50 protein-coding genes and 5 pseudogenes (1 of these 55 running past the window's edge) are annotated in these 57,671 nt (G+C 67.0%); 28 read left to right on the top strand and 27 right to left on the bottom strand.

Features of this window, described 5'->3' with window-relative positions; translation table 11 throughout:
* Positions 1 to 156: pseudogene (manB, locus tag AB0I82_RS11190) on the top strand (phosphomannomutase/phosphoglucomutase); the annotation flags it as partial.
* 86 nt (positions 157 to 242) lie between these two features.
* On the opposite strand, the gene AB0I82_RS11195 reads toward manB, so the two are convergent.
* Both AB0I82_RS11195 and AB0I82_RS11200 read right to left on the bottom strand, forming a co-directional pair.
* Positions 243 to 1,058: an alpha/beta hydrolase gene (locus tag AB0I82_RS11195; protein WP_363256933.1), complete on the bottom strand. Its 816-nt coding sequence runs from the start codon at positions 1,056 to 1,058 to the stop codon at positions 243 to 245.
* A gap of 119 nt (positions 1,059 to 1,177) precedes the next feature.
* Positions 1,178 to 2,404, bottom strand: coding sequence for an MFS transporter (locus tag AB0I82_RS11200; RefSeq protein ID WP_363256934.1), 1,227 nt, complete (start codon positions 2,402 to 2,404; stop codon positions 1,178 to 1,180).
* 91 nt (positions 2,405 to 2,495) lie between these two features.
* On the opposite strand from AB0I82_RS11200, the gene AB0I82_RS11205 reads away from it, so the two are divergent.
* Together AB0I82_RS11205 and AB0I82_RS11210 are read left to right on the top strand one after the other, a co-directional pair.
* Positions 2,496 to 2,975, top strand: a complete 480-nt coding sequence (locus tag AB0I82_RS11205; protein ID WP_363256935.1) for a MarR family transcriptional regulator — start codon at positions 2,496 to 2,498, stop codon at positions 2,973 to 2,975.
* Positions 2,976 to 3,371: 396 nt separating this feature from the next.
* The gene (locus tag AB0I82_RS11210; protein WP_363256936.1) at positions 3,372 to 4,496 is read left to right on the top strand and encodes an acyltransferase; all 1,125 of its coding nucleotides are present in this window, start codon (positions 3,372 to 3,374) and stop codon (positions 4,494 to 4,496) included.
* Between the two features lie 89 nt (positions 4,497 to 4,585).
* On the opposite strand, the gene AB0I82_RS11215 is transcribed toward AB0I82_RS11210, so the two are convergent.
* Positions 4,586 to 5,368, bottom strand: a complete 783-nt coding sequence (locus tag AB0I82_RS11215; RefSeq protein ID WP_363256937.1) for an SDR family oxidoreductase — start codon at positions 5,366 to 5,368, stop codon at positions 4,586 to 4,588.
* A 159-nt stretch (positions 5,369 to 5,527) separates the two neighbouring features.
* Here AB0I82_RS11215 and AB0I82_RS11220 point away from each other — a divergent pair, with 159 nt between their 5' ends.
* From AB0I82_RS11220 to AB0I82_RS11235, 4 genes are all read left to right on the top strand, one after another.
* Positions 5,528 to 6,319: an SDR family oxidoreductase gene (locus AB0I82_RS11220; RefSeq protein ID WP_363256938.1), complete on the top strand. Its 792-nt coding sequence runs from the start codon at positions 5,528 to 5,530 to the stop codon at positions 6,317 to 6,319.
* A gap of 72 nt (positions 6,320 to 6,391) precedes the next feature.
* Positions 6,392 to 7,588, top strand: coding sequence for a UDP-N-acetylglucosamine 2-epimerase (non-hydrolyzing) (gene wecB / locus AB0I82_RS11225; RefSeq protein ID WP_363256939.1), 1,197 nt, complete (start codon positions 6,392 to 6,394; stop codon positions 7,586 to 7,588).
* Positions 7,588 to 8,316 (top strand): hypothetical protein, encoded by a 729-nt coding sequence (locus tag AB0I82_RS11230; RefSeq protein WP_363256940.1) that lies wholly within the window; start codon positions 7,588 to 7,590, stop codon positions 8,314 to 8,316. The genes wecB and AB0I82_RS11230 overlap by 1 nt, the downstream gene beginning before the upstream one ends.
* Positions 8,313 to 9,572: a VCBS repeat-containing protein gene (locus tag AB0I82_RS11235; protein ID WP_363256941.1), complete on the top strand. Its 1,260-nt coding sequence runs from the start codon at positions 8,313 to 8,315 to the stop codon at positions 9,570 to 9,572. The genes AB0I82_RS11230 and AB0I82_RS11235 overlap by 4 nt, the downstream gene beginning before the upstream one ends.
* Positions 9,573 to 9,831: 259 nt before the next feature.
* Here the strand turns inward: AB0I82_RS11235 and AB0I82_RS11240 are convergent, their stop codons facing one another.
* From AB0I82_RS11240 to AB0I82_RS11265, 6 genes are all read right to left on the bottom strand, one after another.
* Positions 9,832 to 10,371: an ATP-binding protein gene (locus tag AB0I82_RS11240; protein ID WP_363256942.1), complete on the bottom strand. Its 540-nt coding sequence runs from the start codon at positions 10,369 to 10,371 to the stop codon at positions 9,832 to 9,834.
* 339 nt (positions 10,372 to 10,710) lie between these two features.
* Positions 10,711 to 11,241 (bottom strand): ATP-binding protein, encoded by a 531-nt coding sequence (locus tag AB0I82_RS11245; protein WP_363256943.1) that lies wholly within the window; start codon positions 11,239 to 11,241, stop codon positions 10,711 to 10,713.
* A gap of 86 nt (positions 11,242 to 11,327) precedes the next feature.
* On the bottom strand, positions 11,328 to 12,191 hold the full coding sequence (locus AB0I82_RS11250) for a glycosyltransferase family 2 protein (RefSeq protein ID WP_363256944.1): 864 nt from the start codon (positions 12,189 to 12,191) through the stop codon (positions 11,328 to 11,330).
* Positions 12,185 to 13,420 carry a hypothetical protein gene (locus tag AB0I82_RS11255; RefSeq protein WP_363256945.1) on the bottom strand — a complete coding sequence of 412 codons (1,236 nt, stop codon included), beginning with the start codon at positions 13,418 to 13,420 and terminating at the stop codon, positions 12,185 to 12,187. Before AB0I82_RS11255 ends, AB0I82_RS11250 begins: the two co-directional genes overlap by 7 nt.
* Positions 13,417 to 14,079, bottom strand: coding sequence for a hypothetical protein (locus AB0I82_RS11260; protein ID WP_363256947.1), 663 nt, complete (start codon positions 14,077 to 14,079; stop codon positions 13,417 to 13,419). The genes AB0I82_RS11255 and AB0I82_RS11260 overlap by 4 nt, the downstream gene beginning before the upstream one ends.
* A 38-nt stretch (positions 14,080 to 14,117) precedes the next feature.
* On the bottom strand, positions 14,118 to 15,275 hold the full coding sequence (locus tag AB0I82_RS11265) for a glycosyltransferase family 1 protein (protein WP_363256948.1): 1,158 nt from the start codon (positions 15,273 to 15,275) through the stop codon (positions 14,118 to 14,120).
* A gap of 156 nt (positions 15,276 to 15,431) precedes the next feature.
* On the opposite strand from AB0I82_RS11265, the gene AB0I82_RS11270 reads away from it, so the two are divergent.
* Complete coding sequence (locus tag AB0I82_RS11270) at positions 15,432 to 16,406, top strand: helix-turn-helix transcriptional regulator (protein WP_363256949.1); 975 nt, start codon at positions 15,432 to 15,434, stop codon at positions 16,404 to 16,406.
* On the top strand, positions 16,403 to 16,975 hold the full coding sequence (locus AB0I82_RS11275; protein ID WP_363256950.1) for a peptide deformylase: 573 nt from the start codon (positions 16,403 to 16,405) through the stop codon (positions 16,973 to 16,975). Before AB0I82_RS11270 ends, AB0I82_RS11275 begins: the two co-directional genes overlap by 4 nt.
* Positions 16,976 to 17,136: 161 nt before the next feature.
* On the opposite strand, the gene AB0I82_RS11280 is transcribed toward AB0I82_RS11275, so the two are convergent.
* Entirely contained in the window at positions 17,137 to 18,003 is an 867-nt protein-coding gene (locus tag AB0I82_RS11280) for an immunity 49 family protein (RefSeq protein WP_363256951.1), read from the bottom strand.
* Between the two features lie 14 nt (positions 18,004 to 18,017).
* On the bottom strand, positions 18,018 to 20,858 hold the full coding sequence (locus AB0I82_RS11285; RefSeq protein ID WP_363256952.1) for a hypothetical protein: 2,841 nt from the start codon (positions 20,856 to 20,858) through the stop codon (positions 18,018 to 18,020).
* A gap of 2,041 nt (positions 20,859 to 22,899) precedes the next feature.
* Between AB0I82_RS11285 and AB0I82_RS11290 the strand changes: the two are divergent.
* Positions 22,900 to 23,279, top strand: a pseudogene (locus AB0I82_RS11290) (IS5/IS1182 family transposase); the annotation flags it as partial.
* Positions 23,280 to 24,092: 813 nt separating this feature from the next.
* Here the strand turns inward: AB0I82_RS11290 and istB are convergent.
* Positions 24,093 to 24,853 (bottom strand): annotated as a pseudogene (gene istB, locus AB0I82_RS11295) (IS21-like element helper ATPase IstB).
* 487 nt (positions 24,854 to 25,340) lie between these two features.
* Between istB and tvaA the strand changes: the two are divergent.
* The 12 genes from tvaA (at position 25,341) to AB0I82_RS11355 (ending at position 36,458) form a co-directional block, all read left to right on the top strand.
* A complete protein-coding gene (gene tvaA, locus AB0I82_RS11300; RefSeq protein WP_363256953.1) occupies positions 25,341 to 25,604 on the top strand; it encodes a thioviridamide family RiPP peptide in 264 nt (87 codons plus the stop codon).
* A gap of 17 nt (positions 25,605 to 25,621) precedes the next feature.
* On the top strand, positions 25,622 to 26,788 hold the full coding sequence (locus tag AB0I82_RS11305) for an aminoglycoside phosphotransferase family protein (protein WP_363256954.1): 1,167 nt from the start codon (positions 25,622 to 25,624) through the stop codon (positions 26,786 to 26,788).
* A complete protein-coding gene (locus AB0I82_RS11310) occupies positions 26,785 to 27,789 on the top strand; it encodes a T3SS effector HopA1 family protein (protein ID WP_363256955.1) in 1,005 nt (334 codons plus the stop codon). The genes AB0I82_RS11305 and AB0I82_RS11310 overlap by 4 nt, the downstream gene beginning before the upstream one ends.
* Positions 27,786 to 28,721: a phosphotransferase gene (locus tag AB0I82_RS11315; RefSeq protein ID WP_363256956.1), complete on the top strand. Its 936-nt coding sequence runs from the start codon at positions 27,786 to 27,788 to the stop codon at positions 28,719 to 28,721. The genes AB0I82_RS11310 and AB0I82_RS11315 overlap by 4 nt, the downstream gene beginning before the upstream one ends.
* Positions 28,718 to 29,326, top strand: coding sequence for a flavoprotein (locus tag AB0I82_RS11320; protein ID WP_363256957.1), 609 nt, complete (start codon positions 28,718 to 28,720; stop codon positions 29,324 to 29,326). The genes AB0I82_RS11315 and AB0I82_RS11320 overlap by 4 nt, the downstream gene beginning before the upstream one ends.
* A gap of 7 nt (positions 29,327 to 29,333) precedes the next feature.
* Positions 29,334 to 30,551, top strand: a complete 1,218-nt coding sequence (locus AB0I82_RS11325) for a 50S ribosomal protein L11 methyltransferase (protein WP_363256958.1) — start codon at positions 29,334 to 29,336, stop codon at positions 30,549 to 30,551.
* Positions 30,552 to 30,588: 37 nt separating this feature from the next.
* Entirely contained in the window at positions 30,589 to 31,941 is a 1,353-nt protein-coding gene (locus AB0I82_RS11330; RefSeq protein WP_363256959.1) for a YcaO-like family protein, read from the top strand.
* 14 nt (positions 31,942 to 31,955) lie between these two features.
* The gene (locus tag AB0I82_RS11335) at positions 31,956 to 32,645 is read left to right on the top strand and encodes a TfuA-like protein (RefSeq protein ID WP_363256960.1); all 690 of its coding nucleotides are present in this window, start codon (positions 31,956 to 31,958) and stop codon (positions 32,643 to 32,645) included.
* Entirely contained in the window at positions 32,645 to 33,517 is an 873-nt protein-coding gene (locus AB0I82_RS11340; protein WP_363256961.1) for a phytanoyl-CoA dioxygenase family protein, read from the top strand. Before AB0I82_RS11335 ends, AB0I82_RS11340 begins: the two co-directional genes overlap by 1 nt.
* On the top strand, positions 33,514 to 34,344 hold the full coding sequence (locus AB0I82_RS11345) for a C1 family peptidase (protein ID WP_363256962.1): 831 nt from the start codon (positions 33,514 to 33,516) through the stop codon (positions 34,342 to 34,344). The genes AB0I82_RS11340 and AB0I82_RS11345 overlap by 4 nt, the downstream gene beginning before the upstream one ends.
* Before the next feature lie 148 nt (positions 34,345 to 34,492).
* A complete protein-coding gene (locus tag AB0I82_RS11350) occupies positions 34,493 to 35,335 on the top strand; it encodes a hypothetical protein (RefSeq protein WP_363256963.1) in 843 nt (280 codons plus the stop codon).
* 79 nt (positions 35,336 to 35,414) lie between these two features.
* Entirely contained in the window at positions 35,415 to 36,458 is a 1,044-nt protein-coding gene (locus AB0I82_RS11355; protein WP_363256964.1) for an LLM class flavin-dependent oxidoreductase, read from the top strand.
* A 1,005-nt stretch (positions 36,459 to 37,463) separates the two neighbouring features.
* On the opposite strand, the gene AB0I82_RS11360 is transcribed toward AB0I82_RS11355, so the two are convergent.
* From AB0I82_RS11360 to AB0I82_RS11400, 9 genes and pseudogenes are all read right to left on the bottom strand, one after another.
* Positions 37,464 to 38,915 (bottom strand): recombinase family protein, encoded by a 1,452-nt coding sequence (locus AB0I82_RS11360; protein WP_363256965.1) that lies wholly within the window; start codon positions 38,913 to 38,915, stop codon positions 37,464 to 37,466.
* Positions 38,864 to 39,841, bottom strand: a complete 978-nt coding sequence (locus tag AB0I82_RS11365) for a DNA methyltransferase (RefSeq protein ID WP_363256966.1) — start codon at positions 39,839 to 39,841, stop codon at positions 38,864 to 38,866. The genes AB0I82_RS11360 and AB0I82_RS11365 overlap by 52 nt, the downstream gene beginning before the upstream one ends.
* Entirely contained in the window at positions 39,838 to 40,458 is a 621-nt protein-coding gene (locus AB0I82_RS11370; RefSeq protein WP_363256967.1) for a hypothetical protein, read from the bottom strand. The genes AB0I82_RS11365 and AB0I82_RS11370 overlap by 4 nt, the downstream gene beginning before the upstream one ends.
* 337 nt (positions 40,459 to 40,795) lie before the next feature.
* Positions 40,796 to 41,290, bottom strand: coding sequence for a hypothetical protein (locus AB0I82_RS11375; RefSeq protein WP_363256968.1), 495 nt, complete (start codon positions 41,288 to 41,290; stop codon positions 40,796 to 40,798).
* A pseudogene (locus tag AB0I82_RS11380) lies at positions 41,290 to 41,886 on the bottom strand (ARMT1-like domain-containing protein); the annotation flags it as partial. The gene AB0I82_RS11375 and the pseudogene AB0I82_RS11380, both read right to left, overlap by 1 nt.
* Before the next feature lie 26 nt (positions 41,887 to 41,912).
* Positions 41,913 to 42,116 (bottom strand): hypothetical protein, encoded by a 204-nt coding sequence (locus tag AB0I82_RS11385; protein ID WP_363256969.1) that lies wholly within the window; start codon positions 42,114 to 42,116, stop codon positions 41,913 to 41,915.
* Positions 42,117 to 42,455: 339 nt separating this feature from the next.
* Complete coding sequence (locus AB0I82_RS11390; RefSeq protein ID WP_363256970.1) at positions 42,456 to 43,856, bottom strand: MFS transporter; 1,401 nt, start codon at positions 43,854 to 43,856, stop codon at positions 42,456 to 42,458.
* Positions 43,857 to 43,952: 96 nt separating this feature from the next.
* Entirely contained in the window at positions 43,953 to 46,448 is a 2,496-nt protein-coding gene (locus AB0I82_RS11395) for a glycoside hydrolase family 3 C-terminal domain-containing protein (RefSeq protein WP_363256971.1), read from the bottom strand.
* Between the two features lie 3 nt (positions 46,449 to 46,451).
* Complete coding sequence (locus AB0I82_RS11400) at positions 46,452 to 47,735, bottom strand: MFS transporter (RefSeq protein WP_363256972.1); 1,284 nt, start codon at positions 47,733 to 47,735, stop codon at positions 46,452 to 46,454.
* 148 nt (positions 47,736 to 47,883) lie between these two features.
* On the opposite strand from AB0I82_RS11400, the gene AB0I82_RS11405 reads away from it, so the two are divergent.
* The 6 genes from AB0I82_RS11405 (at position 47,884) to AB0I82_RS11430 (ending at position 54,393) form a co-directional block, all read left to right on the top strand.
* On the top strand, positions 47,884 to 48,891 hold the full coding sequence (locus tag AB0I82_RS11405; protein WP_363256973.1) for a LacI family DNA-binding transcriptional regulator: 1,008 nt from the start codon (positions 47,884 to 47,886) through the stop codon (positions 48,889 to 48,891).
* Positions 48,892 to 49,209: 318 nt separating this feature from the next.
* The gene (locus AB0I82_RS11410) at positions 49,210 to 50,253 is read left to right on the top strand and encodes an NAD(P)-dependent alcohol dehydrogenase (protein WP_363256974.1); all 1,044 of its coding nucleotides are present in this window, start codon (positions 49,210 to 49,212) and stop codon (positions 50,251 to 50,253) included.
* Positions 50,254 to 50,857: 604 nt separating this feature from the next.
* Complete coding sequence (locus AB0I82_RS11415) at positions 50,858 to 51,934, top strand: NAD(P)-dependent alcohol dehydrogenase (protein ID WP_363257712.1); 1,077 nt, start codon at positions 50,858 to 50,860, stop codon at positions 51,932 to 51,934.
* A gap of 84 nt (positions 51,935 to 52,018) precedes the next feature.
* Entirely contained in the window at positions 52,019 to 52,585 is a 567-nt protein-coding gene (locus tag AB0I82_RS11420; protein ID WP_363256975.1) for a cupin domain-containing protein, read from the top strand.
* Positions 52,586 to 52,590: 5 nt separating this feature from the next.
* A complete protein-coding gene (locus AB0I82_RS11425; protein WP_363256976.1) occupies positions 52,591 to 53,376 on the top strand; it encodes a carboxymuconolactone decarboxylase family protein in 786 nt (261 codons plus the stop codon).
* A 156-nt stretch (positions 53,377 to 53,532) separates the two neighbouring features.
* The gene (locus AB0I82_RS11430; RefSeq protein ID WP_363256977.1) at positions 53,533 to 54,393 is read left to right on the top strand and encodes a helix-turn-helix domain-containing protein; all 861 of its coding nucleotides are present in this window, start codon (positions 53,533 to 53,535) and stop codon (positions 54,391 to 54,393) included.
* A gap of 66 nt (positions 54,394 to 54,459) precedes the next feature.
* Here AB0I82_RS11430 and AB0I82_RS11435 read toward each other — a convergent pair.
* From AB0I82_RS11435 to AB0I82_RS11460, 6 genes and pseudogenes are all read right to left on the bottom strand, one after another.
* A pseudogene (locus tag AB0I82_RS11435) lies at positions 54,460 to 54,843 on the bottom strand (NAD(P)H-binding protein); the annotation flags it as partial.
* Positions 54,844 to 54,877: 34 nt separating this feature from the next.
* Positions 54,878 to 55,033 carry an NAD(P)H-binding protein gene (locus AB0I82_RS11440; protein ID WP_363256978.1) on the bottom strand — a complete coding sequence of 52 codons (156 nt, stop codon included), beginning with the start codon at positions 55,031 to 55,033 and terminating at the stop codon, positions 54,878 to 54,880.
* A 40-nt stretch (positions 55,034 to 55,073) separates the two neighbouring features.
* The gene (locus AB0I82_RS11445) at positions 55,074 to 55,427 is read right to left on the bottom strand and encodes a cyclophilin-like fold protein (RefSeq protein WP_363256979.1); all 354 of its coding nucleotides are present in this window, start codon (positions 55,425 to 55,427) and stop codon (positions 55,074 to 55,076) included.
* A 167-nt stretch (positions 55,428 to 55,594) separates the two neighbouring features.
* Positions 55,595 to 56,260 (bottom strand): SDR family NAD(P)-dependent oxidoreductase, encoded by a 666-nt coding sequence (locus AB0I82_RS11450; protein ID WP_363256980.1) that lies wholly within the window; start codon positions 56,258 to 56,260, stop codon positions 55,595 to 55,597.
* A 61-nt stretch (positions 56,261 to 56,321) separates the two neighbouring features.
* Complete coding sequence (locus AB0I82_RS11455) at positions 56,322 to 57,089, bottom strand: glucose 1-dehydrogenase (RefSeq protein WP_363256981.1); 768 nt, start codon at positions 57,087 to 57,089, stop codon at positions 56,322 to 56,324.
* Between the two features lie 76 nt (positions 57,090 to 57,165).
* On the bottom strand, positions 57,166 to 57,671 hold the 3' portion of the coding sequence (locus AB0I82_RS11460) for an SDR family oxidoreductase (RefSeq protein WP_363256982.1). 547 nt of this gene lie beyond the right edge of the window; 506 of the gene's 1,053 nt are visible here — the last part of the coding sequence; its start codon lies beyond the right edge, outside the window; it ends in the stop codon at positions 57,166 to 57,168.

Raw genomic sequence — 57,671 nt, forward strand, 5'->3', positions numbered from 1 at the left:
GACGAGCTGGACGGCCTCACCGTCACCGGCGCCGACTGGTGGTTCAACCTCCGGCCCTCCAACACCGAGCCGCTGCTGCGCCTGAATGTCGAGGCACGGGACGCGGACACGGTCGCGCGAGTACAGGACGAGATCCTCACTGTGCTGCTGGTCTGACCGCTGCTGGCGGCTTCCGCCTCTCCCGGGCCCGCGAACCAGTACACCGGTTCGCGGGCCATTGCCGTTCCCGGCTGGGGCACACCTCATGAGGTCCGGGGCGTGTGCGCCTGCAGATGCGCCGTCACCGTCTTCACGAACAGCTGCGGGTCCTCGAAGGGCAGGCCGTGCCCACAGTCCAGCGTGACCAGCTGCGCATGTGGTATCAACTCCGCCAGTTCACTTTGGTGATGCGGCGGCACAATCACATCGTGAGTGCCCGCGATCACCAGTGTCGGGGAGCTAATGCGGTGCAGCCGGTCGGTGATGTCCAACTGGAGGTCCACTTCGATCTGCCGGGCCATCCCCGTGGCATCGAACAGCTGTGAGAAGCCTTTGGCCGACTCCTCCAACTGCGGGGCGGAGGACAGCCGCAGCGCCTGCGGGCTCATGGCGGTCAACTGGATCAGCCGCGCCAGCAGGTCCGGCTCGGTGCGCAGCATGCGCAGCCACAGATCGAACTGAAACGCCATCCACGAGTCGGTACGTGCCCAACCGGCGTGTACCACCAGCGAACTGACTCGCTCGGGAGCATGTGCCGCAGCTGCGGCGGCTACGGAGGCCCCGAGCGAGTGGCCGACGAGATGGTAGTGCTCCAGACCTGCCGCCTGTGCTGCTCCCAGCGTCTGCGCCACGAAATCGTCCAGCGACAGGGGGCCACCGGGGTCGGTGGTGGCGCCCGAGCCGGACAGCACCGGTGCCACGACGGTGTAGCGCTCGCGCAGTTCGGCGATGAGCGGCGCAAAGTTGGCCTCGGGCTCTGCTCCGGTGCCGTGCACCAGAACCACGCCGGGTCCGGAACCGTCCACCAGGTACTCGACCCGGCTCTCTCCGTTCGATACCGGAACACTGACGAAATGCATCCAGGACTCCCTTGCTCGTGGCTGTTGAGGCAGCGCGTGGGATGTGCGGTGGGACGGGGCCGGCCGCGGCCCATAAGGCGGGGGTGAGGGCCGCGGCCGGGGAATGTGGGGAGTGACGCCTAGCGGGCCGAGGGCGCGGGGTCGGATGCCTCGGCTGCCGGTGTGTGCGGCGCTGCCTTTTCGGTGGTCACGGTGCCGGTACGCCGCCCGCGTCGTTCCACCGTGGTGGAGATGACGGCAAGGACGATGCCGGTGGCGGTGATGAGCGCACCGATCCAGTTGGGGGCGGTGTAGCCGAGGCCGGCGTCGATGGCCACGCCGCCGAGCCAGGCGCCGATGGCAGCGCCGAGGTTGAAGGCGGCGATGTTGGCGGCGGAGACCAGGGTGGCGGGTCCGCCGGCCAGTTGCATCACCCGGGTCTGCAGCGGGGGGATGGTGCCGAAGCCGACGCCGCCGAGGACGAAGAGGGTGACGATGGCCGCGGGCTGGCTATGGGCGGTGAAGGTGAACAGCAGCAGGACGGCGCACAGGGCGATCAGCAGGGTGAAAATCGTCGGGACCAGGGCTCGGTCGGCGGCCTTGCCGCCGACGTAGTTGCCGACCACCAGGCCCAGGCCGTAGAGAGCGAGCAGCCAGGTCATGCTGGAGGGGGCGAACCCGGCCACCTCCGTCATCATCGGCGTGACGTAGGTGAAGGAAGCCAGCAGTCCGCTGAAGCCGATAGCGGTGACCGCCAGTCCGAGCCAGACCTGGGGACGGCGGAAGGCGGCCAGTTCACCGCGCAGGCTGCCGCCGGTCTCGTTGCTCGCGGGAACCAGAGTGAGCATGCCGATCAGGCCGATGACGCCGAGGGCGACGACACCCCAGAAGGCGGCGCGCCAGCCGAAGTGCTGGCCGAGGAGAGTGCCCATGGGCATACCCAGCACGTTGGCCAGGGTCAGACCGGTGAACATCAGGGAGATGGCACCGGCCTTCTTGTGCGGGGCCACGAGGCCAGCGGCGACGACGGAGCCAACGCCGAAAAACGCACCGTGACACAGTGCGGACAGCACCCGACCGGTCATCAGCAACGCGTAAGTGGGAGCCAGAGCCGCCACCAGGTTGCCGGCGATGAACAGGCCCATCAGGCCGGCCAGCAGGTTCTTGCGTCGCATCCGGGTGGTGAAGGCAGTCAGGACCGGTGCGCCGACCACGACTCCGAGTGCGTAGCCAGAGGTGAGCAGCCCTGCGGTGGGGATGGACACGGAGAAGTCGTGGGCCACCTCTGGCAGCAGGCCGTTGGTGACGAACTCCGTGGTGCCGATCGCGAACGCGCTGATGGCCAGCGCGAGCAGTGCAAGTGGCATGGAAACAGGGGCCTTTCAACGTTGCGTGCAGTAACTAGCGGCGTAAGCAAACATTGCAGACGCCGTATATCTGCGCAAGCGGCTAGAGTGCTTGTGCAACAAGCCGGTTGACGGACTGCAACGGGAGGTCGCCATCTACATCGCCGACGACGCTGTGGAAGTGCGCGTCCGGGGCTGGCGCCGACTAGTGGCGCTGCACTGCACCCTGGAGATCGCACTCGAAGAAGCGCTCCAACACCACGACCTGTCCGTAGTGGAGTACACGGTCCTCGATGCCCTTCACTCCCAAAGCGGCTGGCACATGCACATGCACCAACTCGCCCGCACCGCAGCCCTCAGCAGCAGCGCGACTACCCGGCTGATCGCCCGCCTCGAGCGGCGCGGACTGCTGGAACGTCAGCCGTGCACCAGCGACCGGCGCCGGGTGTACACCGAGCTCACCCAAGCCGGTGCCGACCTCCTGCACCAAGTTCGCCCACTCCACGACCGCACACTCGATGAGGCCCTGGACGGAGCGGCTCTCATCAAGGAACTCGCCCCTCTCGTCGAGGCGCTTGAGCGATCACCCTGACAACCGCCCCGCCCCTAAAGGGAGACCGGCGCACCGCTGTGCAACTGCCGAGCGTCCGCAGTTGCACGCCGCCGTCATGGCGAGAAAAAAGGAAAGACATTAGATTCTGCTACTCCCGACGCTGATCCCGCGCATTACCGAACACGCCTTCCGGAGGCCCGGCGAACACCGTCAGGTGCATCATTCACCGGAAAATGCTTCTACCGCCACGCGGCAGCTCGGCCAGACGAACTCTGCCCGGCTCTGCCCAAGCGGTCACCATGCACCGTGCGTTCAGTTCGCCGGTCAGGCAGCGTCCATTCCTAAGGAACGGAATCCGTGAGTAGCAAACCCACGCATGCCCCGCCCATGCCGCCAGCGTTCGAAAAGCCACCGAAGCTACCTTCGCTCACCGGCATGCGCTTCATCGCGGCCGCATTGGTCTTCTTCTTCCACACCTCACTGGCGAAGATGCTCAACCCGTTCGAAGACCAGGACTTCGCACACGGCTACAGCCTCATCTTGAGCAAAGCCGGCTGGTTGGGAGTCTGCTTCTTCTTCATCCTCAGCGGCTTCGTCATGACCTGGTCGACGCGACCCGGAGAGCCCCTCGGGGGCTTCTACCGGCGCCGACTCCTGAAGATCTACCCGAACCACATCGTCACCTGGGCCATCACCATGGTGCTGTTCTCCGCGACGATGCCCGGAATCAGCGTGTGGCTGCCCAACCTCTTCCTGCTGCACTCATGGGTTCCGGACCTGGACACCTTCGTCAGCATCAACCAGCCCAGCTGGTCGCTCTGCAGCGAACTGCTCTTCTACCTTCTCTTCCCGCTCCTCGCCAAAGCCGTGGGGAAGATCCCCGCCACTCGCCTGTGGTGGTGGGCAGGAGCCGTAGTCGCCGCGCTGGTCGTGGCGCAGATAGCCATCTACACCCTCGTCCCGAGCACGCCCCGCCTGGCGGAATGGCCCCTGTCGGAGTGGCAGTGGTGGCTGTCCTACAACTTCCCACCGCTGCGTCTCTTTGAGTTCGGGCTCGGCATGCTGATGGCCCGCATCCTGCAGACCCGGCAGTGGATCCCCATCAGCCCCCTGTTCGCGACCGCATTGACAGCCATCGGGTACACAGCGGCACTCTTCGTGCCCTGGCAGTTCGGGCTGAACGTCACCACGGTCATCCCCCTCGCCCTGCTGATCACCTCCGTGGCAGCCGGAGATGTCCGCGGCCGCACCACCGTCCTGCGCAGCCGGAAGATGGTGTGGCTCGGCGAGATCTCCTTCGGCTTCTACCTCACGCACTTCCTCGTGCTGCTGGGAGTCCAGCAGGTGCTCGACGGACGCCAGCTTTCGACCCCTGCCGCACTGCTGCTGGTGCTGGCCGTCTTCGTGCTGTGCCAGATAGCCGGCTGGCTCCTGTATGTGTGCGTGGAGCGCCCCTCCATGCGGCGCTGGGGTCGCCCGCGGCGCCCCCGTCCGCAGCCCACGCCCGCCCCTCTCACCGCTCCCAGGGATCACGACCAGGAGCCGGAACCCGTGGGCTGAACCAATCCCGAACCGACAACGCACAGCCCGAAAACAAAGATGCCCGCCCCACACCGTGGGACGGGCATCTTCATGACCAAGGCAGACGGCTACACCACGCCTCGCAGCACACCGCCATCAACACGCAGCGCGGCACCGGTGGTGGCAGCCGCCTGCTGGGAGCTGAGGTACACCACCATGTTGGCCACCTCCTCGGCCGAAGCGAGCCGGCCCAGCAGCGACGTAGGCCGCTCACGCTCGATGAAGATCCGCCCGGCCTCCTCCATCGACTCGACCTCGTCCCCGACCATCTCGCGCACGAACTGCTCGACGCCCTCACTCATCGTCGGCCCGGGAAGCACGCTGTTGACCGTGACACCGCTGCCCTTGACCGCTTCAGACATACCGCGGGCAACCGTCAGCTGAGCCGTCTTCGTGGTGCCGTAATGCACCATCTCCGGCGGAACCTGAATCGCTGACTCGCTGGAGACGAAGACCGTACGGCCCCACTGCTGCTCCACCATCTGCGGAACGTAATGCCGAGCGAGGCGGATGCCACTCATCACGTTGACCGCAAAGAACCGCTCCCATTCGGCGTCGGGAATCTCAAACAGCGGCTGCGGAGAGAAGATGCCGGCGTTGTTGACCAGAATGTCCACCTTGGGCTCGGCGGTGATGAGCGCCTCGCAGCCATCCGCGGTACCTACATCGGCTGCCACACCACGAACGCCCTCAGTGCCGCAGTACTCAATGGCCGCCTGAACGCGCTCGGGGGTGCGTCCATTGACCACCACAGTGGCGCCGGCAGCCCGCAGCCCCTTGGCAATGGCGAGCCCGATCCCCGCTGTAGACCCCGTCACCAGGGCCGTACGACCGGTGAGATCAATCTGCATGAAGACTCCTGTAAATCTGTGATGAAGCGAACATTGCACAGGGAAATTAAACGCACTGGACAGAAGCAGCCCAGCTACCTACAGAATGTAGCTGCAATCGATAAACCACAACCAGCAACGCACGCTGTGCAAGAAACTTGACAAGACGAGGAGCATTGAATGGACTACGGGATATCAGGGCGCGTCGTCGTCGTGACCGGGGCAGGCTCAGGTATTGGTTACGCCAGCGTTTGCGCCTTCCTTGCCGAAGGAGCCCGGGTCGTCGGCGCAGATATCGACACCACCGAACTCAAGGCCCTGGAGGATGCTGGCCAGGTCCTTCCCGTATCCGTCGACCTCTCCGAACCGCACGCAGCGCAGCATGTGGTCGAAAAGGCCCTCGAATCATTCGGAACCATCGATGTTCTCCACAACAACGCCGGTATCGCCCCAGTCCGGGAAAATGGATTTCTCGGGGTAGCGGACACCGATTGGGCGAACACGCTCGGGATAAATCTCATGGGATACATTCGTATGGCGCGTGCGGTCATACCTCACATGCTGGAAAAAGGGCGCGGAGCCCTCATCCACACTGCCTCCGAAGCTGCGCGAATGCCCAACCCGAGGCTCCCCGACTACAGCGTCTCCAAGGCAGCTATCGTCATGCTCTCCAAAACCCTCTCCCGGGAATTCACAACCCGCGGAATCCGGTCCAACGTGGTGTCTCCCGGATTCATCAGGACCCCCATCTACGACCGCCCCGGCGGCATTGCCGATGCCTTGTCCGATGAGTTCGGAATGGAAAAGGAAGCGGCCCTACGGCGTTACGTCGAGATCAACGGCATTCCTGCCGGCCGACTCGGAAGCCCCGAAGAGGTAGCGGCACTCGCGGTGTACCTGGCCTCCGACATCTCGACATTCGTCTCGGGCGCCGACCTCGTCATCGACGGCGGCGTCACCCCCGTCGCCTAAGAAGCAGGGCCCACCCAACTTTCCGCCACCGCCGAGCAGAGCTCAGCCCGTCACAGACGATAAGGAATACACATGCGGACAGTAGCGATCGTTCTCGGAACCCGTCCGGAAGCCATCAAGTGCGCGCCCGTGATCAAGACCCTCAGGGAGGACCCGCGGTTCAACACCATCGTGGTCTCCACGGGGCAGCACAAGGAGATGCTCGAGGAGACCCTCGACGCCTTCGATCTCAAGCCCGATATAGACCTCGGCATCATGAGGCCGAAGCAGACGCTCTCCGGCGTGACGTACCGGATCCTCCGCGAACTTCCCAAGGCCATGGAAGGGGTCCAGGCCGACGCGGTCCTGGTGCACGGCGACACCGCCACCACACTCGCCGGCGCACTGTTCGGTTTCCAGCACCGCATCCCCGTCGTCCACATCGAGGCGGGCCTGCGCAGCGGTGACCTGGGCTCGCCCTTCCCCGACGAAGGAAACCGGCGCCTGGTCGGACAGCTGGCCTCGCTGCATCTGGCGCCCACTCCGGGCAACAGCGCCAACCTGATCCGCGAAGGCATCGCCGAGCAGGGGATCGTGGTCACCGGCAACACGGTCATCGATGCCCTGCGCTGGGCAGCGGACAAGTCTGCCAGCTACGGCGACCCGCGCCTGGACGATCTCGATGACGACCCTCGTCGCGTCGTGCTCGCCTCCGCTCACCGGCGTGAGGGATGGGAGCGCATCCCCGATATCGCACGCGCCCTGGTGCGCATCGCCGACCGCCCCGACACCCGCGTCGTCCTGCCGCTGCACCGCAACCCTGTGGTACGCGAGGCCATGCTCCCCATCGTGGCGGGACACCCGGACATCACCGTGGTGGACCCTCTGGACTACCTGAGCTTCTGCCGCCTGATGCAGCGCTGCGACATCATCCTCTCGGACAGCAGCGGCGCGGAGGAGGAAGGCCCTGCCCTGGGCAAGCCCACCCTGGTACTGCGGGACATCACCGAGCGTCCGGAAGCTGTCGTCGCCGGCACCGCACGGCTGGTGGGCCGCTCCACTGACCGGCTGGTGGCGGAGGTTTCCTCGCTCCTCGACAGCGACGAGAACTACCGGCGCATGGCCACCAGTGCCAACCCCTACGGAGACGGCAGGGCAACGGAGCGCACGGTCGGCGCGCTCGCCCGGTTCTTCGGTGAAGGGCCGGCGGTCCCGCCCTTCGTGCCGGGCAGCGAAATCGACGCGGCTGCCTCCGCGCTGGTCTCCGACAGCGTGCTCGCGGAGGTCTGATGAACCGGACCACCCTGCTGTCCTGCACGAGCTCCGAGATCGAAGTACAACTGCTCGAGGACGCCAAGGACTTCTTCGTGCAGGGACGCTGCATCGTCGTCAACACCGGCATGCAGGCAGCCGTCGTGGACGGAGACCCGCCGAAGTCCTTGCCAACCTTCCACTCCACCGTGCTGGTCGACACCGTGATTCGCCAAGCCGAATCCATCATCCTGCTGCGTGTCCACGACGGCGCCACCGCACGGAACCTCACGCAGGAACCAAGGTGGGCCAAGCTCGGCGACATCTTGGCCGAGGCCACAGGAAACCCGGCAGCATTCCCCACCAGCATCCCTTTGTGGCGCGGCCCCCAGTCCCCCGCGGGATACGTGCACATGGACGCGGCGGCCATTCTCAGCGACGAAGAGGCGCCATCGAAAGACCTGGAGAAATTCCGGGTACAGGTGAACCTGTGGTACGCGCCTGCTGGCACTGACTGCGCTATCCACAATGATCACAACTTCATCGAGGTGCACACCCAAGTCCTCGGCTACGGGCGCATGCAGAAGTTCCACAAACGCGACCACGCGAGCCTGTACGAAGACCTTTATATGGCCCCCGGGTACACAACGCCGCAACCATTTTGCTCGCTTCAACCAGACGGCTCATTCAGGTATCCGTGGCACCAGTACTTCGCGGACACCGACAGCGTGTGGCTTGCCGTCGAATACCACAGGGAGACGAATTGAATTCCTCCGAAGCCCGGGGAGGCATCGCTAACCCCAAGTTCACACCGAACATCGTCGCGGACCAGCTTCGCGACGGTTACTGGCTCGAATCCCCTGACATCGACGGTGACGGGAAGCCGGACCTTTTCGGATACGGCCTGGCACTCGGGGAAATCTACTGGTACCAGAACCCGGACTGGACCCGGCGCCTGGTCGTGGACCGCGTCAAGATGCCGGTGGGAGCCGACTATGCCGATATCAGCGGCAACGGACACCCCGACATCATCGTTTGCCACGAACTGTACGGGCCGATCGGAACAATTCACGACCCTGACCCGCAAGGCGGCAAGATCGATTGGATCGAGAACCCCGGGGACGCCGGTAAGTGCGACGACCGGTGGCAGCGTCACTACATCGGGCGCACTACGGGAATGCACCGACTGCGGGCCGGCTACTTCACGCAGCACGAGCGCCTTGAGGTTATCGGTCTGCCCATCGTGGCAGTCGAAGATGTCCACGCCGTACTCCCGGTGGTCATGTTCACTCAGCCGGACGATGTCCGATCCGCGTCGGAATGGCCGATGACGGTCATCGACGACACGAACTTCAGGATGATCCACGGCGCGGAGAAGAAGCGCGGACTGGTTCCGGGGTCCGACCTGGACTCGCTTCTGCTCGCTTCGGACGAGGGCGTTACGTGGCTGTACTTCGATGAGAACACCCGAAGTTGGCAGCGAGTGCTCATCGGGACGGGTGAACTGACACAGTTCCAGCAGACCGGCTTCCGCGGCAGCGGAGACATGGACGCCGGCCGCATGGGAGAGGATCCCATGGCGTACGTGGCAGCCATCGAACCCTTCCACGGCAATACGGTGGCCGTCTACGTGAAGGATACCGAGGGCCTGGGGGAGGAACCCTCGTGGAAGCGGGTCCTCCTCGATGTCTACGGAGACCCCAACGAAAACGGCGAAGGGCCCGGACACCAAGTCGTCTGCGCTGATTTCGACGGAGACGGCGAAGACGAGTTCCTGGTAGCACTGCGGGGACCGTGGCCCTGGCAGGGAGTGATGTACTACAAGGCGATCGACCTGGAAAATGGAGTGTTCACCAAGTGGCGCGTGGCTGACGAATCCGTCGCCCGCATCGCGACCGGAGACTTCAACGGCGACGGACGCCTGGACTTCGCCACGATCGCCTACGCAGTGGACAACTACTACGTCGCCAAGGACGCAAAGCTGATGCTGTACCAGAATCAGACAGAGCAGAGCAGCTGTTAGCAGCGCGAGGAGCGCTGACCTTTCTCGACCTCGGCAAGGCCCCGCACCAACGCTGGTGCGGGGCCCGCTCACAGCTCGTGGCCGTCCGGGGCGCAGCACACGTCGGCGTACACGCATACCCGTACGTCGTCCTCGCCGGGGGTCAGGCCGCAGCCAACGCATGACCGCCTCCTGCCAACCGTCGTTCTCCGAGCCCGGAAGCGCTCGCGAAGCTTCCCCCGTTCGCAGGCCGAGGCCATCGCGGAGCATTCGCCGTTTCTTACTGTGCCGCTCCCCTTCGCCCACTGACGACGCGGTGACCTTCCTCCCCCTCGTTCGGCATCCGAAGTAACGGCATCGGCAGCGCGAGCCAGGCCCCCTTCGTTTCCTGCTCGCTGCGGAAACCCCAAGCTCCCTTGGCGAGTTCGTCAACGATGTGCAGACCTCGTCCGCGCTCGGACAGCAGCGTGCACAGTGCCTCCAGACCGCCCCCGCGGCCCTCCTCGGTCGGAGAAAACGGTGGTGTCGCCGGGAGGGCGGGAATGTCGGGGAGGCGCGGATCGTGATCCTCCACCTCACAGATGATCTCCGTTGCGGTACGGCGCAGCCGCAGCTCGTACGGTCCGACCGCGTGCTCCACGGCGTTGGCGACGAGCTCGGAGACAGCCAGTACGGCGTCGCTGATCACCTCACCGTCGCAGCCGAGCTGATCGAGGGCACAGCGTAGGGCGGCCCGAGCCCGAGCCGCACCGTCGGGAGTGCAGCTCGTCCAACGCCAGACGACATACGGGCACAGGCCCAAGGCATGGTGCGCGCTCATCGCCACCCACCCCGCGCCGCGTGACGACCTCGTACGACGCGCCGGTGACGGCCACGCCCGGGCTCTGCACAGATGCGCATCTCCGCCAGCGCGTACGGGCCGGCCAGGGCAAAGAACGGCATCAGCAGCCCGGCAATGAACAGGACCGGTGCCATCACGGTGAACCTCCATGGTGATCGCGGTAGGGACACGACCACGACACCGGGAATCCGCGAAGAGCGGACCACCCCTCTCACCAGCAATTTCAAGTACTTGCGAAAGTGCGCCTCCGGCCAATGACACGGAGATCGACTGCGAGGTGAGAGGGGGCGCCCGGTGCCAGGCGCGCGACGGGTGTTGCTACGGCTTGGCGATCCGTACACGCTCCAGAGCCGCCCAGAGGGCGGCAGGATCACCGGTGTAGACAAGGGCTTCCTCGTCATCAACGGGAGGATCGAAGCGGGCGAAGAAGTCGTCCAGAGCCTCGGGGGTGACGGTGAGTGCGTTGGCGTCCTCACGCTGGTTGCGTTCAGCCAGACGTCGCAGTAGCTCGCCCCGGTCGGCCGGGAGATGCACCAGCACGGGTTGGCCCCCTGCCGCGCGAACGGTCTGTGACCAGTCGTCGCGTTCGGCGCGCCGCCACAGACCGTGGTCCAGGACCACGTCGTTGCCGGCTTCCAGCTCCTTGACGAGGTGCTGCCGGACCGCCTCGACGACGGGACGCTCGCGCTCGAAGTAGGTGTGTTCGGGATAGTCGATGCCGTACCGGCCGTGGAGGCGGTGGACCTCCTCGTCCACGGAGAGCCGAACCATGCCGCGGTCGGCGAGGGCTTGAGCGAGGGTTGTCTTTCCGGATCCAGTGATGCCGACGAACAGGACGGCGAGGGGCAACGTCTTTCTACCTTTCTGACAGGTGTTGTGACCGGCGACGCTTCGGTGACGAGCAGTACTTGGGCTTGCCCGTCGGGGAATTTTCCCTAGCAGCGGGCGGCTGTGCGGGGCCGCCATGCGGTGACGATGCGGCGGGCTTCACCGGACCAGCCGTGCGGCAGCTGCTCGAGGCTCACGTGGCGGAAGGCGAGGCGCGGGTCCGCGATGTTGATGGCGCCGCTGTGCTGCTCGACGTGCGCCAGGAACCGGCCGGCTTCATTCCTCACTGCCGGGGTCTGTTCCTCCCACGTGCCCGAGGTGAAGTGGCTGACCCGGCGTCGGAGGTCGTCCAGGACACCGGATCGCCACTTGAAGTGGTGGACAGCGCAAAGCACATCTGGGTCGGGCTTGTGGCCGGGGGCACGGTGATTGCCCGAGGCGACGGCGATGTCATGCCGGGCGAGAACGATCTTGCGAGGATCGCCGCGAAGAAGCCGGTGGGTGAGATGCCCGCCGAGAGGATAGGTCTGATCCAAGCCGTCCTCGGGAGCCCAAGGAGACAAGCGGCCATGGGCGGTGACACGGTCCAGCAGCAGTCCGCCGACCACGCGTCGGCCGGACCGGTCGGCTTCGGCCGTGATCTCGCGGAGCGGGACACCGTACTGCTGGAACTCGTCTGCGTCGGCGAACAGATGCCAGCCAGGACCGGCGAGCGCGCGCAGAACCTCCCGCAGGCGGGTGTTGGTCGTCTCGTGCCACGGGCCGGTGCTGATCACAGCAGGCACGACGTCCACGTCATGACTGGCGGCGCAGAGGGCGTTCCTGCGGTCGGCGGAGACGTGTTGGGGGAAGTGGAAGGCGATGAGAAACCGTTCAATGCCCAGGCGTCGGTAGTGGCGGATCCAGGCGGCCAGCAAAGGTGGTTCGACCGGACCGATGACGGCGATCAGGGAAGGCGGTGCACTCAGCACGAAGGCTCCTTGGTCCGCAAACGGATGTAGGCCGCGGTCAGGAAGTCGGCCTGCTCGGCGGCGGTGGGCATGCCGAGCAACCGGGCCGCTTGGGGGCCGGGTCGTGGATGGGGCTCATGGATGGTGCGGTGCAGGACCTCAGCCAGGTCCACCGGGCTTGTGGCAGCGAACACGCGGGCCCAGGGCTGGCCGCTCAGGCGGGCGGTGAGATCCGGGTCGTGGTCCGAGACGATCAGCGGCACGCCGTAGCGAGCGGTGTCCATCACCAGTCCCGACTCCTTGCCGACGCCGGGATACCGGGCTACCAGGGCCGCATCGGCGGCCGCGTACACCAGGCGCACGACGGCCTCGCAGACCGGGCCGGGCACGGTGTGCAAACGGACGTGTGGCAAAGCCCGCCACCGCGCGAGGACGGCGTTGTCGAGCAGACTGCCGGTGACCACCAGGTGCAGCGGCTGCTTCAGCTGGGCCAGGGCGGCATCGATGACGTCGATGTTCTTGTACGGCCACCAGCTGCCGACCAGACATACAGCGGTCTCGCCCAGGGGAATGTCGAAGGCAGTACGGCCGCCGTCGCGTTCGGCGTCCGTGAGACGTTGGCCGTCGTCGATCGCAAAGGGCCGGACTTCCCCGGCCAGGTGGGGGAACACGGGGGCGATCTGCCCGCGTACGGCCGCGGTCGGATACAGGGCGAGCACTCGCTTCTCGCCTCGTCGTGCGAGCCGCCCGAGCAGTCGCACCGGAGCGTCTTCGGCGGTGACCGCTTCGTGGATGAAGCGCAGGTGCGAGTGTCCACCGAGGAGCGCGGCCGCGCCGTGAAGCGCCTCACTGGCGGTGAGGATCACTACTGCCCCAGCGCTCGGGGCGAGGCAGCGGGCGGTGCGCAGAGCGGCTGCTTCCACAAGGCACCGGGCGAGCAGGGTGATCTGGTGCGGCAGCCGTCTAACCGGGCGAGGCCAACGGCGTGAACGGAAGATCCGCTGCCCGGACACCGACAGTCTCCGGAAGAGACGAGCAGTGCTGAACAGGGTGGCGGCGAACGCTCCGGTCGGCGCGGTGACCAACCTGGCCCGCGCGGTGTGCAGGGTGGCAATCGTCTCGTGGGCGATGCCGTTCGGGGCGATGACGAGGCTGCCGGGGCGTGCGCGGGCCAGTGCCACGAGCGTGTGCTGGTAGTGTCCGCCGGCGCGGTGCGCGTAGGGCTCGATCAGTACGAGGGTGCCGGTCACCCGGAGACCGCCTGCTCACCATGGGCGGTGGTGAACCGCTGCCTCAGCCAGGACGGGTCGTTGAGGTGCTCGAACCGTTGCGGATCACGGGCAGACACCCGGGCGAAGGCGACACCGTCGCGGGCCCCGGCGACGGCGTAGGTGGCGAACTCGCCCTCACGACTTGCCGTCCACGCCTGAAGACGCTGTCGCGCTTCGTCGTCGGGCATGCCGTACTCGCTGCCTCGTGCGAGCATCGCGCACTCGCGGAATCCGGCCTTCCACGCATGGAAGGGACTCTGATTGAAGCGGGTGACGCCCGCGGTCTGCTGGTCGAACTCGATGCGGCCGGGTAGGCCGGCGAGCACGTCCACCGCATGGCCCATCTCACGCAAGGCACTGCGGCGGATCAGCTTCAGTCCGCCGTAGCCGTAACTGAGGCCACTGATCGGGTTGACCGCGCGCCACACTCTCATGGAGGTGCCTTCCTCCAGCGGCAGGACGGCGGCGGGATCGAAATCCGAGTCGATGGCGAAGTCACCGTCGGCGATGAAGAACTGTTCGCGGTCGACCACCTCGGCGCACAGCCGGTATGCGCGGCGCATCCCGTGCACGCCATGCAGACGCTTGACGGTGCCGCCCAGTACCCGCTGCAGGCGGGCGTGGAGGCTGTTGGCCATGGGTTCGTCGTAGGAGAGCAGTACGGCGTCGAAGTTCGTCACGACAGAGCCTCCAGGTAGCGGCGGGCGATCAGGGCAGGGGTGAAGTCGGTGGTGGAGGCGTGAGCCCGTTTGGCGTGGAGGGCGTGGAACTCGTCATCCGTGGCAAGTCGCTCGGCCAGCGCAACGGCCTCCGAGGGAGTGCTGAAGCACAGTTCCGGGTCGATGTGCTCGGCCAGCCAGCCCAGGCGCGGTGCGATGACCGGCAGGCTCATGCCCTGGCAATCGATCACGGACATGGACCACGGGCAGCCCGGGCGGAAAGGCGCGATGCCGAATCGGGCCTCTGCCAGCAGTCTCTTGTAGCGGCTGCGGTCGCCCCGGTCGGAGACGACCTGTACATGACGCAGGGCGGCCAGCCGCTCACGCATTCGTTCCGGGCTGTCATCAAGCCCCGTGCGGACGGCCCGACGGTTGCCGAACAGATCCATGACCCGCAGCTGTACCGTGCCGAACGCGGTCAGTTCGCGCGCGAGGTCCACGAACTGCCCGGTTCCGTAGTGCGCGTAGAGCCGGTGGTTGTAGACCCCGATCGCCCGGCCTGTGGCCGGACGAGCCGCGGCCGCCGGGGGACGGACGAGGCGTTCGTCGCGCGGCGCGGGCACCACCCGCAGCTTCTCCCCCAGCTCGACCGCCATCCGGGAAGCCGCGGCCGACACCCATGACGCGGCCGTGGAGGAGTGGGCCATCACGCGGTCACAGGCCGCCAATCCGGCGGCGAAAGCCAGCAGTACCGTCCGCCCCAGCCCCCCGTCGTTCAAGGACGGGTCCAGCTGGAGCCGACTGTCGTCGGTGAAGGTGAACGGCAGGTAGTGGCAGTAGCCCGCCAGCAACGCCTCCGAGCCGGCCTCCAGTAAGGCCGTACGGACCGCCGGGGCCTCCTCGATCTGGTTGGCCACTACAGCGTCCGGCCTCACGCTGCGGATCAGGGAAACGAGCTCGCCCACGTCGGCGGAGAACCGGGCCCGGTACTTCGTTCCCGGCACCTGTGTACGCCGGAAGCCGCACCGGGCATCCCCCGCAGGCGCCGGGGCCGCGACCGTCACCTCCGCGCCGGCATCGGCCAGTGCCGGCGCGAGCAGGTCCGCGAAGATCCATCCGGAGTCGGACGAGAGCCGATCGGGGTTGGAGATGTTGAGCAGGTACAGCACACGCATGGGTGGCGCCTCCCTCAAGGACAGGACCACGGCCCAGAGGACGTCCCGGGCCGGTGAGGGAAGCAAAACGCCCACACAAGGCGTGACGAAATGATGAACTGGGATCACTCACGGTTCATTCATGCTCACCACACCAGACCCGGGGGCGCGGCTTCGATGGAAGCGCAGGACCACGCCATCTCTGTTGAACAGGCGGCCGAGGCGTACGCGGCCGAGCTGGCTCGGTGGCGGGAGGTACGCGGCATGTCCAAACGGGCACTCGCCCTCGCGATGGGCTTCGACCCTTCGTACGTCAGCCACATGGAATCCGGCCGCACCGAGCCCCGCGAGGAGTTCTCCCGCCGCGCCGATGAGGCCCTGAACGCCGGCAAGGCGATCTGGAAGCGCTGGTGCGACTACGAGCAGGCCAAGACCCGCTCCCGTCGTACATCGGCAGTCCCGCCGGCCCCACGCAGACCCGACCAGCCGTACGCGTCCGGCTCCGCCCTCGTCGTGGAGCACGACGCCGCCCGCCTCGAATACGACGGCGACTCCTACCAGCTCACCATGCGGCGGCTCCTCCGGAACACCGGCACCGACCCCGTCACCCGCTACCTGATCCGCATCTCCGTCGACCGCTACCCCGGCGACCCGGAGCGCTCCAACGCCCACTACCGAGCCCACCCCCTCACCTGGGAAGAACTCGCCCTCACCGCCACCTGCCGAGGCGAGGAAATGCGCTGGCAGGCCAAGCACGACCGCGACGCCTTCAAGGAAGTCTGGCTGCTCTTCGAGAACGAATACGGCCGCTTCCCGCTCTACCCCGGCGAGTCCGTGTGGATCGAGTACGCCTACCGCATCGGCGACAACAAGTGGGGCAACTGGTTCCAACGTGCCGTCCGGCTGCCCACCGAACAGCTGGAAGTGCAGCTCGCCTTCCCCGTCTCCCTCGACCCGGTGGTGTGGGGCACCGAGACCTCCATGACCGCCGAAGCCTCTCCGCTGCGAACCCCTCCGGTCCGCATCGAAAAGGAGGGACAACGGCAATTCACATGGATCACGACCACTCCCGCCCTGCATGCTCGGTACCGTCTGGAGTGGCGGTTCCGGGCCCGGCCCGAACGCGACACGGACCAGAAGGAGTTCAGGTGATTGACGTGCGGCCCAGCCAGCGAATGCGCGATCTCGGAGTCGTCCAGGACGGCGCCGGCATCCTCGCCACTCCCGCCCGAACCTTCGATCTGCCCACCGAGCGCGAGGAAGCCGAGCGCATCGTGGACGAATTGTTCGCGGCCATGGAACGCGTCGGCCAGGCCCACCCCTTCGCCAAGGGCATGGGCATCGCCGCCCCACAGATCGGCATCGGGCGCGCCGCGGCCGTCGTCCAGCCTCCCACTCCCGAAGCCCCGGCCGTCATCCTTCTCAACCCTCGGATCACCGCTGCCTCCGAAGAAACGGACGAACAGTACGAGGGCTGCCTATCCTTCTTCGACGTACGCGGCATGGTCCCCCGCCCACTCCGGATCACCGTGGAGACCACCGCCCTGAACGGCGAGACCGTGTCCACGACGTACGAACGCGGACTCGCGCGCCTGATCCACCACGAGATCGACCATCTCGACGGTCTTCTCTACACGGCCCGCATGCGGCCGGGCGTCGAGCCCATCCCTGTGGAGGAATATCGGCAGACCGGCCGGACTTGGGAATACGACGCTTCTTGAGGCCGGAAGGGCGGGATCTGGGGTAGGTCGGCGCGGCACGTCATGACACGACCGCGGCCCGTCCCTCAGCTCCTGACTCATTGCGCGACCAAGGCTGCCGAAATTCTGGCCTGCCCTATCGCCGAGAACTTCCCGACCCCGGATTCAGTGTCCGTGCCAGATCAGGTGGCGAACTCGCCGATCCAGGAACGCTCCAGAAGCGCCTTGGGCAGGTACTCCGACTCGACCTCGATCGGCAGGCCGGCGTCATGGGCCATGCAGGCGATGGCCAGCGGGCCGAGTGCCACCAGGCCCTCGCCGTTCCGGTTCCGCGCCTCGTCGGCGGTCCAGTACTCCTTGTGCCAGGTCAGCGCGTCGACCAGGGCCGCGTTGAACCGATCGGCCTCCTGGCGCTGGTAGCGGTGGAACAGTTCGAGAGGCGGGTAGAGGATCTTCAGCATCAGCTCCGTGCTGGCAATCCGCGTGGCTTCGGGAGCAGTGCCATTGACGGCGGTGGCCAGGGTGTTCCAGGTTTCCCGCCGACCGAACCAGGCGTTCTGCAGGGTTTCCACCCACGCATAGACGTACTCGTCGAATTCGACGCCGGAGGCGCGGAGGAAGGACACGGGCACCTGGGCCAGCTGGTTGAGGCGCTCGTTCTCACGGCAGATCGCCGCCAAATAGTAGGCAGTGAGCCAGTTTCCCGCGTGCAGGTACTCCTGGGGGCCGGTGGCGGGAAGGTTCTTCACCTCTCCTCGGCTCCCGATGCGGCAGGGTACGGGGCCTTCAGCCGCCGTACCCGACACGAACAGCGCGGAGCCGACCTGCATGGCCGTGACCCATGCTTCCCACGTCGGGAATTCGGTCGCCATGGGATCCGTCAGGCAGTGCCACTTCGCGGTGGTCAGCGCAAGGTCCAGGGCATCGAACCGGTCGAACTCGGACGTTTCGATCTCGTCGAGCACCGATTCGGTGTTCTTGATGATCGGGGCCATGGCCTCCGCCGGGTTGCCCGCGGGGAAGTCGTGGCGCGGAATGCGCGTGACCACTCGCCTTCCTTTCATTAGATCTTCAGGTACTCCAGCACAGCACCAGCGTAATTGGAGCCATTGGGTTTCGCTGCCTTCACCAGCACGTACTGCAGCTTCCCCTCCTTGAGCGCGGTTCGGAGGTCAGCCGCAATCTCGGCGTCCCGCCCACCGCGTCTCGTCATCTCACCCAGGATCGTGCGGACATACAGTCGGGTGCCTTGCTTGACTCTCATCCCCTTGGCCCCACCGTCATCGCCGACGTGCGGGTTCGCCGGGTCTTCAGGGTCGGCCCGGCCATGTCGCCAGTCGAGATCTCCGGATGGCGCCTTCGCCTCGACGACGAGGTAGTGCCCGTCGGAGTCGAGCCTGTACACCTGATCGAACATGTTGGCGCCGTTGGGCGTCTTCGGAAGCGGGACCACCTCGGCATCAGGGAAGGAGTGGGGGACCACATGCAGCGCGGCGGCCTTCTCGCCGAGCGTTTCGGAGATCTTGCTGTTGTTGGGTGTGGTGCCGAGCCGATCCGTGTACGCCTCCCTGGCCTTGGCGAGGGCCTGCTCCGCCTCTGGGGTCGGCGCATCATCGAACGCCTTCTCAGCATTGATGAGGTCCACGGATGCCTTGCGGTTCGCCGTGGTGCGGTCGAGCTCCGGCAGGTTCCCGTCCGGCACCGTGTCCGGCCCGAGGGGCTTCGCCCCGAATTTGCTCTCGGACGGCCCGCTCGGCTGATCGTGCGCGGCGATCCACTTGCCCTCAGCGTTCTTGGTCAGTTGGGGAAGCTGAGCACCGTCCACGACTTTCCCGATGCGCTTTCGGCGACCGAGTTCGTCGTAGTGCTCCGCCCGCCACGCCGGGTCTTCATTGGCCTTCCGGACGTGCTCGTCCTGGATCTTCTTGAGCTCTTCGGGGGTCAGCTGACGTTCGCCGCCGTGTCCCGTACCAGAGTTTCCGGCGCCCCCATCGGGATGGTGCGCGGGCGTCGCCGCATCGTCCGCGATCCGCCCCGTACCGCCCATTCCGCCGCTCGCGCCTTCGCCATGACCACCGGCGGGATCATCATGGACGCCGCTGTTTCCTCCGGAGTCGTGCGCGTGCCCGCCCGATGCGCCGTTGCTGTGGCCGCCTGCCAGCCCGTCGCCCTGGCCACCGGTGTGGTTGCCGCCGGTGGATGGTTCATGGTGGGCGGAGGGGCCGTGGCCAAGGTCGTGGGCGCTGCCTCCGGGGACGTGGCCGGGGCCGCTGCCTGACATGTCACCGTGATGGCCGCCGGGAGCGTTTACGTCATCGGTGATGCGGCCGGTGTCGTCGAAGGTGGTGTCGAGGCTGTCGCCGAGGTGGAGGTGGGCGGCGTTGTCGGCGGTGTGTGCGGCTCCGGCGCCGACCAGGACCCGGCCCGAGGCCGGGGCCTCCACGCGGGGCGTGGTCGCGTCGGTGGTGGGGTGGGTGGCGTTGTCGACCATGTCAGCGGGCGCCTCAGCGTGGTGCTGTTTGATAGCACCGGTGCCGTCGTACAGGTTGCCCTTGGGGTCGACGTAGACGGTGTTGCCGTCGAAGTCGGTCAGCTTGGCCGTGCCCTCGGGCAGGGGGACGGAGCCTTCCGGCAACTTGACGCCCGCGCCTGGCAGTTCGAGGGCGCCCTTGGGTATCGCCGCGCCTTCGGGCAGATTCACCGTGCCGTCGGGCAGCGCCACCGACCCTTCCGGAAGCTCGACGGCGTTCTCGGGCAGGGCGGGCATGTCGATCCTGCCGATGCCCTTGAGGCTCTTGGCGATGTCGCCGACCTTGGACAGGCCCGCGCCCACGCCCTTGCCGACATACGTCATGGGGTCAATGACCTTGCCGGCCTTGCCCGCCACCGAGAGGGCCTTGGCGACTGCTCCGGCCTTGCCCGCACCGGCCGCGGCGCCGCCCGCGCCGCCGGTGAAGACGGTGGTGAGCACGTTGAAGGTGACCCCGCCTGCGGCACGGCCGGGATTCTTGCCCCACTCGTCCCAGGCAACGAGGGCCTTGCCGGTCTCCTTCATCGTGTTCCGGGAGTCCCGCAGCCAGGAGGGCAGCTTGTCGTCCGGGAGCGCCATGAAGGCGGCCGCTCCCGGGCCGCCGACGGTCAGAATGGCCAAGCCGGTGCCCAGCTGGGCCAAACCCTTCCAGGCCTGCCCCGCGGCGTCCCAGCCGTCGACGCCCACCAGAGTGCCCAGGCCCTTGATCGTGCCCCAGATCCCGTCGACGACGATGCCGTCCCATGCGAAGGACTTCACCCAGTGGCCGACGTCGTACCAGTGGTGCTTCAGCTCCACCGGGTCGCCCCACGGCACCTTCGCGTTCTTCAGGTCCTCGGCCTTGAAGCCGTACTGGTGCTCCTTCTTGGAACCGTCCCCGGCCACCATCTTGGGGCCGTTCCACAGGGCGACGATCTTGTTGTAGCAGGTGCGCTCCGCCGCCCAGAACGCCGCGACGGTGGCATTGATGTCGTCGCGGATCTGGTTGTGTTCGGCAGTCAGCTCGTCGTCGTAGTCCGCGTCGTCATCGTCCTTGTGGTCCCGGATGAAGGCTTGCGCCTTCTTCTTCAGGTCCGCCAGCTTGGTCGTCAGCGGCCGGATCTCATCCGCGTAGTCCGACAGCGCCGAGGCAACGGTCTCCAGGTCATCGGCGAAGCCATCGGCCCGGTCCTTGACCGGCTTGGTGGTGGCGAAGAGCTGCTCGGCCTCGGGGGCCTTGTAGTAGGCAGACAGACCCTGGAAGTGGGAGTGGACATCCGAGCCGGTGGTGCGGATGTGCCCGGCGTCCTTCGTCAGCGCCGCGTGGTCCTTCTCCAACTGCGCCAGATCACCGGTGTACTGCGGTATCTCTTCCGGCTTGAGCTTGATCTCCACCTGACCACACCCCCACTTCTGCGGAGCCAGGCCCACCCCCCGAGCCACCACCCACGGCCGAATGCCCCCGCCCCGTCACACCGAACGCCTGCGGCCTACCGCCGATACGTTCCTGCACCCTTCACTGCTCAGCTGAAGTCGCCGACCACGCCATCCACTGGTCATAGGATGGGTACCGCGGACGCACTGATTCACGGCAGCCCGACCAGTCACGTCAGGCCACACACGCAACACAGCCAGCTTGTCATATTTACCCATGATCGCTTGTGGCTGCAATTGGCTACGCAGACACCAAGGTGCGTGTCACACCCCTTGCGTGCCGTTGCACGGTGACCCGGGGGTCCCTCTCGACGGGTGCGGGGGCACACCGACAAGTCCCTCGCCCGCCGCGGCCTGGCGGGACCACCCCCGCGGGTACGGGGAGGACGTGACGTGCCGGGCGCGGCAACCGGCTGCCGCCGGGACCATCCCCGGGTGCGGGGAGCACTCCGCCCACGCGTGCACCGGGTGGCGGTGGTCGGGACCATCCCCGCGAGTGCGGGGGTGGTCCATCGGCCGGGCCGGCGAGTCTTTCGGGTACGGCCTGCTTCCCCGCACCCGCGGGGGTGGTCCCGCCCGCATCCGGTCATCCACGTGCGGCGCCGGCTGCTCCCCGCATCCGCGGGGATGGTGCCACGACGGCAGCTACCGCTCACCGTCTGAGCCTGCCCTCGGCGCGACGGGAGCAGCGTGCACAATCGGGCGGCAACTCCTGGGAATCTCGGGTACAAGCGGGGAATGTAGCCGTTCTGGCTTTGGCCAAGGTGTATGCCCAACCACAGCCACAATGACAGATAAGTCGGCCTGTACGCCGGGTACCGCTTCGTTCAAGACCGTAGCTATACAAAACCATCCCTCTACGCCACGTCGTAGATCGCTTCGATCGTGACCCGTGCCCCAGGAACCCGCTGGCCGCATCCACTCCCATCTGGGTCGCGCCCAGCCCGGGACTCGTACCTGCGACCAGCGGTCCTACGCCTTGAGGTGAACCACCGCCCGGATCACAAGCTCATCCTCTCCGACCGGCTTGGCGCGTTCCCATGTTCTGGGCCCCCTGCCGGGGGCACCCTAAGGATTTGCGTTTCCGCAGGTCAGGTGCCTTTTAGGCCCGCTCCTCCCAGGAGCGGGCCTCTTTGCGATGCAGGGCTCGTTGCCGCGCTCCCGGTCAAAGCCGCAGGTCATAAGCCTGAAGAGCCGCGAGTGCATGTCGGCGATGTTTGCGCGGGCGTGCACTCCATGGACACCCAGAACATCGGAACGCGGCGAGTTGTTCTACCTCCTGGCTGGGAAACCCCCCAGGAGGCCTATCCCCTCACTCTGTGCTCCCCGGTCCGGTCGGCGACCGTGCGTACGGTTAGCGTCCTCGTGAACTCCGCGATGTGCGGCGAGGTACTGTAGCACTTCCAGAATCGCGGCATCTTGGCGGCGGCCCAGTTCCTCCCCGTCAGCACCCTCCACCACGACGTACTCGTATCTGACCGTCGGGTTCTTCTGCCCCCGGCGTCCCGATGACGGCTGATCTCCTTGAGACACGAAAGCCTCCCTATGAAGACGGCTCTCGTCTCGCATCGTGCATCCGCCCGCCGCAGTGGGGAAACCGTCACGGGACCCATCTCTGGCAATACCGCGAGTGCGCGCGGCATTCAGGACCAGTGCCTGCCAAGGTCTTCCTCAAGTTCCTCTTGCGCTTCCGGTCGGCACACAAGGCCGAGGAGTATGCCTCGAACTCTCCCTATGGGCCCTACGCCTGGCAGCGGGTTCGGGCGCTCAGCAGCAGTCGGGCCGCCTGTCGGCAGTTGCGGCTGCCGGTGACTCTTGGGCGGTTCCACCGCGCGCAGGAACGCCCGAGGCAGGTCGGCCGACCGTTCGTCCTTCACGATGTCGGCATAATGGCGTACGCCAGTAGGTCGCGGATAGGCCAACTCGGCAGCAGGACAGGCACAGCGCCTTGATCGCGGAGTTGCTGACGCTCCGCGATTGGGGAGACACCGCACCTGTCACCCTGTCCCGCATCATCAACCCGCTGCGTGAGGAGTTCCTCGCGCAGCTGCCTACTCATCACGACGAGCACGCGCTGGGCTGCCACAACCCGCGCATCCCCGACGAGGTGATCTCCGACAGGCCCAGCCTGATTCTGCTCTCCGGCATGGGCTACGAGCGGGTCGCCGACACCACCTGTTCGGCGACCACCCTGCGCCGGCATCGGGACGAAGAGATCGCTCTCGGCATGGGCGAGGTCCTACGCCTGACCACACTGAACGCCTACGACCGCACGATCGACCTGGGCCTTGACCGACTGGCTGCGGACAGCCTCCAGGCCAAGTCGCTCTCCGGGGTGAATGCGCCGGCAAGAGTCCGGCCGACCGTGCCAAGCAGGGCCTACTGCCCGCAGCCTGATCCGACACGCCTGGAGCCTCTCTGTCGCTGGAACACCCGCCCCCACAGGCCCGCATCCGCTGGCCTACGGGCGGCCGCTCTGAGTCAGCCCCTGCATCTCGCCCGAAGCCCGCCCTGCGGCTCCAAGGTCGCCGTCGATGATCCCAGCCCGCGTGCTTCCGGGGGCCAGACTGTGGCGGCCCCCGCGTGATCGGGCCCGGGCGCCCGCTCCACATGGGCGCTGGTAGCGGCGCATCACGGCATGCCCACTGGGAGCTAGGCCCGCTGCTCTGGGCCCTCGCCGTTCTCGGCGAGTTCCGGCTTGTCCGGCAAAGCCTCCGCGCCTTCTGCACCACCAACCACCGTATTGACGCCGGCCAGCCCCCGACGCAGAACCCGTCGGAGTCTGTAGAGCCCCGGCAGCCACGTATACGGGTGTGTCAGCTTCCACCATGCCCGGCGCATCCGTAGGCGGTGGGGAGACAGGCGCAGGCTGAGAGGAACCCGCCGTCGGCTGCCAAGCGGTGGCTGGTCCTGGTCCCAAGCGTTCGCATGCAGCGGGGGGGGCGGTAGCGGGTGGTGAACATCCGCCGGGCTTCGGGTGCGGACACCTCACCGACTCCGATCGCGTTTTCCAGCGCGTCCACCGCATCTTGTACCCGCTGGTCGTCTATGCGGCGGGTGTTTGCCGGCAGCTCCAGGCCGGTCAGATCCCCGGATCCAGCCGCGACCGTCGGCGTCGGTGAAGATGACTTCAATGGCCGTTGTCGGCGTACGAGGTTTTCTCCCCAGGCGCGTACGGGCGAACGTCCCCAGTTGTTAGGCCACGTCCATCTCGCGCTCGATGGCCTGGAGGCGGTTCTTGAGTCGGTAGCTCGGGCCGTTGATCGAGACCACCTCGCAGTGGTGCAGGAGACGATCAAGGATGGCGGTGGCGAGGACCTCGTCGCCGAAGACCTGACCCCATTCGCTGAAGGTCTTGTTCGAGGTCAGGATGATCGAGCCCTTCTCGTAGCGCTTGGAGATCACCTGGAAGACGAGGTTCGCCTCCGCTCGTTCCAGGGGCTGATAGCCGACCTCGTCGACCGCGAGGACACTCGGCCGCAGGTAGGTGGTGAGCTTGATGGTCAGCCGTCCGGCGGCTTCGGCGGCTTTGAGCTGGCGGACCATGTCGTCGAGGCTGGTGAAGTAGATCGAGTAGCCGGCCCGGCAGGCCGCGACCGCCAGCGCGACGGCGATATGCGTCTTGCCGACCCCCGGCGGACCAGCAGAGCTGCGTTGGCCTTGGCCTCCACGAACGAGAGGGTGGCGAGGTCTTTGACCTTGCGCGGGTCGAGTTCGGGCTGGAACGAGAAGTCGTATTCGTCCAGCGTCTTGTGGTGCGGCAGCTTGGAGAGTCGCAGGCCGTTGCGGAAGCGGCGGTCGTCGCGGACGGCGAGTTCCTCGGAGAGGACCAGGTCGAGGAAGTCGAGATAGCCGAGCTTGTCCTCGTTCGCCCGGCGGATGTACTCGTTGATCGTTTCTGCCAGGTGGGGCAGGCCGAGCTTGCCGGCCGTGGTGCGGATGCGGTTGCCAGTGATCTTGCAGCGCTTGTCCTGCGGGTACAGATCTTCTTTCGGCCAAATTGGCTACACGTGGAGCTGAGTCACACATGTACCACCAGTAACAACGGAGGCTCGCAAGCCAGGGAACGACTTGAACTTTTCGGCCAGCCAGACAGCCCCCTACCGGAAGAGCCTGGCCTGGACCTACCCTCCGGAAGACGACCAGATCATTCAACGGGGGCTTCTGATGGCTGACTCGCCATGCACGCATCTCGACTTCTGGCGGCCTCCAGCTTTTTGACCTGACACTGCCGCCGCCTTTCACACTCACATAATCAAAAAGCGCCATGAAGCCTGTCGGAAATAATGCCGACAGGCTCCTTGGCGTGCCTGAATCGAATTTTCAATACTCACAAATGGAATGCCTGAGACCTGTTGACAGGGAGATACAACAATCTGTTTAGATCATGGCTGTCCATTTGATTCCCCAGCTGACAGGCGGGGGACGAATCAGGAGGATCAAATGTCCGAAGCAATGGTTTCTGCGGTCGATGAGACCGCCTTCGCTGATCTCGTCAGCAAGATCCAGGACGCCGAGGCGTCGATGACCGACGAGCAGCGCGCGGTGATCGACCCCACCTCTGGGGAGAAGGCTCTGGAGGAGCTCGCCGGCGTCAGCTCCGAGGAACTGCAGTCCTTCCTTGAGGAGAAGGCAGGTATCTCGCCCGACGAGGAGGCTCAGGGCAGCGTGATGGCGGCCGCCGCGACGGTGGCCTTCCACTGTTGATCTGAGTCGTTCAGCTCATGATGACCAGCGCTTCGCACGGCCCTGCCGGCATCACGCCATTTGAGGCCAGACGGGAGAGCAGCATGTCTTCGCCTTGGTGCGAAGCGCTGCCGGACGAGTCCGGGCCCGCAACGGCCCGGGCTCGTTCCTGGCTCGCTTCACTTGGCATCGACCAGGGCAACATCGTGCAGGTGCAGACCTTCACGGCACGCAACAGCGTGGTAATGCTTCATTTCGAGGACGGTACCGCGCTCGTCCTGAAGCAGGTGGATCCGGCAACCGCCAAGGCGGTCGGCACGGCCACGGGCAACGAGGAGGCGATGCTGAGGCTGATATCTGAATCCGGCGTTCCGCATTTCGCGAGATCGGCGGTTCCTCGTTTCATTGCGACTGACCCGGAAACCAAAACCATCATCATGGAGGGGAAGACCGGCTTCACGTCGATGCGGGAAGCGACTCGAAGATCCCCAGATATTCCCGTTCGGGTGCTGGCCGCACTGGCATCGGTGACGGCAGGAATACACACCGCCCCCGTGGACCAAATCATCACTGACGCGCGGTACAGCCCGCAGATCATCGCCTTTCCCTTCGCATCCTTCGCACGCCTGACCCCTGGCGAGCTCGCGAGCGGGCCCGGAATGGACTACTCCGATTATGCGGCTGCCATGCAGTCGGTCGACGAGAGCGTGGCGCGCCTGCGGGACGGTTGGGGTCCGAAGAGTCTGGTGCACTTCGACCTCCGGGACGACAACATCCTGGTCAAGGGCGCCGACTGTCAGCACCCCCAGGTTGCCCTGATCGACTGGGAACTGGCCGGTTTTGGTGACCCCATGCTGGACGTGGGCACGATCGTCGGCCAGCTGCTGATCCAGTGGCTGCACACATTGCGGGGCGATGCCGACCGCTTATCCGACGCCGATACCTGGGCCACCGTGCGACGCAACGTCGGGCTCTTCCTCGCTGCTTACGAACACAGCGCTCCGCTCTCGACCGAGCAGTGGAATGCCATCTTCCAATATGCCGGCTTGTCCCTCTTGATGTACGCGGCCGGGCGACTGGAGCAGGTCGGTTCACTGGGGCGTATCGGACACCTGTGCCTCTTTGTGGGGTGCAAACTGCTGAACGCCCCGCAGGGCCTGGCCAGGCTCCTCGCTCCCGCCCGGCCCCGGAAGGCGGAAGCATGAACCCGTACGAAGCGGCGTTCTCCGCGATTGCCGAAGACGTGGAGGTCCTGAACGATTCGGCCTTCCACCACCGCGAGTGGGGCGAGCTCCGCCCTGCCCCCGGTGTCGAGTCCGCTCCCGGGGACCTCCCCGTCCTGCCCCACCTGTCCAGGTTCCTGTACTTGAGCTACTACGCCGGTGATGCCCGCGCCGCACGCTGGCTGATCGACGGCGCGCCGGTGGTGCTGGGCACCCGCAGACGTGAGGACCCGGCCGTGGCACGCGCACTGGCCGAGGCCAACCAGGGCAGCGGCTACTGGGACAACGACTGGCAGACGATCACGGCGGGACCCGAAGGCCGCCGCGTACGCAAGAACGGGCTGACCCTGACGGTCACCAAGTCGGAGACCCTGCCGCCAGCAGCCACGGCGGGCCAGCGGGTGAGTGTCAGATTCCCGCCGGATCGTCCGTACATGTATCCCGGCTGGTACCTCGCCATCAGCGACGAGGGCATGCCCCGTCACGGGGAACGGCCCGTCATACGCCTGTACTACACACCCCGGAGCCCCGCAGCAGCGGCTGACCTCATGCGCGCGATCACCGGGCGGCTGTGCGCCGCGCGTGTCCCGTACCAGCTGAAGGCGGCCAACCACCCAGAGGGGTACGGGCGGCGGGATGCGATGGTCCTCTATCTGTACCGGAACGACTGGCGCCTCCAAAAGCGGGAGCTGGCGGACGTCCACCGCGAACACGTCGACGCACTCCGTGATACCGGCCCGGCCCTCGCGCTGGAGCTGGGCAAAGGCTGGTGGATGGCGGACGAGCCCGAGCAGCGGCAAGGCCGCCTCATGAGCTTCGGCCAGCACCGCTGCCTATTGGTCGCCGAGGGGCTGGTAGCGGCATGGCGCGACGGTCACACCACTGCGGCGGACCGGCTGCGCGCCATCAAGGAGCGGTACCGGGCAGAGCGACTCGACCCCGCAAAGCCGTACCTCAATTCCCAAGAAGGTGCCGCCCGATGACCCGATCTGCTGTGCGGACCGGACAGCCGGTGCGCTCGCTTCCCGGCCCGTTCGTCACCCGCATCTGCCTCCGGGTGGACGGTGGTTACCGCTGGGGAGAGAGCGTCCCGGCAGCCAGCCCCGCCTATCTCGACGGCACAGCCCTACGCCATATCACCGAGGTGATCGGCCCGACACAGGCTGCCCGACACGCATGTGTCCCGGTGCTTGCCGACGACTGCACGGCCGTCCACCCCGTGGTGGTCACTCCCAGGCTGCTCAGCGACACCGTCTTCGGTAGCCCGGCCAGTACCGCCAACCCGGAGCAGGTGTTCGGAGAACTCGGCAGCTTCCTCGCCCAACTGCACTCCATCCCCGTCGAGCGCACGGCTGATCTGCCGGCCAGGGCCTGTCCGGCCTGGCTCGAAGCGGCGCCGCGCGCAGCGGACGGCATCCGCGCTGCCCGCGACCGCCTCAACAAGGCCGCGGCCCCGCGAATCCAGCGCCTCGCCTATGCAGCCGCGGCGAGAGTGACCGAGGCGTTCCCGCGAGCCGTCGTGCACGGCCGACTGTCGACCGCTTCCTGCGTCCCCGGCCCCGTGCCGCGGGTGCTCGGCTGGCGGGAGGCCGGCACCGGGGACCCCATGACCGACCTCGCGTTCCTACTGCGGGACCTCGTGCAGGCGGCAGCGGCCCTGGGCGCGCAGGGACTCCAGGAGCAGCGGGCCCGGCTTATAGCCGAAGGGTATGAGGCTGCCCGGGGCACCCGGCTGAGCGACGTTGAGCACGCGCGTCTCGCCGGTCACCTCGCCTCCAGCGTTCTCCAGCATGTCGCCCTGCGCGCCTGGTCGGCGTCCGATCCAGAGGGCGCCGAGGAATTGTTGCGACGGGCAGAACCATCCTTGCCCGGCATCCTCGGTGCGTTCGGAACTCCCAAGGGGGTGACCGGATGATGGCCGAGCATGCCACCAGCCCACAGCAGGCGATGGCCGGCGTACGGCTGTTGTGGGGCGTGTGCGGCTCGTTCTCCGCCGTCGCGGTCCCCCACGTGAACGCGTGGCTGCGCGGCACCGTCGGAGTTGAGGAGATCCGTACCGTCATGACTGCGCAGGCCCACGCTCTCGTGGGCTCGCGCATGATCGAGGCCGTCACCGGCCATACGCCAGTGACCGACTGGGAGGACCACAAGGGCGGAGGCGCCGCCCACGTCGCCCTCGGCGCCTGGGCGGACATATTGGTGGTCCTGCCGGCCACCGCCAATTTCCTGGCGAAGGCAGCACACGGCATCGCCGACGACGTCCTGACGGCCACGCTGCTTGCCGCCGAGTGCCCCGTGCTCATCGCCCCGGTCATGAACGCGGCCATGTGGTCCAAACGCGCCGTACGCCGCAACGTGGACCAGCTGCGCGAGGACGGCTATCAGATCGTCGAGCCAAAGGAGGGCATCTCCCTCACTGAGGGGCGACGGGAAGCCGGCTCACTCGGCGACTTCCAGCCGGCCATCTCCGCCGCTCTGGTCCAGGCAGCCGCCCGATACACCCATCCACAAGGACAGTGATCAGCACATGCCGAAACTCTCACCCGACACCGTGCTCCACCGGGCACCGTCCTTCATCGCCGAGGCCGACACCAGCAACGAGGTGAAGATCCACTTCGAGAGCCGGATCCTCAAGCTCGGCCATGACGCGCTCGGGCTGCTCGACCTCTTCCACCAGCCGCGCACCGTCGGGCAGGCGCTGACCCTGCTTGGGCCCCGGCTCAAGGGCCCCAGAGCCGCACAGGAGGCGCTGGCAACCGTGGTCTCGCTCCACCAGGCGGGGCTGCTGCGCACCGAGCCGACCGAGGGCTTCAGCGACCAGCCCTTCCCCAAAGGGGGTTACGACGCCGCGTTCGTCCACATCGCCATGCTGGAAGACCCGGTACGCAAAGCCGCCTTCCAGCAAGCGGTCCGTCAAACGGTCCGTGACGGGGATGTGGTCCTCGATCTGGGCACCGGTTCCGGCATCCTGGCGATCACTGCGGCCCAGGCGGGAGCCCGCAAGGTCTACGCGGTCGAGCCCGCCGGCATGGTCCACCTCGCGCAGCGGATCGCCGAACGCAACGGCGTGGCCGACCGCATCGAGTTCATCCGTGGCTGGTCGCCCCAGCTCGAACTTCCCGAGCGGGCAGACGTCCTGCTGACGGACATCGTGGGCAACGAGGCGCTGGACATGCAGATCTGGGAGACCGTACAGGACGCCCGGCGTCGGCTGATGAAGGACTCAGCCCGTCTGGTTCCCGGCCGACTTACCTCGTTCGCCACACTTGCCCGGATACCCGACGACGTGCTCGACAAGCATCGGGTTACTCAGGACCATCTCGCGCGTTGGAAGGAGATGTTCGGCATCGACTTCGGCCCCATGGCAGAGTCCGAGAGTCGACGCTCCATCGGCTTCTACGAGCGCCCGGAGGCCGTGCAGACCTGGGATTTCCTCTCGAAACCGGCCGAGCTGTACCAGGTGGATCTCCAACAGGACATGACGGGTCCGCTGGAAACCCGCTGCACTCTCGCCGCCGACCGCGCGGGCGAGACCAATGGCATCGTCGTCCACTTCGAAGCACAACTCGGGCCGAACACCACACTGTCGACAGCCCCCTGGCTGGGCTGCGCCCGCAGCCACTGGTACACCGCCGCCTGGGCGTTTCGTGAACCCGTCAAGGTCGCCCCCGGGCAGGCACTCTCTTACTCCTACCGGTACTTCGGCGATGGCACCTCCCACCTCGAACCCGCTGGCCTCCAGTGACAGGCCCGGCGGACAGCGCATTCAAGGAGTCCCTGCGTTGAAACTGCGTTCCAGCGTCCCCAAGATCACCGGAAACGGCCCGCACCGCGAGATCACTGCCGAGACCACGTACGCGCGCATGGCCCCGCATCTCAAGCGAATCGGGGTGACCAGAGTCGCCGACATCACAGGCCTCGACCGGGTCGGCATACCCGTCTACAACGCTATATCCCCACGGTCGTTCGACATCATCTCCGTCTACAACGGCAAGGGCGCCACAAAGATCGATGCCAAGACGTCGGCCATCATGGAGGCCGCCGAGCGCTTCGCCGCCGCTCTGCCGATGCGGCCGGCCGCGATCGCCTCCTACACCGAACTGGAAGCGTCGGGGCGCCGCGTTCTCGACCCCAGATCATGCAACTTCGAGCTGCACCACGCCTACAACATCGACACCCCCATCTCCTGGGTCGAAGGCTTCGACCTGATGGGCGAACACACCATCCTCGTACCGCAGTTCCTGGCCGGCTACTACATGAGCTACCACGAGGTCCCCTGCTACCCGGTCTCCACCACCAACGGCATCGCCTCGGGCAACTCACTGGAAGAGGCCATCTGCCACGCTCTGTGCGAACTCGTCGAACGCGACGACTGGACCATGGCCGACCTCATCTCCAACCGCCTCGGCAAACTCGCCGCCGACGACGGGGCCGGACCGGTCGGAGCTGCCATCCGCGCCTGGGCGCAGGAGCGCCACCCCAGCCTCGACCCGGCGACGCTCCCGCCTCGCGCGCAGTTCTTCATGGAGAAGTTCCTCGACGCCGGCATCGCCATCGAGGTCAAGAACATCACCTCGGCGACGGGCATCCCCAGCTTCCAGGCGGTGGTGTCGGAGTACGTAGCCGACTCGTTCTCCCGCTCCCACCATGGCATCGGCACCCACCCGGACGCCGAGGTTGCGGTCGTGCGGGCCATCAGCGAGGTCGCCCAGTCCCGCGTCGTGGACATTCAGGCCATGCGCGAGGACATCACCGCCGCAGGACAGCCCGTGGAGAAGGCTCTCTACCACGTACGGCGCAGCAACCGCGCGAACCCCGACTCATGGGCTATCAAGCCCTCCGCCCGTCCCGTCCGATTCCAAGATGTCCAGTCCCATCCCAGCACAGACGTCATGGACGACGTCCGGCTGCTGCTGCAACGGCTGCGGTCCCGCGGACTCGACCAGGCCATCGTCGTCGACCTGTCCGCGCCCGGCGTACCCGCCACGGTCGTCCGCGTCATCGTGCCCGGCATCGAGTCCTGGACAGTCGACCGCAACAAGCTCGGGCCCCGAGCCGCACAGGCGTGGAACAGCGCCCTGACCACCATCCACTCCGCTCAGCAGCGACTGCGGACAGCCGGTTCCACCCAGTGACGGGAGAAGACACCATGCGCACGGTCGTGTTCGTCGGCCCCAGCCTGCCGCACGAGGAGGCGTCTGCCCACCTGCCCGATGCGGAGTTCCTGCCCCCCATCGAGCGCGGCGGCATCGGCGCCCTCATGGCACAAAAGCAACCACCGCAACAGATCGGCATTATCGACGGAAAGTTCCTCCAGAGCTTCTCGATCTCCCCGAAGGAGATTCTGCGGGCCATGGACCGCGGCGTCCGTGTCTATGGCTCCTCCAGCATGGGGGCCTTGCGGGCCGCCGAGCTCGATGTCTACGGGATGACCGGCGTCGGCACCGTCTACGCCATGTATGCCTCCGGCACGCTGGAAGACGATGACGAGGTCGCCATCACCTTCGACAGTGAGTCGCTGCGCCCGGTGTGTGAACCCATGGTCAACATCCGGGTCGCGACCGAGGCAGCACTACGCCGGGAGGTGGTGAGCGAGGAGAATGCGGAGCTATTCCTGAAGGCCGCCAAGTCCCTGTACTTTCCGCAGCGCACCAGCACCGCCGCCCTGCGCCACCTGAAGGGCGTCATGCCCGAACCCGACCGGCAGCGCCTCGCTGACTACCTGCGTTCGTCCGAGGCCCCCGACGCCAAGCGAGAGGACGCCATCGCCCTTCTCGCCAGGATGCGGCAGGACGCCACAACGTACGAGACCTTGGCTGCCTCAAAGGTGGCTGCCTGATGAACACGATCGCCACCGACCTGGCGGAGCGGTTCCGTACCGACGGCTTCGCATTTCCTATAGACGCCCTCACTCCGGCCGAAGTCGAACAGTCGCTGGCCGCATGCCACACCTACTTGCGCACGGTGAGCGCAGCGGGTGGCGCCCTGGCGAGGTACGCCGTCTTCCCGAAGATCCATCTGGTGTCCACCTGGGCCGACCGGATCGTGCACCACCCCGCGATCCTCGACGCGGTGGAAACGCTCCTCGGGCCGAATCTGCTGGTGTGGTCCACGAACCTCTTCGTCAGGCCCGCGCACAGCGGCAGTTCGCTCGCCTGGCACCAGGACGCCGTCTACCTCGGGCTGAACGGCTTCCAGCAGCATGCGGCCCGCGTCTGGGTTGCGCTCACCGACACCACGGCCGCCAACGGCACCATGCGGTACGCCCGTGGCTCGCATCTGCGGGGTGCGCTGCCGCACCGGTTCAGCGGTTCCGGGCTCGAGGAGATCATGCGCGGCGAGGAAATCGCCGTTGACATCGACGAGGCGGCCGCTGTGGATGTCGTCCTCAAAGCCGGCCAGTGCTCCGCACACCACCTGGCCATGGCGCACTGCTCGGGCCCCAACCACACCGCCGACGGCCGGTTCAACCTCGCAATCGACTACATCACCCCGCAGGTCTCTCCCACCGCAGGCGAGGACAGTGCGCTGCTCGTCCGCGGCACGGACACCGGCGCCTTCTCGCGCGAGACCAGGCCCGCATCCGACTTCGACCAAGCCGCTTTGCGGGAGTTCTACACCGCCGTCGCCCGCCGCCAGAAGCGGATCGATCAGACAGTCCGGAGCCGGAAAGGCGACCACGGCGAGGGCACCGACCGGGACCCGGCATGACGGCAGAGGGAACAACCGGCAAGGGCAGCATCCCGGACTCCGCTGTCGCCGACGCCACCTGGCTGTCCCGGATCGAGCTCCCGTGGTGGACGAGTGGGCGCACGCCTGAGCGCATGAACCTCTCCTACTGGATGCCCCCTGTGATCGACCAGGGCCAGGTTCCGCTGTGTACCGCCGCGGTCACCGCAGCGATTGCCGGTTACTACGCCCGCCGGGCCGAGCAGCTGGAATTCACCGCCTCCGTCCTGTTCAACTATCGCCTCTCGCGCGCGCTCGCCGGGGCCACCGGGCGCAAAGGGTCACGCTTGGAACACAGCTTCCGCGCCTGGGCGGAATCCGGGTTGTGCGAGGAATCCTCCTGGCCGTACGACGAGAACGGCCTGACCAGGGTCGACCGGGATCCACCCGAGCACTGCCACACCACTGCCCGGCGAACCCGCCCCGTCGCGCGACGGCTCTACGCACCGGACGGAGCCAGCATGCTGGAACTGTCACGCTGCGCGATCGCCCGGGGCATCCCAGTAAGTGTGGAGATCCGGCTCTGCCTGTCGATCTCCCTGTCCCTTGTCAATGGCGGTGTCATTCCCGCACAGCTCACGACAGAGCAGTCCGTGGGGCCCCATGTCGTCCTCCTGACCGGCTATGACGACCAGGTCGACACCGCGCCCTACGACCGCGGCACGGGTCCCGGCGCCTTCCAGGTCCGCAACAGCTGGGGGACCAGCTGGGGCGACAAAGGCTACGGTCTCTTGCCCTACACCTTCCTCGAACATCAAATGACGGGCGAGAACTGGGTGGTCGTCGAACAAGACTGGGAGAGACCGTAACGGTGTCCCACGCGACGCATACCCCTTCGCCCGGCACCCCTCTGCAAAAGATCGAAATCCGGCCAGTGGAGACCTCGTCGCCGCCTTGCCACGCAGAAGGGGATGGAATGATGGCCAGAACACCGAGCACACGTGCAAGGAAAGGTGAGTGACGTTGCGGAAGTTTCTCGCTACCGCTGCGCGATGGGCGGCACCCACAATTGTCCTCGCCCAGGTCTGCTTCGTCTGGACCGGCGTGTTCAGCCTGGGCGAGGCCGTGGCGGTAGGACTGTTCCTCGAACTGCTCCTGGCCGGGGTTGTCATCACCGAGATCACCCTCGCCAGACGGGCCTTCAAGACCTCCCGGAGTCAGGGCGCCGACGGCCAGGAGGCCCTCAATCAGGCACTGTCCACGGTACTGCCCGCACCCGTGGCCAAAGCGATAGGGATGGAATTCGGACTTTTCCGCGCCCTTTGGCGCTGGATCCGGCGGAAGCCCGACGCTCCGGAAGGCCACCAGACCCTGACCTACGGATCCGAGCTCAAACCCCTCATGTGGGTGATGGTCTTCCTCGTACCGCTGGAGGTCCTCGCCGTCGAATTCCTGGTCCCCTGGCCAGTGGTACGCATCATCCTGCTGGTGCTGTCCGTGTACGGGACTGTATGGGTGCTCGGATTTATCGCAGCGCTCTTTGTCCGCCCCCATACCGTTGGCGATGGAAAAATGATGCTGCGTTTCGCCCATTTCACCCAGATCGCCATCCCACTCGAACTGGTGGAATCGGTGCGCTCGGCCCGGCACAGCGGCTACCGTAGAGCAGTCCAGATCGACGACGGCGTACTGGCGATGCCGATCGGGGACTCCACCACCCTAAGCCTCAAGTTGCGCGAACCGTACCCCGTAGCGCCGAAGCCAGGAAAGCCGACGCAACAAGTGCGGGAGGTCCGCTTCGCCGCCGACGATACCCGCAAGGCCGTCACTGTCCTCACAGCAAATATCGGCCCCAGCTGATCCAGTTTGTCGAAACTGGAGCGAAGGCCCCCTCGGAACCCTTGGCATCCAAAAGAGCACGTCATTAGGACCTCACGCTATGAGCATACCTTTCTCCATCCTGGATCTCGCCCCCATCGTCACTGGTTCCACGTCAGCTCAAGCATTACGCAATACGTTCGATCTCGCCCAGCATGCCGACCGGCTCGGCTATACGCGGTACTGGCTGGCAGAGCATCACGGGATGCCCGGCATCGCCAGTTCCGCTCCAGCCGTACTGATCGCCGAATTGGCAGCGGCCACATCGCGGTTGCGGATCGGTTCAGGCGGTGTCATGCTCCCGAACCATTCCCCACTCGTAGTAGCCGAGCAGTTCGGGATGCTGGAAGCGCTTCACCCGGGGCGAATTGACCTCGGTGTGGGGCGCAACGCCGGCATCGACCCGCGTATTGAAGAGGCGCTGCAGCTCTCCGCTGGCACCCAATCCATCGAAGACTTCACCAAACGACTGGTCGAGCTGCGGAATTACTTCAGCGAAGACAGCTTGGCCATTCCGGCAGCCGGCAATCGGCCGCCGATGTGGCTGCTGGGATCAAGTGTCCGCAGCGCGAAGATGGCCGGGCTCTTCGGCCTGCCATTCGCGTTCGCGCATCACCTGAACGATCAGCAGACAGTCCAGGCCCTGGATACGTACCGTGAAGCCTTTCAGCCGTCCATCGAACTCGATCGACCATATGCACTCATAACGGTACCCATCATCTGCGCCGACACTGACGCGCGCGCCCAGAAGCTGGCAGAACCGGGAGCCTTGGCATTCATCGAACTGCAGAAGCTGGGGGCTGGACAGTCCCCTCGCTCCCAACTTCCCACCATGGACGAAGTAGAGAATTACCCCTACTCCGCCCCGGAGCGGGAAATCGTCAACGCGTACTTCGAGTCCCAGATCATCGGAGGACAAGAAACAGTGCGCGCAAAGCTGGATGATTTGATTCAGCGCACTCAAGTGGACGAGATCATGGCGACTGGCATGGTCTACCACCATAAAGACCTGCTTCGGTCGTATGAATTGCTGGCAGGACTCTACGCGGATGGCGCTTGCGTCTGGACACGCGCACCGGAGCGCACGGATATCGATGGCTACTGAGCTTGAACCCGTATTGTCCTACCGCCGATAAAGCTTGATCCTCGCGATAGGCCGTATTCGCGAGGTAGTCGTAGACCGGCTGCCTGCAGATGAGCAGCGGGAAACATCATGCTGGTGCAGGCCAAACTACATCCACCGTGTCGACGCCTCGATGCGCGAGCCGAGCGCAGCACGGACCTGGCTGATTGCCTTCCGCCTCCCCCCTACGGCCGATCCCACCCCCAGCCGAGGGCATGGGCTCACCGGAAGGTGAGCATGGGCAACCTGGCCTGTGCAGCATTAGCGAACTTGCCGCACGGGCTCGCACCATCTCAAGCAGATGCAGTATCGGCTCGGCATGCTTGGACCGAACTGGTCCGCGGCCAGCCGCAGGCACACCGCCAACCGAAACCTCATTAGTTACCGTAGTCCGACATGGCTGGAGAACGGCGAATGGCCGAGTCACGGCGTGCAAGGACGATCGTTTCAGGCTGGCAAGCCGTCCACGCCGGCGAACTGCGGTCGGCAATGGCCGCTTCAGAGATCCAGCACGGCCTCCACGACGACGAACGTGCCGTGAGACACCACGTCACGCCTGTTCCATCTACCCCGCGCCCAGGACTCGAAGTTGCGGTCCAGCAGCGACGGCTTACCGATTCAGCCGGACAACTGTCTGGATCTCCAGCCGCTCGCCCGCAACCAGCGGTTTTCCCTGTTCCCACGTTCGTCCCCATGTTGTGGGTCCCCCGCCGAGGATTCGAGCCTGCGCACCGCACGGGATTGAGTATGCGGCATGATCGCTCCGCCACCCGCACCTTTGACAGCAATGTCAACCTCCCCACGACACGAAACTCTGCAGGTCACGGAGAGTGCGTCATGACCAGCACGTGATCGCGGGCCCCTAAGCACACAGCCATGCGCCTACGGAAGATCGTACGTAGCCTGCACCGTGAGCAGAGCCACGGGGGACCGCACGTCGCCCCCGTTCCCATCTGCCCCGCGCCCCACCGTGGACTCGACCCGCACCTACGGAAGCGCGAGATCTAGTTTCGTAGCGACGGGCGTGATCCGTGGGGTATTGGTCCAAGTCCCCCCTCGGACACCAACCAAATCCCCACGGTCTCCCGCAGACCGTGGGGATTTGTCGTTCCCGGGACCATGCGCGGCGGGCGGTCGGGGCGCGACTTCGGCCAGCACCGTCCGCTGGGCCGGGTCGTAGCGCAGCCGCAGCCCGAGGGCCTGGTAGACCTCGGCTTTGTCCCGGGCGGGCGCATTTCGTACGACGGCGACGAGATCCCCCAGGGCGCGGACAAGGCGGACGGTCTCATCCCGGTTGATGCGGGGCGATGCCCTGTGGGCGGCGTCACGGAGATCGGCTTCGGCTCTGGCGCGGGCGGCCTGGGTGTCAGCGATCCATCGGGTGACGACAACTGGGTCCGCGCCGGCTTCCAGAGCGGCACGGTGAGTGGCGAGATGCGCGTCGCACCGGGCAAGGTCGGCGCGGGCGGCCGCCGCGGCGGCTTCGTCCACCGCTGGTGGGAGGTCGGAGCCGACCATGGCGTCGATGGTGCCGTCGAGGCGGTGCGAGGCGAAGAGCTTGCCCAGCCAGCCGTCCAGGGGCGGAGTGATCCAGCTCTCGCGCAGGTAGACGTTGCGGGGGTGGCTGATCCGGTTGGCCAGGGCGTACTCCTCGGGAAAGCGGCAGCGGTAGTACGCCTTGTCGTTCGCCCAGTGCGCGTCCATGCGCCGGCTGCACAGCCCGCAGGTGACCCGTCCGCGGAAGAGATAGGGATTACGGGTGCGGTGCTCGGCGTGGGCAGTGCCCGCGCACGCACGCGTCCCGAGCACCTCCTGGACGGCGGCGAAGGTCTCGTCATCGACGAGCGGCGTGTGAACGACCTCCCGCGAAACGATCCACTTGTCCTGGGGATTCCAGCGCATGACGGTGGTGCAGCCGAGACTGACGTCGTCAAGGTCGAGCAAGGTCTCGTGCTTGTGTTGTCGGTTCCAGACCTGGCGGCCGGTGTAGCGGGGGTTGGTCAGGATGGCGCGGACCGCGAGCTTCGCCCAGGCCCGGCCGTCCCGGTGGCGGTTGCGGGCCCGGTCGTGAGCGGAGGGGCTGGGGATACCGTCCCGGGTCAGCCCCTCGGCGATGACGAAGAAGCCGCGGCCGCTGAGGAACTCGGTGAAGATCCGCCCCACCACAGGGGCGGTGTCCGGATCGGGCTCCAGCCCGTACAGACGCTTGCCGTCGGCGGCCTTGGCGGGATTGGGATGCGCCCCGAGGTCCACGAGACGATAGCCGTAGGGCGGACGTCCTCCCAGATAGCGCCCCTCCATAAGGGCCTGAGAGGCCATAGCCGCATGCACGCGGACCTTGATCCGGTTGCGTTCGCCCTTGGACATGCCGCCGAAGACCGACATGATCAGGTCATGGGCCTCGTTGTCCGGGTCGATGGGGCCGCCGACCTCCGGCACCCATAGCGGGATGCCGTAGTGGGTGAAGAAACGGCCGACCCGAGTTTCCCGGACGTAGAGAGTTCCGCGAGCGCCGACGCGAGCGGACGGCGCACGACGAGAGCATCCTCGTGCGCGATGACCGCGAGCGGGAGGCCCGCCCGACGGGCATCACGGATGTTCTTCATCTGGAAGAACGAGGGACGGGCGATGAGCCGGCCGTCACGAATGCCGGCGAGCAGGGCCACGCACCGCTCGACGGGCACGAGACCGGCGGCTTCGGCAGCAGAGAGGACGGCGGAGGGCAGGTCGACGAGCTCTCCGCGCTCGCGCCACGGACGGGTGGTGATCACGGCGTGACCGCCGGGGCGGAGCAGGTGGCGGCACTGGATAAGAATCTCGGTGAAGGCTTCGAGCAAAGTCTCCAGGCCGACGTGCGCGAGGTTGGACGGGTCTCGGCTGTACCGGTAGTCCTTCTTCACCACGCCGCGCTCGCCGGTCTCACGGGAGGAGCGAACCTGGCCGTGGACGCTCGCCCCGTACGGCGGTGAGGTGACGACGAGGTCGACCAATCCATGGAAGACCCCCGGGACGAGAGTCGTGAGTCGGCGCGCGTCGCCGCAGTACACAGCCCCGGCGCCGCTGGCGCCTTGGTTGTCGGCGTGGCGAAGGTTCCGTTCGGTGAGACGCGCCCATTGGGTCTCGTACTCGACGCCGAGGACATGGCGGCCGAGATGGACGGCTTCGACGAGCGTGGTGCCGATCCCGCACATCGGATCCAGGACCAGGTCACCGGGCTTGGAGTACGTGGTGATGGCGTGGGCGGCGATGGCCGGGAGCATCTTGGCGGGGTGTGCGGCCGAGCCTGCAACGTAGCGGTCCGCTCGCTGGGCGGGGGCGGAGGTAGGTGCGGTGTTCCAGACGGAGCCTGGCACATGTGTGGTCATGACTGGCCTCCCTGGGAGTCGAGGACCAGGAGGTCGGAGTGGATGAGCCCGGGTGCGGATCCGTCCGGTGGCGCCGGCACGATCCGGTCCCCGGCGGCGTGGCCGTGCACAACCACGATGTGCTGCAGGTACCGGAATCCAGCCGAACGGGCGCAGGCGACGAGCAGGCCGAGCGGGTCGGTGAGCACGCCAGCGTCGCGTCGCTGCCGAGTAGCCAGCAACAGAAGTCCACCGCTGCGCAGGAGGCGGTAGACACGATGGAAGAAGCCGGGCCAGCCGTCGTCCATGGCGCCGTACTCGTTGTCGGCGTAACGGCTGCGCGGTGCGGCGGTGGGAAGGGTGTCGGGGTGCAGCTCCGCGAGGATCACTGGCGTACCGGATGTGGTGCGCGGCCCATCGCCGGTGGCGCCCTCGGTCGTGCACGGTGTGCGGGCGTCCATCCCCGGGTCGGTGTCGCCGATGGTCAGGCGCCACAGTGGAGAAGGAGCATCACCGGAGCGACGCGTGAACTCGGCACGGATCTTGTCGAGGGCCCAGTCGGGCAGGACGGCTGGGGCGTCGGGTGACGTATCCGTGTCGTGCGAGCCGGGCAGCCAGATGGTGGTCGGCAGCTGCAACGGAGTCGACGACGATGTCGTACTCGTGTGGGATCGGGTCACGAGCGGGCGCGCTGAGCGAGCCGGGCGCCGAGGTGTGCTGACACCCTCTAAGGAGAATTTTCGAGGCCGATCGTGCCACCTGTCGGCTGAGGCTCTGTTCGTTGTCGTCCAATCAAGCGGATACCTCCCGGCATGCCCTGGTGGTCACGGTCACCGGCGGACAGCGCCAAGACACGCCGCAGTTCACCGAGCTCATGAAACGGATCGGGGTGGCGTGGACAGGAGGCGGACGCCCACGCACCCGCCCGGCCCAGGCGATCGCTGACCGGGCGTACTCGTTCCGCAAGATAAGCGCCTATCTGCGCCGTCGACAGATCGCGCACACCATCCCGGAGAAGCGTGGCCAGGTGGCCGCCCGCCCGACTTCGACCGCGACCGCTACAAGAACAGGCACAGGGTCGAATGCCGGATCGGGTTGCTCGAACAGGCGCGAGGCATCGGCGCTTGACGCGGCAAGTCGTCCTGTCGGCTCTCTCAGTGAGTGTGGGGCGGGGGCAGGCAACCGCTCTCCAAGGTAGTGGCCGTTGACGTCGACCCACACGCGGTCTGTGCTTACGGCTCCCGTGACGCACGCGGTGTCGCCGATCCAGATGCCGTAAGTGCTGCCTTCGGTCTTGTCTGTCCCGGTGCTGTTCAGCTCCGTTACGGAGAGGCGGGTGGGCGCGGCGAGCCGGGCGAGTACAGGTTGCACTTCTGAAGGGCTGATCTTGCCGCGCCGACGCAGGTCATCAAGGGCTCGTTTGACCTCGGTGGTCTTCTGCCTGGCTCGCTTCTCGTCCTGCGACTTCATCCCGCCGGGCTGACGGCCAGCGTCTCCGAGTCGTCTGCGACGAGCGGGGTGTCGGCGCTGTCCGCACTTGCCTCGCCGCCGGAAGACATGCGGAAGCCGAGGTCTGCTCGGTTGCCCCACAGGGACCCGTGGAGCAGCGCCTGGGCCTGCTCGTCGACGGGGCGCAGCGCAAGCTGGTCCAGGGCCGCCAACTCGGCTTTGGCCTCTTCGGTGCGCAGCTCAGCTTGCTTGAAGGGACGGAACGGATCGATGCCCTGCCAGGGGCCTGCTTCGAAGTACCCGACCGCCTGGAGCAGCTTGCGGTAGAAGTAGCTCTCCGCCCACAGGAAGGGAGCGTCGAACCAAGACCGTCCGACGTAGTCCCGCCCCCATACCTCCCACTGTTCCCGGTCGGCTGCGTCAAGGCCCAGCGGTTCGATCACACCCTCCGTGCACTCCTTGAGCAGAGCGTCGAGCGCCTGGTGCTGCTCGGGGCCGTACGGGAAGGCATCGCGCACCCTCTGGATGAGAGCGGGATGCCGCTCGGTCAGCACGCCCCAGGCGAAGGATCCGGGCTCGTTGCTGAGGATCACGGGCGCATCGGCGGTTTCGGGCATGATGTGGCGGTCCTCCGGGATGGTGCTCAGTCGCTGTTCAGGCTCAGTGTCGCAACACCGGCGGCGCTGCCGGCGAGGACACGGTTCGTGGCAGGGTCGAAGGACGCGCAGTGCAGTGTCGCGTCCACCCGCACCTCGGCGAGCTGCCGCTGTTCGGCAAGGGACCAGAGCCGGACCGTACCGTCGGCCGCCGCGGATACGAGCCTGTCCTCGGTGGCAAAGCCCAGCATGAGGATGCGCCCTGTATGCCCCGCCAGGTGAGCGGTGAACCGGTCACCGCTCAGACTGCGGACAGCGATTTCGCCCGTCCCTGCGCCCACGGCCGCCTGCCCCCGGGGCCGTCGAGCGCGACGGTCCGGGCCCATCCGCCCGGGTTGGCGAAGCGGCTGACGTGCAGACCCGTACGGGCCGCGTCGTTATGGGGGCCGATGTGTATGTCCCCTGCCTGGGACACGTCGCATTACGTGAGCATGAGCGCCGGTGGGCCGGTCCAGCGCCTGCGGCGATACACAATCGAGTTGTGCCGCATGTCTCGTTCCGTGAGGCGGTCCCTGCAGGGCCGGTGCGAGTTATCCGCGACGCGTCGTACGGCCCCGGAGCAGCAGGCTTGCCGTCCCGGTCGCCAGCAGCAATGCAGCGGAGATCAGCAGACCGGCGCGCATACCGTCCACAAAGGTCGGAGCGTGGGCGAGCAGGGCGCCGAAGACGGCGATGGCCAGGGCTCCGCCGAGCTGGCGGCAGGTGTTGAGCAAGCCACTTGCCATGCCGGTGCGTTCTGCGGGGACGCTGTCCAGCAGGAGTGCGGTCAGCGGGGGCGCGGCAAGGGCGATTCCCGTCGCGACCGGGATCATGAGTACCGCCATCGTCCAGGTGGGCGTCGCCGACGACACGAAGCACAGGCTCGCGAGGCCCACCACCATGAGGAGCTGCCCAACGGCGACCGGCACTCGCGGGCCCAATCGCTCGGCGACCCGAGCGGCGGACGAGTTCACGAAGCCGGTCAGCAGGGTCATCGGCACGAAGAGCAGCCCAGCCTCCAATGGCGTGAGCCCTCGGTCCTCCTGCACGTAGAGGCTGAGCAGGAAGACCATTCCGAAGAACCCGGCCGTGAGCGCGAAGCCCACGGAAACGGAGATCACCACAGTCCGGGATTGGAACAGGTCCAGTGGCACCATCGGGTGCTTCCCTCGTGCCTGCGCCAGTACGAAAGCGAACAGAGCCACTGCGGCGACAGCCAGCGCAATGAGCACCTCGGGCGCTGCGAAGCCCAGAGTGCCGGCCTCGATCGCTCCGTACGTGAGGGCGCCCATCGCCAGGATCGACGTCACCTGCCCCATCCAGTCGAACGGCACGGCCCGCTGCGGCGAGCGCGCCACCCGCGTGAGTATGAACAGGGCCACCAGGCCCACCGGCAGGTTGATGAAGAAGATCATCCGCCAGCTGATCAGGCTCAGGGCGCCGCCCGCCAGTGGACCGGCGGCAGAGGCGACCGCGCCGCCCACGGCCCACAGCGAGATCGCGCGCGCTCGCTTGACCGGATCGGGGTACGCCTCGCGGATCAGAGACAGCGTGGCCGGCATCATCACAGCTGCCCCAGCCCCCTGCGCCAACCGGGCCGCGACCAGCGCGCCCAGACTCGGCGCCAGCCCGCAGGCGGCTGAGGCGACGATGAACAGCGCGATTCCCACCGCATACGCCTGGCGGGCGCCGATCCGGTCCGACAGCGCTCCGGCGGACAGGAGGAGCGCGGCGAACAAGAGCGTGTACCCGTCCACCACCCACTGCAGGCCCGTGATGCCGCCACCGAGGTCGGCCCTGATGGAGGGCAGCGCGACGTGCACGATCAGGGCGTCGAGGGTGATGACGAAGAAGCCGAGCAGTGAGGTCGCCAGCGCCGGGCCGGGGCTCGGACTGCGGCGGGCAGTGAGGGAGCCCACCGACCGGCGGCGTGAAGAGAGCGAGACGGGCATGCGGAGCGGTCTCCTACCAATGGTTCGTTGCAAAGGCTGGGCGGGCGCTGCCGTCGCCCGTCAGGGTGGCGACAGCAGCGCCCAGTCAGGGAGCGATCAGCGCTCTGCGGGCACAGGCACGGTGATCTCGGCCGTGAGTGCTTCCGCCGTGCAGGAGGCCCCGATCTCCAGGCGGTAGGCGCCCGGCGAGACGGCCCATGTATGACGGACCGTGTCCCAGTACCGGAAGGCGTGGGCCGGGACGGTCACCCGTGCGGTGACCTCCTCACCGGGCCCGGCCTCGACCGAGGCGAAGCCGACCAGACGTCGGACCGGACGGGGCAGTGTGCCGAGCGGCGCAGCGGCGTAGACCTGGACGACCTCGCGGCCCGTCCGGGTGCCGCTGTTGCGGAGCCGGACCGACACCTCGGCAGCGTCCTGGTCGACATCCGCCTTGAGGTAGTCCCACGTGGTGTAGCCGAGGCCGTGGCCGAAGGGGTACAACGGCGTCCGACCGTCGCGCTCGTACGCCCGATGGCCGATGAACAAGCCTTCGTCGTAGTGCAATTGCCCGCCCACGGGGGTGGTGGCCGGCAAGTGTCCGGCGGAGGCAGGCCAGGTCACCGGGAGCCGCCCGCCCGGTTCGGCACTGCCAAGCAGTACGTCGGCCAGGGCGCGTCCGTACTCCTGGCCCGGGAACCAGGTGAGCAGAACAGCGGCGACCTCTTCGGCCCACGGCAGGAGGACAGGAGCGCCGCTGTTGACCACGACGACGGTGCGCGGGTTCGCGGCGGCGACACGGCGGACGAGCTCATCCTGGCGGCCTGGCAGTGCCAGTGATTCACGGTCGAAGCCCTCACTCTCCACCTCGGCGGTGGTACCGACGACCACGACAGCGACGTCGGCGTCGCGGGCCAGCGCGACGGCACGCTCCAGTTCCTCGTCCTCCGGCGGGGCCGGTGGCTGCAGCAAGAAGTGCAGCGAGCTGGACTGGGACGACGTATAGGACGCGCTGGCGCTGCTACGCAGGTCGTGCCTCAGGACGAGACGTACTTCCTGTCCGGCGGAGAGGGGTACCGGTATCGCCTTCTGGGGCGGGGTCGACATTGCTTCGACGGGGTCCGTGCCGGGCGGGAGGACGATGTGCTCGTCGAAGGCGACGCGGCCATCAATGGTGAGCTTGAACCGTCCCTTTCCGGCAGCTCCTACCAAGTAGTCACCCGTGGTCGCGGCACGCAACAAGGCGTGGACCTCGATGGCAGCGACCTCTGCGTGAGACAGCCCGCTCATGCGCTCGCCGAGCCAGATGAAATGGCCGGAGCGACGTTGCTCGCGGCCCAGTTCGGTGCCGTCGGCGGCCAGGAAGCGGAGCTCCACTCCGTCCTTGTCGCTGTTCGGTACGCGCGTCAGTTCTGGGACGGCTTGGGCGATCCGCGTCAGCGTGTGGACGCCGGGCGTGTGCGTGATCTCGACCGTGTCACCGAGTGCGGTACGCAGGCCGTCGAGCGGCGAAATGACGTATGGCGGGTAGACGGTGGCGCTGCCGCCGCCGAGGGTGCGGCCGGCCGCGGCGTTCGGCCCGAGGACCGCCACACGCGTCAAGCAGTCCGACTGCAGCGGGAGTAGCGCGTCACGGTTCTGGGCGAGGACGAAGCCGGCCGCTGCCGTCGCGCGCAGTTCCGCAGACGTTTCGGCAGCCGTCCATCCCTGCTGCTGAGGCGCGGCGGGGGCGATGCCATCGAGCACGCCGACACGGGCGGCGAGCCGCAGGAGGCGCAGCGTCTTGTCGTTGACCGTCTCCTCCGTGACCCGGCCCTCGCGTACGGCTTGGGCCAGGGCCTGGCCCCATGGGCCATTGGGCCCGGGCATGACGAGGTCGAGTCCGGCGTTCGCGGTGGCCTCGGTACTCCGCGCGGCGCCCCAGTCCGTCATGATCACGCCGTCGAAGCCCCACTCCCGCTTCAACACCTCACGCTGCAGCGGACTTTCGGTCATGGTGGTTCCGTTGAGGCTGTTGTAGGCGGACATGACGGCCCACGGCCCGGCTTCGCGGACGATCGCCTCGAACGGTGCCAGATACAGCTCCCGCAGCGCGCGCTCGTCGACGTGGGCGTTCACGTTGAAGCGGTCGGTCTCGGACTCGTTGGCAACGAAGTGCTTGACGGTGGCCGCAACTCCCCCGGACTGGATGCCACGCACCAGGGCCGCGCCGATCCTGCCGGTGAGCAGCGGGTCCTCGCTGAAGTACTCGAAGTTGCGGCCGCCGGCCGGGGTCCGGTGCAGATTGACGCCTGGGGCAAGCAGGACGTGCACTCCCTTGCTACGGGCCTCGGCAGCCAGCAGCGCGCCGATCCGCTCCAGGCGGGCCTCGTCCCAGGTGGCGGCGAGAGCTGTGGAGGAGGGGATGTTCGCGGAAGTGTCCCGCTCATCCCACAGCTCGCCGCGGACTCCGGCCGGGCCGTCTGAAAGCACCATGCGCTGCAGCCCTGCGGCGGGCTCGGTGTGCAGGGACCAGAAGTCGGCACCGGTCAGCAGCCGTACTTTCTGCTTCAAGGTGAGCGTCGCGAGCCGCTCGCGCAGCTCGGCTTCGTTGTCAGGGGTCTGCAGAGGCATGGATCAGCGAACCTTCTTGATGGGGACGATGGCCAGGGCACCCAACACGCAGAGCACAGCGGCAGTTCCCAAGAGCAGGGAGTAGTTGTGGCCGCCTCCGGTGTTCACAAGGAGCGCCCCCACGGCCGGGGCCATGGTCTGCGGGGCGGCGTTGGCGATGTTGAACACGCCCAGGTCCTTGGCGGCGTCGTCCGGGTTGGGCAGGACGTCGATGACCAGTGCAAGGTCCACACCGGTGTAGACGCCGAACCCGATGCCGAGCACGACCTCGGCGACGTAGAACCCGGTGGCCGAGTCGGCGGTGACAAGTAGCGCCATGCCGATACCGAAGACCAGGGAGGACAGCCCCACGAACGCCTTGCGGCGCCGGAGTCGGTCGGACAGCCACCCAGCCACCTGGGCGGCGACGATCAGGGCGAGGGTGTACACGAGAACGCCCGTTGCCATGACGGAGACGGCATCCGCCTGCGTCAGGTTCAAATCCTCCTCCAGGTAGAAGAGCCGGAAGGTGGTGAACATAGGCGTCGCCAGCATGATCAGGAAGCGCGAGATGAAGGTCCAGGCGAAGTCCGGGTACTGACGAGGGCTCACCCAGAACGTCTTGAGAACCATGCGCAGGCCGCCTTCGGACGGCGGACGCTTCACCAGCGGCTTGTCGGGCAACGCGATCGCGTAGAGCACTGTGAGGACCAGTCCGACAGCTGCCGGAACCATGAAGAACAGCACCATCCGGTCGCCGAAGAGCTGCGCGGCGTATGCCGCGCCGAGGATGCCCACGTTCTGCACGACGCCCATGAGGCCGGTGACCTTGCCGCGCTGGGTGCTGGGCACCTGGTCGGCGATGGAGGCTACGTGCGCGGCCAAGGCAGCGTTGGCGAAGATCTGGGCGACGAACCATGCGATGGCCACAACCGCGACGCTCTGAGCGGTCGCGATGGCGGCGAGTCCCGCCGTCATGCCGAGCGCTCCGACGACCAACCAAGGGCGGCGGCGCCCGAACCGGCCTGTCGTGCGGTCGCTGATCCGGCCGAACACCGGGTTGGCGAGGAACGCTGCTACGGCGCCGAGGCTGCTGACCAGGGCAAGAGTGGAGACCACGTCCTGTTCGGGGACGAGGCTTCGCACCTTGATGGCAAGGCTGGAGTAGACCGGCGTGAGGATCGCGAGGTAGAGCCCGCACCGTGCCAGCCCCATGGTGGCGACGGTCCATGGACGGGCTCGGGCGAGGCGGGGGACGTCGGCCGATTCAGCCTCTGGATGCTCTGAGCGGGGAACGGTGGTGGCCATGGGACCGCCTTCTACAGGGACGGAAGGGGGACGAGTGCGGGTTGCGTCACTGGTCGGTCACACGTGTTACTAACACGTGTGACCGAGGTTTCGAGCTAAGGTATGAACGGTTCGGCACATTTACAAGAGGTGAAGGGCAGATTTCTCGATGAGCGGTGTGGCAGGCGGCCGGAGAGTGACGAGCACAGACGTCGCTCGCGAGGCAGGAGTCTCACGCTCCACCGTGAGCATCGTGCTGAACGACGCCCCCCATCACTCGATCCCCGAGTCGACCCGACGACGCGTCCAGGAAGCTGCCTCACGGCTCGGGTACGCGCCTTCGGCAGCCGCGCGGACACTACGCAGCGGTCGCTCCGACATCGTGCTCGGGCTGCTGCCGGACTGGCCGATCGGACCGACGAACACCCAGATGCTCCGGGAGCTGTCCGCCGCCTTCGCCCGACATCGGCTCACTTTCGTCGTACACACCCACGTCCCGGACGCCCGGCCCCTCAGCGAGGTATGGAAAGCGATCACTCCGGCAGCCGTCCTGGCTCTGGACGAGTTCGCCGCCGACGACGCCGAAGCGATGCGGGCCGCCGGCATCGAGGCAACCGTCATGCTCCAGGGCCCCACCCGCAACTGGCAGCGTGTGACGGTCATCCCCGCCCACCCGGTGGGTTCCATGCAGGCCCGTCACCTGGCAGGCAAGCACCGCCAGTTGGGTTATGCCTACCCGGACGACGAGCGCCTCTCCTCCTTCGCCGAACCCCGCCTCCAAGGTGTCCGGCAGACCTGTGCCGAGCTCGGCCTGCCCGCACCGGACGTCCGTCCTGTGCCCCTCGACGCGGAGGGCGCCGCGGAGGTGATCCGAGCATGGCGCTCGGCCGACGTCCCGGTCACCGGTATCTGCGCGTACAACGACGAAGTGGCTCTCGCACTCCTGGCCGGCCTTCGGCACCTCGGTCTGGAGTCGCCCCGCGACCTGGCGGTCGTCGGCGTGGACGACATTCCTTCGGCGGCGCTGGCCGCCCCTCCCCTCACCACCGTGCGCCGTGACGTCGTTGCCCTCGCCGATCGCATCGCACGGGGTGTCGTGGGCGCGCTCGCCGGCCGGCCCCTGCCCGGCACCATCGAACCGGACGTGCTGCGCCTGGTCACTCGCGAATCCTCCTGAGACGGAACTCGATGAACTGATGGAGCATTCTGTTCGGCTGGGCACGTTCTCCGGCCGCGGAACTGGGATACGCGGCGCTGCTCTGTGCGCCAAGCATCCCTGAGGGGGAGGAAATTCTCCTAGGCAGTGTGCGACCCAGGGAAGAATCTCTCCTCTTTTCGAGGTCAGGCGGAGCTGCGAATCTCGATGGCGGCCCACCAGATTTCGCCCCGTCCGGGCACGCGACGAGATTCTCACGCCGAGCCCCGGTGTCAGCACACCGTGACCTTCGGAATGCCGTCGCGCCTGAGGGGCACGCACCACACCACCAGGAGAGACGTGCTCACTGTCAACGCATACGCCGCCGTGTCCGCCACTGAACCGCTTGCCCCAGTCACCATCGAGCGGCGCGACCTCGGTCCGCGCGACGTCCTCATCGAGATCAAGTACGCCGGAATCTGCCATTCCGACATCCACCATGCCCGTGGGGACTGGGGCCCGCAGACCTACCCGGTCGCTCCCGGCCACGAAATCGCCGGCATCGTCACCGCGGTGGGCTCTGAGGTGACCAAGTACCAGGTGGATGACCGGGCGGGCGTCGGCTGCATGGTCAACTCGTGCCGGGAGTGCGCCAGCTGCCGCAAGGGGGAAGAGCAGTACTGCCTCAGGGGCATGATCCCCACCTACGGCGCCATCGACGTGGACGGCACCCTCACCCAGGGCGGCTACTCCACCCACGTCGTCGTGAACGAGGACTTCGTCCTCCGCATCCCCGAGGGCATCGGTCTCGACGTCGCCGCGCCACTGCTCTGTGCCGGCATCACGACGTACTCGCCGCTGCGCCGCTTCGGCGCAGGTCCCGGCACGAAGCTCGCCGTTGTCGGCCTGGGCGGGCTGGGCCACATGGCCGTTAAGCACGCGCACGCCATGGGTGCCGAGGTCACCGTGCTGTCGCAGTCTCTGAAGAAGCGTGAGGACGGCCTGCGCCTGGGCGCCGACCATTACTACGCCACCAGCGACGCGGCCACTTTCGAGGAGCTCGCGGGCACCTTCGACCTCATCGTGAATACCGTGAGCGCCAAGCTCGACATCGACGCCTATCTTTCGCTTCTTGCCGTGGGCGGCACTCTGGCCAACGTCGGTGCCCCGGCCGAGCCCCTGCCTCTCAATGCGTTCTCCCTGCTCATGGGCGGCAAGAACTTCGCCGGCTCACTCATCGGCGGCATCCGCGAGACGCAGGAGATGCTGGACTTCTGCGCAGAGCACGGTTACGGCTCCGACGTCGAGATCGTCCCGGCCGAAAAGATCAACGACGCCTGGGAGCGGGTCCTGGCCTCCGACGTCCGCTACCGCTTCGTGATCGGCACCGCCACGCTGGCGTGATCGACCCGACCGGCGCCGAACCCGGTCCCAGGGCATTGGCGCTGGTGGTGCACGGAGACGTGATCCGTGCCGTCATCGGGAGCGATTCCAGCGCAGCCGCCCCAGCTGCGGCGGCATGCCGTGCAGGGCACGCCATCCGGGTAGTGCGTGACGCCGGACAGGGGCTTCCACCCGCCCGGGCGCGCGCTATCCCGAAGCAAAGAATCAATCAATACCAAAGATTCAAGAAACGGTAAAGGGGAGAAATGCTTCCCCTGAAGCAACACTCCGGGGGAAGCATTTCTCCCATTCACAACGGGCGCCGACGAGGTCAGGCTTCTCTCAACGGGCCGAGGGCTTGAGCAATACGGCCTCGCCCTGCGACTGCGAAGCGCTGCCCCGCATTTCAGAGGAACTCGGACCGCTCCGGTGAATCCGCGAGCTCGGCCGCGTCCCTCTCCAGTGACCGAGATGAAGGATGAAGTAATCCATGTCGACATCGCACAGCAGGTGGGGCCGACGGTCCGTTCTCGGCGCCACTGCCGCGGCCGCCGCCACGGTGCCGCTGACAGGCCTCATGGCGGACTCCGCCCGCGCATCGGCGGCCCCCGGCACGGGGCAGGCGATGGCCGCTCCAGGCGCTGAGCCGTTCACCGTCAGCGCCTACGCAGCCCCCTCCGAAGGCTCGCCGCTCGCTCCGACCACGATCGAGCGCCGTGCCGTAGGGCCCAAGGACATTCTGATCGAGATCCAGTACGCGGGCATTTGCCACTCCGACATCCACACCGTCCGCGGTCACTGGGGACCCCAGACCTACCCGCTCGTCGTCGGCCACGAGATCGCCGGTGTCGTCACGCGGATCGGCGCCAAGGTGACCCGCCACCGCGTCGGCGATCGCGTGGGTGTGGGCTGCATGGTCAACTCCTGCCGCACGTGCGCCAATTGTCGTCAGGGCCTGGAGCAGTACTGCCTCAATGGGAACGTCCTGACCTACGGGAGCAAGGACCGCGACGGCACCATCACCCAGGGCGGGTACTCGACCCACGTCGTCGTCGACGAGGACTTCGTCCTGAGGATCCCCAAGTCGATCCCTCTGGAGAAGGCCGCCCCGATCCTCTGCGCCGGAATCACCACTTACTCACCACTTAGACACTGGAAGGCCGGGCGCGGCAAGAAGGTCGCCATCAACGGACTTGGCGGGCTCGGCCACATGGCCGTCCAGATCGCCCGCGTGCTCGGCGCGGAGGTGACCGTCTTGTCCCGGACCCCGGGCAAGGAGCGGGACGCCCGCCGATTCGGCGCCGACCACTTTCACCTCACCTCCGAGGCAGCGGCCACCGACGAACTGGCCAACACCTTCGACCTGGTGGTCAATACGGCCCCCGAGGCTGTCGACCTCAACCGGCTCATGCCGATGCTCACCCTTGACGGTGTATGGGTCAACGTCGGCGCCTTCTCCGAGCCTATGCCGATCTCCGTCTTCATGACCTTCGCCAACCGGCTCTCCTTCGCCGGCTCAGCCATCGGCGGCATTGCCGAAACCCAGGAAGTCCTCGACTTCTGCGCCCGGCACGGCATCGCCCCGGAGGTCGAGGTCATCTCCGCCGACCAGATCAACACGGCATACACCAAGGTCGTGGCGGCCGAGGCCCGCTACCGGTACGTCATCGATACCACCACGATCTCCAGCCCCCGCGCCTGACCATCCCCTCTGGCATGTCTCTGGGGCCTTTGCCCGAGCACACGCCACCTCGTCCCACCAACCCTGCAGAGATGGGAAGCAGTCATGAAGGCCATTCGACGAACCGGCGCAGCCGTGCTCGCCGGTGTCGCGGGTTCCGCGATTCTGCTCACTGGATGTTCGACGGACACCGGACCTGCCGCCGGTGCCGACACCACGCGGGCCGCGTCGGCCGAGCCTGCCAGCGCGACCTCGGAGCCGGGGATCGTGGTGTCGCGTGACGAGGACCGCGACAGCGTCGCGGGTGCTCCGGACAACTTCACCGGCAAGGTGTCGATCCAGCCGCTCTACACAGGCGACGAGAATTCGGAAGGAGCGTCCGACGTACGGTTCACGGCGGGCGCCCGCACCGTCTGGCACACCCATCCCGACGGCCAGCGCCTGCTCATCACGGAGGGCACCGGGTGGGTCCAGGAGTGGGGCAAGAAGCGGATCACCGTCCACGAGGGTGACGTCGTCTGGTTCGCTCCGGGCGTCAAGCACTGGCACGGGGCGACCAGCGACAGCGCGATGGCGCACACCGCCATCACCTACGCGGTCGACGGAGTCAACGTGGAGTGGCTGGAACACGTCACCGACGACCAGTACGAGAGCGGTAAGCAGGAGAAGTGAGCGCCATGAAGAAGCCCATCACACTGGCCCTCGCCGGGACGCTCGCAGCAGCAACGCTCCTCGTCGGGTACACCGCCCAGGCCGAGCCCGGCTCGGACACCATCGCCCAGTCCCGCACCAGTCAGATCGACTCGGTCTCCCCGGCCCTGGCGAAGTACGACAAGGAGCGGGTCCAGGAACTCTGGAACGACGACAGTCTCTCGCGTCGCGACCGAGGACTGGTCACCATCGCGGTGCTCATCTCCAATGGGCAGACAGAGGAGCTCGGCCGATACACCGACCGCGCCCTCGACGACGGACTCTCCGCCGCGGAGATCTCGGAGACGGTCGCCCACCTCGCGTTCTACACGGGCTGGCAGAACGCCAAGGCAGCGGTGCCGGTGATTGCCGAGGTGTTCGACAAGCACGGAATCGACGCCGATCAGCTCCCTGAGCGGAACCCGGACCTGCTCCCGCAGGACCAGGCGGCCGAGGAGGCACGCGAGAAGAGTGTCCAGGAGCAATACGGCAGCGTCTCGCAGGGAGTCGTCGACGACACCAACGAGGTGCTGTTCGACGACCTGTGGCTGCGCCCGGACCTGAAGCCCCGAGACCGGAGCCTGATCACCGTCGTGGCGCTCATCTCGACTGCCCAGAGCAACCAGATCACCTTCCACCTCAACAAGGCGATGGACAACGGGCTCACCGACGATGAGGTCGACGCACTGCTGAACCACACGGCGTACTTCGTCGGCTGGCCGAAGGTGTTCACCGCCATGCCCGTCATCCGCGACGTCCTCGAAGCACGCTGACCGGACCGGACGCGATCCGCTGACAGCGGCGACAGCATCGCGGTGGCGCCGCTGCCGGGCGAGTATCCGGAAGAGCCCCGGGGGAGGGTGAACACTCCCGCCCCTCGGGGTCACACCCTCCCGCGCCTAGCGGGCCGCGCCTGCGAGAATGGCCTGATGACGCGGAACGCTGCCACTGAACTTGGTGACTTCTTCAAGGCTCGGCGTGCAGAGCTCAGACCACGCGAGGTGGGGTTGGCAGAGGGAACGTCCAGGCGCGTTCCAGGGCTGCGCCGCGAGGAAGTGGCCCGGCTCGCCGCTATCAGCACGGACTACTACACCCGGCTGGAACAGGGACGTCTTCAGGCTTCTGCCGCGGTCCTGGACGCTATCGCCCGCGTCCTTCAGCTCAATGATGATCAGCGAAGTTACGTCGCCTCGCTGGCCGGCAAGGACATCGGCGGGCCACGCGAGGGGGTGGAGCAGACTGTTCAGCCTCAGCTGCAGCGCCTGCTTGATGCTCTCCCCTCGATCCCGGCCATGGTGCTGGGCCGCCACATGGACGTACTGGCATGGAACCCGCTGGCTGCCGCCCTGGTGGGGGACTTCGGGAAGCTCTCCTTGAGGGACCGCAACTACGCGAAGATGGTCTTCAGTGACCGCATGAAAGACCTGTACGCGGACTGGGAGACCACGGCTCGCATGACCGTTGCGCACCTGCGCATGGAGGCGGCGCGCAATACCGACGACCCTGGCCTGAGCGATTTGGTAGGCCAACTATCCGAATCCGACGCCGACTTCAGACACTGGTGGAATGCCCACCATGTGGAAGCCCGTACCGTAGGCACCAAGACGCTCCACCATCCAGTCGCCGGGACCCTCGTCCTGGACTGGGAGACCTACATCTGCAGCACCGACCCCGACCAGCAGCTCGTCGTCTGGACTGCGAAGCCAGGATCTCCCACCCATGACGGTTTGCTGGCCCTTGCCTCGTGGGCAGCCGACAGTCGTCAGTCCTTGTCGGGACCGACAAGCTGACCTCAACCTCGCGATGACGAGGGGCCGTTCGCGGCGTACGGTCGACGCTCGTCTAGCAGCTGTAGCTCACAAGGCGTGTACGAGCTCCACAAAGACGGCGGCGACGTCCTCGCGTGGGACGTCGCCGTAGTCGATGGCCTGCCCGATTCGCACCCTGCCGCTCGCCCGCCCGTTGGTGAGGGTTCCGGGACGGACGCTGACCCAGTCGAGAGCGGTCGCAGCGAGGTAGATGTCAGCGTTCCGCTTGATCCTCATGTAGTGCTCGAAGTCGCCATCCATGTCGCGGTCACGCCAGGCGTCCGGGAAGACGGAGATGCGCAAGAACCGGTCGATCCCCGCAATGAGGGCCGCATCAACCGCGGTGGCCAGGCCACGGCCGTCGACGGCATCGGCGGCCGTGGGCCCCTGGTCCGCAGCTCCGGCCGTGAAGACCACCGCGTCACAGTACGCATGTACCCGGCCAACGTGGAGGCTTCCAGACGCGTCAAATCCCCAAAACCGGGAGAGCGTCGGCGGAGAGCTGTTCGGCCTGGCCCGAGCTGCGGTGCAGGGCGACGACTTCGTCGTCTTTGGCGGTCAGATGGCGCACCAGATGGGAACCGACTCCCCCGGTGGCTCCGAGGACGAAAACACGTGCCACGGCGATGGCTCCTTCCACACTGGAGACGAACGAGCTACGGTCAGTCGGCTGCGGTGATGGTTGCCTCGAACTTGCCGCTGTGGTCGGCGAACCGCTCGATGCCGTCGGTGAACTGGCCGAGCTTGACCAGGCCGGCCGAGTGGCCGAAGTCCTTGTAGAAGATCGCCAGGTTGCCCCAGGGGGCGTAGTAGGTGAGGTCACCGGCCTTCGCGGCGGTGCCGGCCGGGGCGCCGGTGGTGGACAGCTTCTCCGGCAGGTCGCTGACCTTCTCGGTGCCGGCGTAGTCGGAGAGCGTGAGTTTCAGTGGGAGCTGGGCGGCGAAGTCCCGGCTCGCAGCGCTGTCGTTCAAGGTGGCGTCGTAGGCGGTGTCGCCGACGGTAATCCGGATCTTCATCGGGGTGGTCCTCTCTGAGGGTGGGGCGGTTGGTTGTGGGCTGCTGGTGACCGCGCTGGTGCGCTCGCTGTTGGCCGGTCCGGTCGCGCCGCAGCCGACCGCAGTGGCAATCGACGCAACTACCGCTAGAGCAACGGTGGTTCGACGTCGGGCCGCAGCGGCCCGCATCAGCCCTCCATGGGCGAGGCGTAATGGCGGAACTCGCCGCGGTCCTGATGGAGGGCCCACAGGGTGTCGGCGAGGACGGCAGGGTCGGTGTGCGGGTCGCCAGGCTGGATGGCGCCGGGAACGATCAGTTGGGCGACGTGGATGCCGTCACCGGCCAGGCTGTCGTGCAGCATGCGCGCATAGGCGCTCTCGGCGGCGAAGGCGATCGAGGTACCAGCCCGTTCGGGGTGCGGACGGACGGCGCTGCCGCCGTTGACGAACAGCAGCGTGCCGCGGCCCTGGGCGCGCATGTCCGGCAGGACCTGAGCGACGGCCGTCATCGGTCCGAACACCGAGAATTCCACCGGCCCGTGCAGGTCGGCCGGGGTGGTCTCGAGCACCGGCTTCATGAAGTCCTTGTGCGGGACCGGGCTGTACTGCACGACCTCGATGGGGCCAAGGTCGGTGGTGGCGGCGTCCAGGGCGGCGGTGAGCGCTTTGGGGTCGCGTACGTCGGCGGCGAACCCGCGAGCATTCAGGCCATCTTGGCGAAGGTCGGCGGCGAGTTGGTCCACGTGCTGCCGGCTGCGGGAGATGAGCGCGATGTCGAAGCCTTCGCGGCCGAATCGGCGGGCGACGGCTGCGCCCAGGCCGGGTCCGGCCCCAACGATGGCGATGGTGGTCATGAGGATCGCTCCGAATCCGGTATCGATGAATGAGCAGGTGGGCCTGTGGCCAGTGTCTGTGTCAGTGGGCGGTGAAGCCGCCGTCGACGGGCAGCGCGATGCCGGTGACGAAGCTGGCGCCGGGGCTGCACAGCCACAGCACCGCGGCGGCCATCTCCTCCGCGCGGCCGAGGCGTCCGATGGGCTGCTGCTTGAGGATCTCGGCCATGGCTTCGGCTTGGTTGGCGACCATGTCCGCGACCATGGGGGTGTCGATGACTCCGGGGCACACGGCGTTGATGCGCACACCCTTGGGGGCGTATTCGACGGCGGCGCTCTTGGTCAGACCGATCACGCCGTGCTTGGAGGCGTGGTAGGCGGCGCGCTCTGGCAGACCGACCAGGCCGCCGAGGGAGGAGCAGTTGACGATGGCTCCGCTGCCTTGCCGGCGCATGTGACGCAGTTCGTGCTTCATGGCGGCCCAGACGCCGCGCAGGTTCACGGCGCTGACGAGGTCGAAGGACTCTGCGTTCTCCTCGGCCGCGTCCTGGGGTGGGGCCTGCACGCCGGCATTATTGAACGCCATGTCCAGGCGGCCGAACCGGTCCACGCAGAGGTCGACGGCAGCAGCCGTCTGCGCTTCGTCGGTGACGTCGCAGCCGATACCGAGCGCCCGGTGGCCGGCCCGGATGAGCGCGTCGGCCTCCTGCTGCGCTGCTGTCTCGTTCAGGTCGGCGAGCACGACGGCTGCGCCGGCCTCCGCGAAGGCGCGGGCGGTGGCCAGCCCCATGCCGGATGCGGCGCCGGTGACGAGGGCGACTTGGCCGTCGAATCGATAGGTGGGGTTCATCGGTCTTCTTCTCCCGTACGTCGTTCGGCGAGGCGCCGGACGAGGGGGCATCGTGTGGTCCGTCAGTACTGCGGTGTCAGCCGCAGCGTTGGGGCCCTGGCCTGTCGCCGAGCATGGGCTCGACGTAGCCGGTGTAGCGGCCGTACTTGGTGCGGTAGGGCCGTGTCGACACGGTCGTTGACGCCTGGGGTAGGCCGTCGCAGGCTGCCATCGCCGCGCTGCGGGGCGATGTGCGGTTCGTCAGCAGTGGCGATGCGGTCGAATTCGTTGGTATCCCAAGTGAGTGTCGGGCGGCGTCGCCGTGGGCGAGGTTTCCGCCCAGCTCGTGGGAGGCTTCGGCCTGTTCGGTCAAGGTCCGGCCCTTCTTGGCGACGGCGGGGATCGCGTCGGCGCCGGCCACGAACCGCAGCGGCGGGGTTTCCTGCTCGGCCAGCGTGATCAGCACGTCGGCGATCTTGGCCGGGTCACCTGCCTGGGAGCCGTTGATCTGCTGCCACTGGGCGATCTGGGTGGCGGTGCGCTCGGCGTAGTCCTCGATCGACAGCTCGGGCCAGCTGGTGGAGGCATCCACCAACAGCTCGG

Source organism: Streptomyces sp. NPDC050315 (genome assembly GCF_040655775.1).
Taxonomy (GTDB): Bacteria; Actinomycetota; Actinomycetes; order Streptomycetales; family Streptomycetaceae; genus Streptomyces.

Bases quoted from the DNA above. Each gene is read 5' to 3' on its own strand.
- AB0I82_RS11195 (WP_363256933.1), bottom strand. From the start codon at position 1,058: ATGCATTTCGTCAGTGTTCCGGTATCGAACGGAGAGAGCCGGGTCGAG.
- AB0I82_RS11200 (WP_363256934.1), bottom strand. From the start codon at position 2,404: ATGCCACTTGCACTGCTCGCGCTGGCCATCAGCGCGTTCGCGATCGGC.
- AB0I82_RS11210 (WP_363256936.1), top strand. From the start codon at position 3,372: ATGCGCTTCATCGCGGCCGCATTGGTCTTCTTCTTCCACACCTCACTG.
- AB0I82_RS11215 (WP_363256937.1), bottom strand. From the start codon at position 5,368: ATGCAGATTGATCTCACCGGTCGTACGGCCCTGGTGACGGGGTCTACA.
- AB0I82_RS11220 (WP_363256938.1), top strand. From the start codon at position 5,528: ATGGACTACGGGATATCAGGGCGCGTCGTCGTCGTGACCGGGGCAGGC.
- wecB (WP_363256939.1), top strand. From the start codon at position 6,392: ATGCGGACAGTAGCGATCGTTCTCGGAACCCGTCCGGAAGCCATCAAG.
- AB0I82_RS11230 (WP_363256940.1), top strand. From the start codon at position 7,588: ATGAACCGGACCACCCTGCTGTCCTGCACGAGCTCCGAGATCGAAGTA.
- AB0I82_RS11240 (WP_363256942.1), bottom strand. From the start codon at position 10,371: ATGAGCGCGCACCATGCCTTGGGCCTGTGCCCGTATGTCGTCTGGCGT.
- AB0I82_RS11260 (WP_363256947.1), bottom strand. From the start codon at position 14,079: ATGGCCAACAGCCTCCACGCCCGCCTGCAGCGGGTACTGGGCGGCACC.
- AB0I82_RS11265 (WP_363256948.1), bottom strand. From the start codon at position 15,275: ATGCGTGTGCTGTACCTGCTCAACATCTCCAACCCCGATCGGCTCTCG.
- AB0I82_RS11270 (WP_363256949.1), top strand. From the start codon at position 15,432: ATGGAAGCGCAGGACCACGCCATCTCTGTTGAACAGGCGGCCGAGGCG.
- tvaA (WP_363256953.1), top strand. From the start codon at position 25,341: ATGTCCGAAGCAATGGTTTCTGCGGTCGATGAGACCGCCTTCGCTGAT.
- AB0I82_RS11305 (WP_363256954.1), top strand. From the start codon at position 25,622: ATGATGACCAGCGCTTCGCACGGCCCTGCCGGCATCACGCCATTTGAG.
- AB0I82_RS11310 (WP_363256955.1), top strand. From the start codon at position 26,785: ATGAACCCGTACGAAGCGGCGTTCTCCGCGATTGCCGAAGACGTGGAG.
- AB0I82_RS11315 (WP_363256956.1), top strand. From the start codon at position 27,786: ATGACCCGATCTGCTGTGCGGACCGGACAGCCGGTGCGCTCGCTTCCC.
- AB0I82_RS11320 (WP_363256957.1), top strand. From the start codon at position 28,718: ATGATGGCCGAGCATGCCACCAGCCCACAGCAGGCGATGGCCGGCGTA.
- AB0I82_RS11325 (WP_363256958.1), top strand. From the start codon at position 29,334: ATGCCGAAACTCTCACCCGACACCGTGCTCCACCGGGCACCGTCCTTC.
- AB0I82_RS11335 (WP_363256960.1), top strand. From the start codon at position 31,956: ATGCGCACGGTCGTGTTCGTCGGCCCCAGCCTGCCGCACGAGGAGGCG.
- AB0I82_RS11340 (WP_363256961.1), top strand. From the start codon at position 32,645: ATGAACACGATCGCCACCGACCTGGCGGAGCGGTTCCGTACCGACGGC.
- AB0I82_RS11345 (WP_363256962.1), top strand. From the start codon at position 33,514: ATGACGGCAGAGGGAACAACCGGCAAGGGCAGCATCCCGGACTCCGCT.
- AB0I82_RS11355 (WP_363256964.1), top strand. From the start codon at position 35,415: ATGAGCATACCTTTCTCCATCCTGGATCTCGCCCCCATCGTCACTGGT.
- AB0I82_RS11365 (WP_363256966.1), bottom strand. From the start codon at position 39,841: ATGACCACACATGTGCCAGGCTCCGTCTGGAACACCGCACCTACCTCC.
- AB0I82_RS11375 (WP_363256968.1), bottom strand. From the start codon at position 41,290: ATGAAGTCGCAGGACGAGAAGCGAGCCAGGCAGAAGACCACCGAGGTC.
- AB0I82_RS11385 (WP_363256969.1), bottom strand. From the start codon at position 42,116: ATGCTGGGCTTTGCCACCGAGGACAGGCTCGTATCCGCGGCGGCCGAC.
- AB0I82_RS11390 (WP_363256970.1), bottom strand. From the start codon at position 43,856: ATGCCCGTCTCGCTCTCTTCACGCCGCCGGTCGGTGGGCTCCCTCACT.
- AB0I82_RS11395 (WP_363256971.1), bottom strand. From the start codon at position 46,448: ATGCCTCTGCAGACCCCTGACAACGAAGCCGAGCTGCGCGAGCGGCTC.
- AB0I82_RS11400 (WP_363256972.1), bottom strand. From the start codon at position 47,735: ATGGCCACCACCGTTCCCCGCTCAGAGCATCCAGAGGCTGAATCGGCC.
- AB0I82_RS11405 (WP_363256973.1), top strand. From the start codon at position 47,884: ATGAGCGGTGTGGCAGGCGGCCGGAGAGTGACGAGCACAGACGTCGCT.
- AB0I82_RS11415 (WP_363257712.1), top strand. From the start codon at position 50,858: ATGGCCGCTCCAGGCGCTGAGCCGTTCACCGTCAGCGCCTACGCAGCC.
- AB0I82_RS11420 (WP_363256975.1), top strand. From the start codon at position 52,019: ATGAAGGCCATTCGACGAACCGGCGCAGCCGTGCTCGCCGGTGTCGCG.
- AB0I82_RS11425 (WP_363256976.1), top strand. From the start codon at position 52,591: ATGAAGAAGCCCATCACACTGGCCCTCGCCGGGACGCTCGCAGCAGCA.
- AB0I82_RS11430 (WP_363256977.1), top strand. From the start codon at position 53,533: ATGACGCGGAACGCTGCCACTGAACTTGGTGACTTCTTCAAGGCTCGG.
- AB0I82_RS11445 (WP_363256979.1), bottom strand. From the start codon at position 55,427: ATGAAGATCCGGATTACCGTCGGCGACACCGCCTACGACGCCACCTTG.
- AB0I82_RS11450 (WP_363256980.1), bottom strand. From the start codon at position 56,260: ATGACCACCATCGCCATCGTTGGGGCCGGACCCGGCCTGGGCGCAGCC.
- AB0I82_RS11455 (WP_363256981.1), bottom strand. From the start codon at position 57,089: ATGAACCCCACCTATCGATTCGACGGCCAAGTCGCCCTCGTCACCGGC.